Annotated in this window: 59 protein-coding genes (2 of these 59 cut by a window edge); 9 read left to right on the top strand and 50 right to left on the bottom strand. The window is 42.3% G+C overall.

Annotated elements, in window-relative coordinates:
• From H8S51_RS08850 to H8S51_RS08795, 12 genes are all read right to left on the bottom strand, one after another.
• Positions 1-308, bottom strand: partial view of a hypothetical protein gene (locus H8S51_RS08850; RefSeq protein ID WP_186898897.1) — the beginning only. Its footprint begins 988 nt before the window's first position; 308 of the gene's 1,296 nt are visible here — the first part of the coding sequence; its start codon is at positions 306-308; its stop codon lies beyond the left edge, outside the window.
• Between the two features lie 12 nt (positions 309-320).
• The gene (locus H8S51_RS08845; RefSeq protein WP_186898898.1) at positions 321-1,979 is read right to left on the bottom strand and encodes a PcfJ domain-containing protein; all 1,659 of its coding nucleotides are present in this window, start codon (positions 1,977-1,979) and stop codon (positions 321-323) included.
• A 1-nt stretch (position 1,980) separates the two neighbouring features.
• Positions 1,981-2,469 carry a hypothetical protein gene (locus H8S51_RS08840; protein ID WP_155219892.1) on the bottom strand — a complete coding sequence of 163 codons (489 nt, stop codon included), beginning with the start codon at positions 2,467-2,469 and terminating at the stop codon, positions 1,981-1,983.
• Entirely contained in the window at positions 2,462-2,917 is a 456-nt protein-coding gene (locus tag H8S51_RS08835) for an RNase H family protein (RefSeq protein ID WP_155219895.1), read from the bottom strand. The genes H8S51_RS08840 and H8S51_RS08835 overlap by 8 nt, the downstream gene beginning before the upstream one ends.
• Positions 2,881-3,732, bottom strand: coding sequence for a rolling circle replication-associated protein (locus tag H8S51_RS08830; protein WP_186898899.1), 852 nt, complete (start codon positions 3,730-3,732; stop codon positions 2,881-2,883). The genes H8S51_RS08835 and H8S51_RS08830 overlap by 37 nt, the downstream gene beginning before the upstream one ends.
• 160 nt (positions 3,733-3,892) lie before the next feature.
• Positions 3,893-4,195 (bottom strand): hypothetical protein, encoded by a 303-nt coding sequence (locus H8S51_RS08825; RefSeq protein ID WP_186898900.1) that lies wholly within the window; start codon positions 4,193-4,195, stop codon positions 3,893-3,895.
• Complete coding sequence (locus H8S51_RS08820; RefSeq protein ID WP_186898901.1) at positions 4,158-4,409, bottom strand: hypothetical protein; 252 nt, start codon at positions 4,407-4,409, stop codon at positions 4,158-4,160. The genes H8S51_RS08825 and H8S51_RS08820 overlap by 38 nt, the downstream gene beginning before the upstream one ends.
• Complete coding sequence (locus H8S51_RS08815; RefSeq protein WP_186898902.1) at positions 4,354-4,683, bottom strand: hypothetical protein; 330 nt, start codon at positions 4,681-4,683, stop codon at positions 4,354-4,356. The genes H8S51_RS08820 and H8S51_RS08815 overlap by 56 nt, the downstream gene beginning before the upstream one ends.
• Before the next feature lie 10 nt (positions 4,684-4,693).
• Positions 4,694-5,248, bottom strand: a complete 555-nt coding sequence (locus tag H8S51_RS08810) for a cell wall hydrolase (RefSeq protein WP_186898903.1) — start codon at positions 5,246-5,248, stop codon at positions 4,694-4,696.
• 39 nt (positions 5,249-5,287) lie between these two features.
• Complete coding sequence (locus H8S51_RS08805; protein WP_186898904.1) at positions 5,288-5,464, bottom strand: hypothetical protein; 177 nt, start codon at positions 5,462-5,464, stop codon at positions 5,288-5,290.
• A gap of 259 nt (positions 5,465-5,723) precedes the next feature.
• Positions 5,724-5,909: a hypothetical protein gene (locus H8S51_RS08800; RefSeq protein ID WP_186898905.1), complete on the bottom strand. Its 186-nt coding sequence runs from the start codon at positions 5,907-5,909 to the stop codon at positions 5,724-5,726.
• Between the two features lie 30 nt (positions 5,910-5,939).
• Positions 5,940-6,143, bottom strand: a complete 204-nt coding sequence (locus tag H8S51_RS08795) for a helix-turn-helix domain-containing protein (protein ID WP_186898906.1) — start codon at positions 6,141-6,143, stop codon at positions 5,940-5,942.
• A 158-nt stretch (positions 6,144-6,301) separates the two neighbouring features.
• Between H8S51_RS08795 and H8S51_RS08790 the strand changes: the two genes are divergently transcribed.
• From H8S51_RS08790 to H8S51_RS08765, 6 genes are all read left to right on the top strand, one after another.
• The gene (locus H8S51_RS08790) at positions 6,302-6,730 is read left to right on the top strand and encodes a helix-turn-helix domain-containing protein (protein WP_186898907.1); all 429 of its coding nucleotides are present in this window, start codon (positions 6,302-6,304) and stop codon (positions 6,728-6,730) included.
• A 12-nt stretch (positions 6,731-6,742) separates the two neighbouring features.
• Positions 6,743-7,180 carry an ImmA/IrrE family metallo-endopeptidase gene (locus H8S51_RS08785; RefSeq protein WP_330646805.1) on the top strand — a complete coding sequence of 146 codons (438 nt, stop codon included), beginning with the start codon at positions 6,743-6,745 and terminating at the stop codon, positions 7,178-7,180.
• 24 nt (positions 7,181-7,204) lie between these two features.
• On the top strand, positions 7,205-8,248 hold the full coding sequence (locus H8S51_RS08780) for a type I restriction endonuclease (protein WP_186898908.1): 1,044 nt from the start codon (positions 7,205-7,207) through the stop codon (positions 8,246-8,248).
• A gap of 41 nt (positions 8,249-8,289) precedes the next feature.
• A complete protein-coding gene (locus H8S51_RS08775; RefSeq protein WP_186898909.1) occupies positions 8,290-8,835 on the top strand; it encodes a Uma2 family endonuclease in 546 nt (181 codons plus the stop codon).
• A 187-nt stretch (positions 8,836-9,022) separates the two neighbouring features.
• Entirely contained in the window at positions 9,023-10,594 is a 1,572-nt protein-coding gene (locus H8S51_RS08770; protein WP_186898910.1) for a recombinase family protein, read from the top strand.
• Positions 10,563-11,036: a manganese catalase family protein gene (locus tag H8S51_RS08765; protein ID WP_241070979.1), complete on the top strand. Its 474-nt coding sequence runs from the start codon at positions 10,563-10,565 to the stop codon at positions 11,034-11,036. Before H8S51_RS08770 ends, H8S51_RS08765 begins: the two co-directional genes overlap by 32 nt.
• Positions 11,037-11,103: 67 nt before the next feature.
• On the opposite strand, the gene H8S51_RS08760 is transcribed toward H8S51_RS08765, so the two are convergent.
• Genes H8S51_RS08760 through H8S51_RS08745 form a run of 4 tightly spaced genes read right to left on the bottom strand, consistent with a single transcriptional unit; the run spans position 11,104 to position 17,901 of the window.
• A complete protein-coding gene (locus H8S51_RS08760; protein WP_117921734.1) occupies positions 11,104-12,270 on the bottom strand; it encodes a hypothetical protein in 1,167 nt (388 codons plus the stop codon).
• Positions 12,271-13,080: a hypothetical protein gene (locus H8S51_RS08755; protein WP_186898911.1), complete on the bottom strand. Its 810-nt coding sequence runs from the start codon at positions 13,078-13,080 to the stop codon at positions 12,271-12,273.
• A 24-nt stretch (positions 13,081-13,104) separates the two neighbouring features.
• Complete coding sequence (locus tag H8S51_RS08750) at positions 13,105-14,343, bottom strand: DUF5716 family protein (RefSeq protein ID WP_117921732.1); 1,239 nt, start codon at positions 14,341-14,343, stop codon at positions 13,105-13,107.
• Between the two features lie 24 nt (positions 14,344-14,367).
• On the bottom strand, positions 14,368-17,901 hold the full coding sequence (locus tag H8S51_RS08745) for a DUF5717 family protein (protein WP_241070978.1): 3,534 nt from the start codon (positions 17,899-17,901) through the stop codon (positions 14,368-14,370).
• A gap of 88 nt (positions 17,902-17,989) precedes the next feature.
• Here H8S51_RS08745 and H8S51_RS08740 point away from each other — a divergent pair, with 88 nt between their 5' ends.
• The gene (locus H8S51_RS08740; RefSeq protein WP_117921730.1) at positions 17,990-19,078 is read left to right on the top strand and encodes a pyridoxal phosphate-dependent aminotransferase; all 1,089 of its coding nucleotides are present in this window, start codon (positions 17,990-17,992) and stop codon (positions 19,076-19,078) included.
• Positions 19,079-19,380: 302 nt separating this feature from the next.
• On the opposite strand, the gene groL is transcribed toward H8S51_RS08740, so the two are convergent.
• From groL to H8S51_RS08670, 14 genes are all read right to left on the bottom strand, one after another.
• The gene (gene groL, locus H8S51_RS08735) at positions 19,381-21,003 is read right to left on the bottom strand and encodes a chaperonin GroEL (RefSeq protein ID WP_117921728.1); all 1,623 of its coding nucleotides are present in this window, start codon (positions 21,001-21,003) and stop codon (positions 19,381-19,383) included.
• A 62-nt stretch (positions 21,004-21,065) separates the two neighbouring features.
• On the bottom strand, positions 21,066-21,350 hold the full coding sequence (gene groES / locus H8S51_RS08730; protein WP_006857823.1) for a co-chaperone GroES: 285 nt from the start codon (positions 21,348-21,350) through the stop codon (positions 21,066-21,068).
• Positions 21,351-21,577: 227 nt separating this feature from the next.
• The gene (locus H8S51_RS08725) at positions 21,578-22,723 is read right to left on the bottom strand and encodes a DUF2974 domain-containing protein (protein WP_186898912.1); all 1,146 of its coding nucleotides are present in this window, start codon (positions 22,721-22,723) and stop codon (positions 21,578-21,580) included.
• 21 nt (positions 22,724-22,744) lie between these two features.
• On the bottom strand, positions 22,745-23,527 hold the full coding sequence (locus H8S51_RS08720; RefSeq protein ID WP_117921725.1) for a Cof-type HAD-IIB family hydrolase: 783 nt from the start codon (positions 23,525-23,527) through the stop codon (positions 22,745-22,747).
• Positions 23,528-23,704: 177 nt separating this feature from the next.
• Entirely contained in the window at positions 23,705-24,988 is a 1,284-nt protein-coding gene (gene ltrA, locus H8S51_RS08715) for a group II intron reverse transcriptase/maturase (RefSeq protein WP_241070849.1), read from the bottom strand.
• Positions 24,989-25,645: 657 nt separating this feature from the next.
• On the bottom strand, positions 25,646-27,094 hold the full coding sequence (locus tag H8S51_RS08710) for a 4Fe-4S dicluster domain-containing protein (protein ID WP_117922629.1): 1,449 nt from the start codon (positions 27,092-27,094) through the stop codon (positions 25,646-25,648).
• A gap of 144 nt (positions 27,095-27,238) precedes the next feature.
• Entirely contained in the window at positions 27,239-28,375 is a 1,137-nt protein-coding gene (locus H8S51_RS08705) for a hypothetical protein (RefSeq protein ID WP_186899571.1), read from the bottom strand.
• A gap of 153 nt (positions 28,376-28,528) precedes the next feature.
• Positions 28,529-29,239 carry a fibronectin type III domain-containing protein gene (locus tag H8S51_RS08700; RefSeq protein ID WP_186899570.1) on the bottom strand — a complete coding sequence of 237 codons (711 nt, stop codon included), beginning with the start codon at positions 29,237-29,239 and terminating at the stop codon, positions 28,529-28,531.
• Positions 29,240-29,302: 63 nt separating this feature from the next.
• A complete protein-coding gene (locus H8S51_RS08695) occupies positions 29,303-31,378 on the bottom strand; it encodes a heavy metal translocating P-type ATPase (protein WP_186899569.1) in 2,076 nt (691 codons plus the stop codon).
• Positions 31,379-31,535: 157 nt separating this feature from the next.
• Complete coding sequence (locus H8S51_RS08690) at positions 31,536-31,868, bottom strand: DUF6110 family protein (RefSeq protein WP_117922633.1); 333 nt, start codon at positions 31,866-31,868, stop codon at positions 31,536-31,538.
• Between the two features lie 176 nt (positions 31,869-32,044).
• The gene (locus tag H8S51_RS08685; protein WP_186899568.1) at positions 32,045-33,928 is read right to left on the bottom strand and encodes a heavy metal translocating P-type ATPase; all 1,884 of its coding nucleotides are present in this window, start codon (positions 33,926-33,928) and stop codon (positions 32,045-32,047) included.
• A 236-nt stretch (positions 33,929-34,164) separates the two neighbouring features.
• Positions 34,165-34,383: a cation transporter gene (locus H8S51_RS08680; RefSeq protein WP_117922635.1), complete on the bottom strand. Its 219-nt coding sequence runs from the start codon at positions 34,381-34,383 to the stop codon at positions 34,165-34,167.
• A gap of 44 nt (positions 34,384-34,427) precedes the next feature.
• Complete coding sequence (locus H8S51_RS08675; RefSeq protein WP_117922636.1) at positions 34,428-34,787, bottom strand: ArsR/SmtB family transcription factor; 360 nt, start codon at positions 34,785-34,787, stop codon at positions 34,428-34,430.
• Positions 34,788-35,270: 483 nt separating this feature from the next.
• Positions 35,271-36,041, bottom strand: a complete 771-nt coding sequence (locus H8S51_RS08670; protein WP_186899567.1) for an SDR family NAD(P)-dependent oxidoreductase — start codon at positions 36,039-36,041, stop codon at positions 35,271-35,273.
• A 1,020-nt stretch (positions 36,042-37,061) separates the two neighbouring features.
• Between H8S51_RS08670 and H8S51_RS08665 the strand changes: the two genes are divergently transcribed.
• Complete coding sequence (locus tag H8S51_RS08665; protein ID WP_186899566.1) at positions 37,062-37,433, top strand: DUF3783 domain-containing protein; 372 nt, start codon at positions 37,062-37,064, stop codon at positions 37,431-37,433.
• A gap of 101 nt (positions 37,434-37,534) precedes the next feature.
• On the opposite strand, the gene trxA is transcribed toward H8S51_RS08665, so the two are convergent.
• The 13 genes from trxA to argS form a co-directional block, all read right to left on the bottom strand.
• Positions 37,535-37,861 carry a thioredoxin gene (gene trxA, locus H8S51_RS08660; RefSeq protein ID WP_117919284.1) on the bottom strand — a complete coding sequence of 109 codons (327 nt, stop codon included), beginning with the start codon at positions 37,859-37,861 and terminating at the stop codon, positions 37,535-37,537.
• Between the two features lie 85 nt (positions 37,862-37,946).
• Positions 37,947-39,536, bottom strand: a complete 1,590-nt coding sequence (locus tag H8S51_RS08655) for a peptide chain release factor 3 (RefSeq protein ID WP_118209040.1) — start codon at positions 39,534-39,536, stop codon at positions 37,947-37,949.
• 24 nt (positions 39,537-39,560) lie between these two features.
• Entirely contained in the window at positions 39,561-40,718 is a 1,158-nt protein-coding gene (locus H8S51_RS08650) for a phosphopentomutase (RefSeq protein WP_186899565.1), read from the bottom strand.
• Between the two features lie 258 nt (positions 40,719-40,976).
• The gene (locus H8S51_RS08645) at positions 40,977-41,801 is read right to left on the bottom strand and encodes a SpoIIIAH-like family protein (protein WP_186899564.1); all 825 of its coding nucleotides are present in this window, start codon (positions 41,799-41,801) and stop codon (positions 40,977-40,979) included.
• A complete protein-coding gene (locus H8S51_RS08640) occupies positions 41,798-42,403 on the bottom strand; it encodes a stage III sporulation protein AG (RefSeq protein ID WP_117919272.1) in 606 nt (201 codons plus the stop codon). The genes H8S51_RS08645 and H8S51_RS08640 overlap by 4 nt, the downstream gene beginning before the upstream one ends.
• Positions 42,400-42,969 (bottom strand): stage III sporulation protein AF, encoded by a 570-nt coding sequence (locus H8S51_RS08635; protein WP_186899563.1) that lies wholly within the window; start codon positions 42,967-42,969, stop codon positions 42,400-42,402. Before H8S51_RS08635 ends, H8S51_RS08640 begins: the two co-directional genes overlap by 4 nt.
• Before the next feature lie 37 nt (positions 42,970-43,006).
• A complete protein-coding gene (locus tag H8S51_RS08630) occupies positions 43,007-44,173 on the bottom strand; it encodes a stage III sporulation protein AE (protein WP_186899562.1) in 1,167 nt (388 codons plus the stop codon).
• Positions 44,170-44,553 carry a stage III sporulation protein AD gene (gene spoIIIAD / locus H8S51_RS08625; RefSeq protein ID WP_186899561.1) on the bottom strand — a complete coding sequence of 128 codons (384 nt, stop codon included), beginning with the start codon at positions 44,551-44,553 and terminating at the stop codon, positions 44,170-44,172. The genes H8S51_RS08630 and spoIIIAD overlap by 4 nt, the downstream gene beginning before the upstream one ends.
• A gap of 79 nt (positions 44,554-44,632) precedes the next feature.
• Positions 44,633-44,827: a stage III sporulation protein AC gene (spoIIIAC, locus tag H8S51_RS08620; RefSeq protein ID WP_006857619.1), complete on the bottom strand. Its 195-nt coding sequence runs from the start codon at positions 44,825-44,827 to the stop codon at positions 44,633-44,635.
• Positions 44,828-44,879: 52 nt separating this feature from the next.
• The gene (locus tag H8S51_RS08615) at positions 44,880-45,398 is read right to left on the bottom strand and encodes a stage III sporulation protein AB (protein ID WP_117919267.1); all 519 of its coding nucleotides are present in this window, start codon (positions 45,396-45,398) and stop codon (positions 44,880-44,882) included.
• Positions 45,392-46,297, bottom strand: coding sequence for a stage III sporulation protein AA (spoIIIAA, locus tag H8S51_RS08610; RefSeq protein WP_117919265.1), 906 nt, complete (start codon positions 46,295-46,297; stop codon positions 45,392-45,394). Before spoIIIAA ends, H8S51_RS08615 begins: the two co-directional genes overlap by 7 nt.
• A gap of 121 nt (positions 46,298-46,418) precedes the next feature.
• A complete protein-coding gene (locus H8S51_RS08605) occupies positions 46,419-47,111 on the bottom strand; it encodes a hypothetical protein (protein WP_117919263.1) in 693 nt (230 codons plus the stop codon).
• Between the two features lie 131 nt (positions 47,112-47,242).
• Positions 47,243-49,030, bottom strand: coding sequence for an arginine--tRNA ligase (gene argS / locus H8S51_RS08600; protein ID WP_117919260.1), 1,788 nt, complete (start codon positions 49,028-49,030; stop codon positions 47,243-47,245).
• A 209-nt stretch (positions 49,031-49,239) separates the two neighbouring features.
• On the opposite strand from argS, the gene nagB reads away from it, so the two are divergent.
• Positions 49,240-49,959 carry a glucosamine-6-phosphate deaminase gene (gene nagB, locus H8S51_RS08595; protein ID WP_117919258.1) on the top strand — a complete coding sequence of 240 codons (720 nt, stop codon included), beginning with the start codon at positions 49,240-49,242 and terminating at the stop codon, positions 49,957-49,959.
• 111 nt (positions 49,960-50,070) lie between these two features.
• On the opposite strand, the gene H8S51_RS08590 is transcribed toward nagB, so the two are convergent.
• From H8S51_RS08590 to H8S51_RS08560, 7 genes are all read right to left on the bottom strand, one after another.
• The gene (locus tag H8S51_RS08590; RefSeq protein WP_117919256.1) at positions 50,071-51,030 is read right to left on the bottom strand and encodes an ROK family protein; all 960 of its coding nucleotides are present in this window, start codon (positions 51,028-51,030) and stop codon (positions 50,071-50,073) included.
• Complete coding sequence (locus H8S51_RS08585; RefSeq protein WP_117919254.1) at positions 51,023-51,922, bottom strand: MurR/RpiR family transcriptional regulator; 900 nt, start codon at positions 51,920-51,922, stop codon at positions 51,023-51,025. The genes H8S51_RS08590 and H8S51_RS08585 overlap by 8 nt, the downstream gene beginning before the upstream one ends.
• Positions 51,923-52,018: 96 nt before the next feature.
• Positions 52,019-53,335: an FAD-dependent oxidoreductase gene (locus H8S51_RS08580; RefSeq protein WP_015560674.1), complete on the bottom strand. Its 1,317-nt coding sequence runs from the start codon at positions 53,333-53,335 to the stop codon at positions 52,019-52,021.
• Complete coding sequence (locus H8S51_RS08575; RefSeq protein WP_241070977.1) at positions 53,319-53,999, bottom strand: hypothetical protein; 681 nt, start codon at positions 53,997-53,999, stop codon at positions 53,319-53,321. Before H8S51_RS08575 ends, H8S51_RS08580 begins: the two co-directional genes overlap by 17 nt.
• Positions 54,000-54,003: 4 nt before the next feature.
• Positions 54,004-56,154 (bottom strand): hydantoinase/oxoprolinase family protein, encoded by a 2,151-nt coding sequence (locus H8S51_RS08570; protein ID WP_118208962.1) that lies wholly within the window; start codon positions 56,152-56,154, stop codon positions 54,004-54,006.
• A gap of 36 nt (positions 56,155-56,190) precedes the next feature.
• Positions 56,191-57,468: a transporter gene (locus tag H8S51_RS08565; RefSeq protein ID WP_118208963.1), complete on the bottom strand. Its 1,278-nt coding sequence runs from the start codon at positions 57,466-57,468 to the stop codon at positions 56,191-56,193.
• Positions 57,469-57,470: 2 nt separating this feature from the next.
• On the bottom strand, positions 57,471-57,671 hold the 3' end of the coding sequence (locus H8S51_RS08560) for an N-acetylmannosamine-6-phosphate 2-epimerase (RefSeq protein ID WP_015520595.1). 498 nt of this gene lie beyond the right edge of the window; 201 of the gene's 699 nt are visible here — the last part of the coding sequence; its start codon lies off the right edge, out of view; its stop codon occupies positions 57,471-57,473.

Raw genomic sequence — 57,671 nt, 5'->3', positions numbered from 1 at the left:
GCATAACCGAACCGCTGATATTCTTCTTTCAGTTCCATAGAATAGCCATCTTTTGAGAATCGATCGTTGATCCGGATAAAACGTGATACCTGTGTTTTATCAAGCCCGTATTCCTTCATTGCAAACTCAATGACGTTTGAATACCCGGAACCCGCTAAAATTCCCGTATCCTGTGCCACTTTTAACAGATATCCGATCCTCACAAACTGCTCTGCTGATTTCTGCAGTTCGGTGTCAAGATCATGCTTATATACCGCGTAATCTGTATATGTGATCACATTGTGGTCCTGTCTTATAATTTCTTCCATTTTTCTTCCTTTCTACACTGCTGCCAGTGCCTGTCCTGCTTTCTCCGGCTTCTTTTCCCTGTTTTTCAGCTGCGCTGTATAATCTTTCAGAAATCTATCAAAAAACTCCTGTTTCGGTTTTTTATCATGTGCTCCATACCACTGTCTTATCTCTGTTCCTTTGATTTCTATTGTGATATAAGGAGTGTCCGGTGTTTTCTCTTTTCGCAGGAACAAAATGGCGGTCGTTCCCTTGTTATGTTTTGAAAGATAATTATCACCGCCTACACAATGGTGTAAGGTTCTTCCTTCCACGATAATCTCTCCCGCGTCTTTTGCCGGGCGGATGATATAGCCCTCTGCCGATGCCTGATACCGCTTGCACAGGCTCTTATATTTCACTGCAATTTTGGAAAATTCCTTGTTTTTCTTTTTTATAAACAGCTCGTCATGTCTTTCCGTACTTTCCTTAACCATCTGGTTGTGTGCCTCTTCCAGATCGCGCGGATAAATAAATACACTGTTTGTCATGTCATAGCCCAGTGCCTCCCGCATGTTAAGGTAGTCGTCATATTCCCAAATCACGTTCCTTTTATAACTCCCGTATGCGGTCCAACCTTCCGGCACCGGATCAAATTTTTGTTTTGCATACTTTTCTACCCGGTTTATCAACTGCTGCAAGGTCATGTATTCAAGTAGATGTTTCAGCCTGTTTTTCATTTCTCTGTCAAATTTTTCTGCAATCCATTCTTCCTGTTCTGGTTTCCAGGAATATCCCTCTTTCTCTTCAAATTGCAGTGTTTCTAACAGATCTGTATCTCCATGCGCTTTTATGACACTGTTGATGTGTTCCTTTTTCTTTAACCGAAGCTGCCCTCGCAAAGTATCTTTCCTGCGGTTGATAGTCCCAAACTTTCCCTCTTTCCATAAGATTTGTCTCACCAGTTTGTGCATACCCATTTTGCAGTACATCTCGATTGCAGGATTATTTGCATATGTCATCAGTGCATCTGTAGTGTTCACGGCATTCTTTATCGTTCTGCCCCAGTTTTCTCTTCCCATTTTTTCTAACTGATCTAATGGACAATATTTTAATGTCGACTGCTGCACAATCTCTTCCCATCCCGGATAAATCTCCCCGTCCTTTACTTCTATGTACGGATATCCTCCCCTGTCCGATAGTATCCATTCGTTTTCATCCCGTCTGTAACTATATGCACGCACCATTTTTTCTACCTTCCCTTTGAAAAGGAAATACCGGCTCTCCTCTGTCATAATGTCTTCCATTTTTAATGACTTCTGATATCGCCTGTAATACGAGAAAATCCGCACGATCAGATCATTCTCACTTGTCAGCTGGTACAAATAAATTCTCGCTTCCTGTCGCACTGGCGATGTGATTCTCTGCCATTCATAAGTTGATACATTACCGCATTTTTTACAGACTGCCTTTTCTCCTCTTCTGGGAATCTCATCATGCAGTGTCCCGTATTCCGGATCTTTCGGAGTGTATAAAATATATCTCTCCGCGCACTTTCCGCAGATGCACTCTGTATGATTTCCGTTTCTCTTATAATAAATTTCCGGATTCCACAATTTTTTCGCACACCAGTCTTCGAAATCCTCCGGAAGCTCCGGGGTCAATTCTTCCAGCTGTCTTATTCTTTCTTCCTCGTTTTTCTTAGCCGCCATATCACTTTGCCTCCGTGTAATAACTTTTTATGATCTTCTTTGCTTCTCCCATTCCTGGGATTCCAAGTGTCACACGGCTGGCATTTACTTTTGCCTCTTTTAAAATATCTTTGTCCACTGGAATCTGATTCTTAAATGACCATTCCAACAGCTTCCCAATACAGCCCTTGATGCTTTTCCCTTTCCTGCGTACCGCGACCGCCATATCGTCATGCTCCATGCACTGTGATCTGATGTAATCCACCCAGTCAATCATGATCTGCTTCGGTTTTAAATCTTTACATTCCACATCGATCTTTCCGATCGCCGCCCCAAGCGGTGTCGTCAGTGTATCTGTATATCCGCCCCAGTAATCTTTGGCATCCTCTTTATCAATTCCATTTTCCTCTGCCAGTACCAGGAGACTTTCCATATCTCCTTCTGTTTTCAATCCCTCTGCTGTGAGGTTTATTTCTTCTGCGCTGTCAAATTCTCCGAATCTCTCAAACATTTCTCGTTTTCTCCCTTCGTTCCATTTCTTCCATCAGTTCCTTCGTGTAGGCATTGGGCTGTTTTAAATAAAAACTGCATAAGTGCCCCTGCTTGCCCCGGATCAGCTCCAGCCACTTATCTTTATTTTTTACCGGCTGACCTCTGGTCGTGATCCATCCTCTCTTAATCCACTGTGCTACATCTTCCCTGCCTGCAAATCCGTTGTACAGGTATTCACTGTCTGTATAAATTGACAGCTCGCATTTTCTCTTCATACGGGAAAATGCACGTATCAGAGCCTCCATCTCTGCCCTGTTTCCATTCATCTGTTCAACAGGTTCAATGTGTTTTCTTATCTCCGGCAGGCTCTTTCCTGATGGATAATATTCTAGGCAATATCCAATGTAGCCGTCACGCTCCCATCTGCCCTTTATGGATGTGGTGACGTAGATGCTGACCGCCTGCATAGATCCTCACACTCCCTTCTGATCTCTCCGGCATCCCGTTCCAGCCGGATCTCCGTGTAATAGTAATAAGACATGCCAGTGAATGGATTTACTCCGTATCGGATGCTGTCTCGATCTATGTAATATCCCGGTTGCGGCTCTGGTCCATTCTCGATCAGCTTTCTTACTGTCCGACGCTTATATTTATGTGTTTCTTTTTCCGGCATCTTTAAATTTCTCGAACAGTCATATTTGACAAAAATTTTTGTTTCTTCTTCCTCTCCAAATAATGTCATCTGACCTGTAATTTCTTCTGTAGGCTCTTTTACGATGTAATTTGCCAAACTTTTAAAATAATCGCCTTCATACACCGGCTCATAATTCACCCGTCCATCTGTCAGCCTGTTCCATACCTCAGATACAATCTCCGCTGTTCCCGGTGTTCCATCCAGCCTGTTCATCAGTACATGGAAATGGATTCCTCCTCTTTCCCCTACTTCTATCCTGTATACAAACTTCAATACCTGTCCTCTCTTTTTATATTTATTTCTCACAGTATCGAAAAAGGCTTTGCGGACTTTCTTTATCTCTTCCGCCGGAATTCTTGTTCCCCTTGGAAATTTCATTGTCAGCCACAGATCGCCTGGTTCAAAGTTGCATCGGATCTTCCGTAATATTTTCTTTTCCCTGTTGTATTGATTTTGTTTTTTTACCTGCTCGGGTGTAGCCTTTTTCTTCTTGGCTCTCTTCTCTCCCTTTGCTCCAAATTTTCCTACATACTTAATTTCGTGTTCTCTATATATTCCATACTCATAAACATCATGTCTGTGTGCCATGTCCCTGCTCCGTATCTGCTAAGTTTAATATATTGAGATTGTTAAATAAGCCGGCAGCTTATCCCTTTTTTCTCTTGCTTTTTCAGCAGGCGCATGATACACTATACCTGTCATAAGTATGGTGTGTATTGCACCTATCTGAGCATTGAAACCTAGCATTTCAATGCTCTTTCTTTATTACATTTTCGAACGTATGTACTGTATGTAAAAACCCGTGGAAAATGCACCAGTCAAGAGCTTTTATATACTGTGCTTCATCTATTAAGCCAATTACCGGATTATTCTTATCACGTACTCCAAAAAGCTCCGCTCTGACTTCTTCTCCCATATCCAGGCACATCACAACCATGGATGCCTGATCTGCACATAAAACTGCCTGAAGGTACTCTTTTCTCATCATATGGTCTTTAAATATTCCCGCCTGGTCATACAGCTTTTTTCTTATCCGATCCTCGTTCAACATTTACCCTTGCCTCCGAAAATGCTTTCTCAATCCTGCCCCAGCCGATCCGCTCCATGATCAACTCTGCTTCCTGTTTCATCTCAATAAAGTTTAGGACTGTATATATCTGTTCTGCCGCCATGGCAGCCTGTCCGTATTTTCCTGCAACAAATGCCGCCTCAAAACTTTGTGCACAATTTGCCGCCCAGTCTTCCAGTTCTTCCGGTGTTTTCATTGTCGTCCTCCACAATGTCATAATAAAATTTCAGCTCCGCCTCTTTCGCCAGCATCATAGAAGTTGCGAGTCCTTTATTTTCCCATCGGGTTTTTGTGTCGGAAATCTGCCGGTTGAACTCCGAACGCTTCATCTGCGGTTTTTTTATCGCTTCCTCAAGTTTTTCTTCCAGAGTGTCTGCAATCTCCTGCATCCATTCATACCCGCAGTCTGCTCCGGTTGCTAAATCGCGAAGCATAAAAGCCTCTTCTTTTGTTAAATCTAATGTGATCATCTTTCTCTCCTCATTTCTTCGAAAAATAATGTGCTCCGGTCTTTCTCCATGGTGTCCCATAATCAGACCACTGACCTTCCCGGAAATAATAAATTCCCGGATATCCTCTCTGTTCTACTTCCATCCTCACCGCCTGGTATGTCTCCTCTGACGGTTCCCAGATACCTGCCATCCCTCCATCCCAATATGATGTGAATTGATTCTTTTGGGATATTACACCGGCGATCGTGTCCGGCCACTCTCCGGAATGATCTTCTGCTCTGTTCAAAATCACATCTGCAACCAGGCGTTTTCCTTCCAAACTCTGATTTCCTGCCTCCGCTTCCACGCAGATTGCAAGGAGCTCCAGGCTGTCCCAATATTCCTCCTCCGTGGTGTCTGTGGGATATGTTTCATATTCCTGCCTTGGTGTGATCTCCGGCTGTTGCACCGGTGCAACTGGTTCTATTTTTTGAAATACACCCGAAACAGGCTGTCCAACGACTGCTGCCGGGTGTAAATTAAATGTAACTATGTAAATGATCATTATGACTGCTACATGACTCCAAAATGCTTTCTTCGGCATTGGTTTCCCCTCCTTCCTGCTTGTCCTAAAAGCTGCCACTCATGTGGCATTTTTCATCTGTTTTTTCTTATGAGCTCTCTCCTGTGCAAGTAACAAATCCATAGCTGCATCATTCAAACGCTGATGTCTTGCTTTTTCCTCTTCCGATGTCAGAATCGGAATCAGATTGATGTTCGTACCATTTGGGAACTCCTGGATCACTCTACGATATTCCATATATGTACCTCCTCTTCTTTAGTTAATGCTGTATGGGTTGTCTTTGTTACTCTTTGCTTTTAGTTTCTTTACCTCTCCATTTATGGTATGATCTCCTTACAGGACGTTGCCACGTTCGAGTTAATATAAAAAGGAGTGTTCATTAATGAAACTTACCAAAGAAGAAATCGATGACATTAAGTATGCCTGTTTAGATGATTCAACCAAAATTATCATGTATCTTGAGGAATCAAATAAACTTCAGAAAAAATACAATATTTCAATCCTGATTTTTACTATCATTGGAGCTATCGGTTCCGCTATTGCTGCCATTACTAGCATTGTTTTGTTCTTTCAATAGCGTTTTCAGCATTCGATAAATGTCTATCAGAAACAGCAATGCTACATTTTTTTGCTTATCTGCCACTTTCTCAATTTCTGATAAACCTTCATCTGTAAGATACATTCTTCTCACTCTCCCTTCCACTTTTACGGTTTAACCGTTATTTGTGGGTAAAAAAATAAGTTCACTATAAGACACACCATATACTTGTTCCATTCTTTGAATAATCGGAACATCAGGATATGACTTTCCTCTCTCGTAATTACTAAGCGTATCTGGTGTAATTCCAATAAGTTCTGCCGCTTTTACTTGTGTCAGACCTTTATTTACCCTTGCGCTTCTCAGCGTAATTGCCATATTTTTATCACACTCCTTTCTCTCTGTCTGAAATTAATATACTACGGTTTAACCGTAATGTCAACGGTTTTTTCGTAATTTTTTCAGAATTATATTGATTTTTTTACGGTTTCACCATATAATTTAATTACATTAAATAAAGAAAGAGGTGTCTACATATGAGCGGACTTGGCAACAAAGAAATAATGGCTAAGAATATTCGACATTACATGGAGCTTAAAGGTAAAGACCGCAATCAAATATGTAAAGATTTAGGTTTTAAATACACAACTTTTACAGATTGGATAAACGGGAATACATATCCACGGATCGATAAAATCGAATTAATGGCAAATTATTTTGGAATTAACAAATCCGATTTAGTTGAAGAAAACGGCTTATCTGCGCGAGATAATCGTGACATAAAAAAAGATCTTGATAATATCATGGAAAAATTAACACACAAGGAATATGGTCCTGCTGCATATGATGGCGAAGATTTATCCGAAGAATCTATGGATTTATTCCGCGACGAATTAGAAATTGCCCTAAAACGATTGAAACTTATCAATAAAGAAAAATACAATCCAAATAAGAATAAAAAGTAGGTGATGATTCTTTTGGATAATAAACAAATTAAACGAATTGTTTCTTATTATTACAAAAAATTCAATACAAGAAATCCATTTGAAATAGCAGATCATCTTGGGATACTATATCAAATTGGAAATATCGGATGCTCTGGTTGTTATATGTTTTTAAAAAATCATAGATATATATTTCTTAATCAGAACTTATCCGAATATGAAACAAGACTTGTGATGGCTCACGAGCTTGGACATGCTATCATGCACCGAAAAGAAAACTGCTATTTTATCCGGAACAAAACACTCTTACTTAATTCAAAAATAGAGATAGAAGCAAATATCTTTGCGTCAGAGCTTTTGATCCCAGATGATATTATTAGGGAAAATAGAGATTTGACCACTCAACAACTTTCTCGCCTACTGGGATATGAACAGGCTTTGATAGAATTACGCTTAAAATCATATATTTGATTATTGATAAACGGAGGAAAAAACATGGATTTTTCAGATCAGCTTAAAGAATTTTCTACAAGAATTTTAAAGTTAAAAGAAAGTATAAACACTGAGGAAGCAACTAAAACTTCTATTGTACTGCCATTTTTCAGTTTACTTGGATATGATATTTTTAATCCGCTAGAATTTGTTCCAGAATATACGGCTGATACTGGTACTAAAAAAGGTGAAAAAGTTGATTATGCTGTCATGCAAAACGGTGATCCAATCATGATTATAGAAGTGAAATCCGTAAATACCGATCTTAATTCCAAACATATTAACCAATTATTCAGATATTTCACCGTAACAAAGGCTCGATTTGGAATACTAACAAACGGAATTGTGTATAGATTCTATTCCGACTTAGAAGAAACAAATAAGATGGATCTCACGCCATTCCTTGAAATTAATCTTCTTGATATGAAACCAGACACCGTTCTTGAACTAAGAAAATTCTGCAAAGAGTCTTTTGATATGAAAGGCATTCTTGACAGTGCCTCCGAATTAAAATATACATCGCTACTCAAAAATGCAATTGCAGAACAATTTACTGATCCATCTGAACAATTTGTTCGCGCCTTAATAAAAAACATTTATAACGGTACAAAAACACAGGCAGTTATTGATAAATTTCGCGAATTAACAATTATTGCTATGAACGATTATATAACAGATGTTTTAAATGATAGGCTTCAAAATGTTATATCATCTGATAACAAAAACATTTCCGATATAAAACCAGTTCAAGAAAAAGAACTTCCTTTTCTTCCACAGGAATTAGAAACTCTTGACTACATTAAAAATATGATTCATGCAGAAAATGTTGTATACAAAAAAACTTCTCAATACGCATATATGCATATTGCAGGCTCTCAATATAAATGGATTTTCCGTGTTTATGTCCGTCAGGACAAGTGTCTCTTTGTATTGCATAAATTCAGTGATACAGACTATGAAACAGAGTACTTTTTTGATGAGGTTGAACTATTGTCGCAGATTCAATCTCTTATCGAAGATACCTATAAAAAATGCAAGCAAATGTAGCTTATAATTTTCCCCATTTTCATCAAAAGGAGGTACACACTATGCCGTTACCAAAAGAAAACACTTACACAACCGATTACATCTATTCTCTTCCAGAAGGACAGCGTGCAGAGTTGATTGACGGTGTCATTTATGACATGGCACCACCAAACAGATTGCATCAGAAACTTGTTATGAATTTATCAGCAGAAATCCGTAACTATATCAAGAAAAACAACGGTTCCTGTGAAGTCTATCCTGCCCCATTCGCCGTTTTTCTGAATAAGGATGATAAAACATACGTTGAACCGGATATCAGCGTTATTTGCGACAAATCAAAGCTGGATGACCGCGGATGCAACGGTGCTCCGGACTGGATCATCGAGATTGCATCTCCAAGTACGAAACGAACTGATTACGGCGTGAAGTTATTCAAATACCGTTCTGCAGGAGTCCGCGAGTACTGGATTGTAAATCCACTTACCAAAACAGTGAACGTCTATGATTTGGAAAAAGAAGAGCTGAGCGATCAATATAGTTTTGATGATGATATACAGGTGTGCATTTACGATAACCTGATGATAAATATTGCAGAATTGCTGAAATAAATAAAACCGCCCCTGCGAACCGGACACCAGTCAACAACAGGAGCGGATGCGTGCTCCGAAGATACACGCCCTAAGCAAGCATATTGTATCATTCGGAGCAGCCAAACGCAAGCGGAACACCAGTTCTCTGCTGGCTGTTATTTTTATACTCTTTTTTACATACATTTTCACAAAGGAGTGATACCTTATGCCAAACACCAAATCATTCACTGTAAATGAAGTCTTAGTCTATCTCCGCAAGTCCCGGTCCGACAGCCCGGATATGTCTGTGGAGGAAGTTCTCCGCAAACACGAGGAGATGATCCAGCAATATGCCTCCACGCACTTCCACTCTCCGATCCCGGAGAAAAACATCTTCCGTGAGGTCGTCTCCGGCGAGACGATCGATTCCAGACCGCAGATGAAAAATCTGCTGAAAATGATCGAGTCCGAACAGTTTAAGGCAGTCCTCGTCGTGGAGCCGCAGCGTTTGTCCCGTGGTGATCTTGAGGACTGCGGCAGGCTGATCAATATCCTCCGGTATACAAATACAACGGTTCTCACTCTCATACACTCTTTCGACCTGCAAGAAGAATATGAGCGTAAGTTTTTTGAGATGGAGATTACCAGGGGCAATGACTACCTGGAATACACCAAGCGTATCTTAAGACGTGGACGAGAGGCGTCTGTTGCCAAAGGGAATTATATCGGCTCTGTGGACCCATACGGCTATAAGAAAACAGTTATCAAAAAAGATGGCATCACCTGCCACACGTTAGAAATTATCCCGGAGGAAGCCGATACGGTAAAACTGATCCATGAGCTTTACGCTTACACACCGGGCGGCATCGGCTTTACGAATATCGCACATAAACTGGATGCCATGCACATTAAGCCAAAAAAGGCGGCCCACTGGACACCGGCGATCATCAGCTCGATCTTATGCAACCCGCTCTATCTTGGCATGGTCCGGTGGAACAACCGGAAGGTCGTAAAATACATTAACGAGGGACAGTTGGCAAAAGCGCGCCCGCAAAACTCTGAGGCGAAATATTATAAGGGGCTGCATGAGCCGATCATCACCCCGGAATTATACGATGCATGTATGGCGAGACGCGGGACCAATCCGAGTCTGCGCAGGAACAAAGAGCTCTGCAATCCGTTTGCCGGTCTGCTCTACTGTGGCACTTGCGGTCATGCCATGTCCCTTAAAATCTACAAAAATCACAATTCCGTCTCTCAGATGATGCTCTGCAACCATCAGGCTTACTGTCATACCAAATCCGTGCTCTATTCTGCCTTTTTAAGGCGTTTTATCTCTTCCATGGAAGATACTCTGAATGACTTTGAATTGGCGCAGAAATCGGATGACGGCAGGACGCAGGCGATCAGTAAAACGATCGTGATCAATCTGGAAAACAAACTGAAAAAACTGAATGAAAAAGACGCCCGGCAAAAAGATGCTTACGAGGACGGGATCTATTCCAAAGAAGAGTTTTTAAAGCGGAATGTCAGGACACAGCAGGATATCGCATCCACGATCATTGCATTAGAGGACGCCAGGGCAAAAAAAGCCGACATTATTGATTACGAGGAAAAGATAAGACGTTTTAAGGACTGTCTCCATGCCCTGAATGATCCGGAGCTGTCTGCAGCCGAGAAGAACCGGTTCTTAAAATCCTGTGTTGACAAAATTTTATATTATAATAATATGGAGTCAAAAGCGGGGATCGGGCGATACATAGAGAATGTTTTTTCCCTGGAAATCCAATATAAATAGCCATATTCAACTTATCTGTACCTATGAATTAGCCCACCTTGAAATGATTGCTGCTATCGTCCGGCAGCTTACCAGAGGTTTAAGTGCGGAAGAACTTGAATCCGCTGGTTTTGCTCCTTACTATGTTGACCACACTGCCGGAATCTGGCCGCAGGCGGCAGGTGGTATCCCGTTTAATGCATGTGAATTTCAAAGCAAAGGGGATGCGATCACTGATCTGTTTGAAGATATGGCTGCAGAACAGAAAGCCCGTACTACCTACGATAACATTTTACGTCTCGTAAAAGACCCGGAAGTCTGTGAACCGATCCGTTTTCTGCGCCAGCGGGAAATTGTCCACTTCCAGCGTTTTGGTGAGGGTCTACGTCTTGTTTTGGAAGAACTCGACAGCAAAAACTTTTATATGTGCAATCCGGAATTTGATCCGGGATGTGGAAAATAACAGAGCAAACTGACAAAAAACTGCGTGCAGCACGTCTTATACAGACATGTTGCACGCAGTTCTAAACCTACATTGTCTCCATCAACCGGTCAATCGCATTGATGATCTCATCAATCTGAGGTTTCATATTTCCGGCTTTTACAGAAAGTTTTAACGCTTCCTCCCTTTGGTTTTTCATTTCTGTGACATTATACTCAATCCTGTCTCTTAATTTCTGTCTGCGCAGAATCAGTCCGTGCTTAACTTCTACCATTTCCTTTGGATCGATCAGCGCAGCTGCCTGTGTGATCCACACCTGTGCATCATATAGCTGATACTGGTTTAAGGCACGTACCAGTCTGCTGTTAAAATATTCAAGATCTTCATTTGTGCGCTGATATTTTTCACGTTCGCGCACTGCATCCATATAATACTGCCACAGCTGATTCAATTCCGAAGCTCTTCTTACATGATATTTCTCACAGGCATAATCAATCGCATTTGTGATATTGACATACTTAAACTTCACCTTATTAAGTAACAGAATTGCCTTGTTTGCACTTCGTTCCGCTAATTTTATTTCAGAATCATTGTGCAGCATCTTCAGATAATCTGCACAAACTGCCACTGCCATAACAAAAATCAGTATCATCCATGCATAATATGTATCAACCTTAAATCCAAACTGTAACGTGATAAGTGTTACTGCCACTGCTGCCACGACCGCAAGAATGATATATAATAAATTTTTTAAACTTTTCTGCTGATGCATCAGATATTCACGGTGTAACAGCCACCTTGATTTTTCTCTTTCAAGGTATTTCATATCTTTTTTTATAGTATCCTGATAAAGTTCATTCGAGCTGAGACGCTTGATTGCTTCCGGCATGGCTTTCTCTTCCTGCTCAAGCTGCGCAAACTGCGCATCAGTCAGTTTTTTTTCTGAATTCAGGAACGAATTTCTCGCGCTGTTTAACTGCACAACATTCTGTGCCACATCTGCAATTTTTTTCTTTTCAGGCTCCGGAAGATCCTCTAATTTCTGAATGTCGTTAAGATAAGATGTGACTGTGCGATACTCTGACTTTTCCTCCTCGATTTCCTGTGTGATATCGATCATCTGTTCTAATCGCTCTACAACATATTGTTCCACCTGTTTCGGATTTTTTATGTTGTTTTCCGTCAGCACAGTCTGGTTTAAATCATCCATTTTTTCTTCAAAACTACGTTTTTTCCATCTGTTAAAAAATTTCATTTATACCATACAATCCTTCCTGTACTGTTTTTTCCATTCCTCAAGCTGCATCTCCCATACCTTTTCATCCCCGGCATCCCACTCATCAAGCATTGTTTCAAACTGACATATCGCATCACTTCTGCTGCATCTGCTCAATTCATCTGCAATTTCTTTTGCTTTCTCAGATGTTATTTTAAAATATTCCACCCTGCGTCCAAACGCCCGCTCATCATGATTGCAACGGCATGCCATCAGACACTCCCGCAAAGATTCTTCATCGTTGTTTTTTTCGTACGCCCTTGCATAGCAGTCAGCTGCCTGTTCAAATAAAAACAGCCTTGCATATGCTGTGCCAAGATTATGCCACACGGCACCAACCATCTGGGGCTTTTCATTCTCTTCCGACTGCAAGAGCTTTCTGTACTCCGTAATACTGTTTATGTATTTTTGATTTTCAAGATAACGGTCAGCTTTGATTTTTCCGCATTCAAATGCCGATTTATGCTCCATATCCTGAAGTGTATTTCTGATCTGCTTTTGTTCCTCTGGTGTGCAATAACCACACGCAGACATCAGGCAGCCGGTAAATTCTGATAAAATCCCCCCTCCATCCTTAATATGTCTAAGGTTCTCTGCCACCTCCGGCAGCCCCAGCTCATGTTCCACCCAGTCACACAATTCGTCGTCCATGAAATCCGCATCCAAAAGACAGGTATTATTTTTGATATAATAACACAGTTCATCCAACGAATAAACATTTAACGATACATTTTCAATATAATAAGGCATCGCCGCCAACTGCTGGTTACATAAGATCAAATCGCCCATTCGTCTTTCCTGCCTCTCTTTCGTCTATTTCACTGCTCCCAGTGACATCATATATTCCCACGTTTTGTCCGAGCTCTTAAAGATTTCTCCAAACCCCAGATCTTTGATCTTAATCTTTACTTCCATATCAGAAACCGGCTGTGCTTTGATACGGAGACGCGTTGTACGCGGAGGCCGCTTTGGCAGATCCGCAAGTGTAAGTTTTTCAATCTGCGCCTCCTTACTGTTTGGCAGCTGCAGCCAGAAATCGATCTCATTTGATCCATCCAGCAATACCTCACATTCTCCAACTGTCTCATACCAGTTATCCCCTGCATTGATTAGTGTCAAAAGCTCCGTTTTCCCCTGTCTTTGCACTTTTAGGCTGACGTTTACTTTCATCTCGTTATCGCCCATATAGACAAACTGCCAGCTGTTTTCTGTTTTCATACACTTTCTTGCCGCTGCATAACACGCTCCCTTGGAATATAGGTTTTTCCCCATAAAGACCCGACGGCCTTTACATAAGAAAGAAAGAGACTCTTTCATCCATTCACCATCAAAACCATCTCCAGTCAGATATACCGCTGAAACAATATGTCCCGATACGGCTTCTGTTACAACTTTCAAAAAGCTGGCATCCTTGCCTGCTCTGTCTATATTGCGCTGTTCCTCACTGATCGTGACAAGCTGTGGCATAGTCCTTTGATCACGTTCAAGTCTTCTGCACCATACTTCGTCTCCACGGTTATCAAACAGATACACATCATGCAGCCATAATTCTTTTTGCTGACTGAAGGCAAAATAATAAAAGCTCTCTCTCCTGTCAATGAGTGTCAGTCTTCCATCGTGTATTCCAATCCGCTCTGCCACACGGATAAAGAGTTCAGTCACCTCCCTTGACAACTGCTCAAGCGTGATAACCAAAAAATCAGGTGTCACGGGATTCCCCAGTTTTCCTGCCAGATATATCAGTTTTTTTATGTAAAGCGCCAGCAGTTCTTCTGCTTTATAAGTTTCTCCCTCCACGAAAAATTCCTGTCCCGAAAGGGCTGCATGAAGCAGTCCGGACACTGCTTCCTCCCCCTGCAAAAGTGCGAGACGCTTCGCCTCTTCACCAACAAACCACTGACCAATTCCATGTTTTTTTGCCAGCATCAAAGGAATCTGGTACACCTCACTGCCTGCTACCGTACTGACCGTCTCCGGTTCTCTCATATTCAATTGGAAGTAACTTATCACAGCATTGTCATTATCAAGATCAATGCCCAGATAATACGGCATTTTTTCCACTTTTCTCCCTCTTACTTATAAAATATGAAATACCTCTTTTGTTACCATCTGCATTCCATAGTATTGTTTCATTTCTCTCTTTTGCGCATCGCGTTCTCCCATCGCATGATGCATCAGCATATCATTTAACATCTCATATCGTCCATGACTTTCTTCATCCGGTACATTTCTGCAATTTAAACATGCACTTTCCGTTATCTTCTCCTCTGTCTTTTCCTGTTCTGTCATATAATAAAGTACAGATTCGCCAAAAAACAAAATAAATTCTTTGACAAAAATACCATCATAAACCTCATTTAGCAGCGATTGCTCATAATGCTCCCCATCCAGACTAAAATGAATCATAATCTTTCGTCCCGGATCTGTATGATATTCTACAAATGCTTTATCATACAAATGATATTTCAAACGCAATTTTTTCTCAAACTCCAGAAAAAAATCAAAGTAACGGTTCTGTGATGTGTACTCTTCCAACAACTCATCAGACGCCCGGTACATTACATCTGATAAGTGTTCTTTCTCCGAAAAATATTTCAGCAGCCCCAGTTTACATGCATCGTTCAGCGGATTACCTTCCTGATAGCGTACAAAAATCTGTTCAAACACATACTCAGGTACCACCATATCCCGCACCAGCCATGCATCTGCAAAATAAGATAAATATGCCATGCAGATCAGTTCCCGTCCCCCGCCTTTTACATAACTTTCATAGATATCTTCCACATCCGCAATATAGTCAGTCGAATAAAGCATCTGACTTAAAATACGCTCCTCAAGATCAAACGTATCTATATCAAACTCGCCGGCTGCTTTCCAGATTTCCGCCATGGTCTTTGTTGCGCCATTATAATATTTGCAGAGATAAATAAGAATTACATCATTATAGATGCCCCTGTAAAATACGTACTCTGCAAATCCAAGCAGAAAATCATCTTCCTCAAAACCTGCTGTATGGATCGCATAACTGCATAAAGAGACACATGCTGCCGTATCCATATGCTCATATCCACATTCTTCTGCCATTCGATACGCTGTTTCATACAAATGTTCTTCTGTCAGATACTGCATCAGCATACGACGCGAAGCTGTTGATAAGAGTTTATGATCCAGACCAGTCAGGCATCCTGCCTCATACTTTCTTTTCCGATAAAATGATATAACCTGTTCTGCAACATCTCTTTTATAGCGGTCACTTACCAACGGTGATTTCAAAACAGCCCACACACCCGGAAAATCCGGATCATCAACTTCTTCTCCGCCCTTCTGCTGCATGGAATAAAGAATATAAGGCAATTCTTCCTGTGCAAACTCCATACACTTCTTTACACAGCCGTCAATGTCCATCAACGGCTCTTCGTAATAACCAATATCCCCGCAAAAACGATTGCCATAAATATCTTCCATGATCAGGCAGTAATCCTTTGTATGTACGGTAAAATATGCTGCTCCGTTCCGGATCACGGCTTCCTTATTATCTGCATTGTTGCATGCGTATTCATAAACTTCTATCTTTGCGGCACGTGAATCTGTGTAGATCACCTTATGTGTAAAAAGAATTTCAGATGCCCAATGTGCAATATCCGCATTTATGATACCCTGTGCAAACATCTCATCATAAATCACAGCCAGATTATCATCTACATGACCTGCCTCAAGCTGCTCCATCGCAAAGCGTTCTATGATCGGCAGATACTTCTGATATACATCAGGCTGTATTTTTTTTGCCGCAATAATATTGACAAATAAAACCGCCTTCTGCTGCCAGGACAATCCACTGTCATACTGAAAATACATCTGAATCATCTTCGGTACACGCTCAAGTTTTCTTCCATCCAGTGATAAAAGATATGCTTCATACAGGCTTGTAATACGAATCTCTCGTTCTATTCCAAGCTCATACCAGTGATGATATTTTGCACCAAAGCACTGGCTGCGGATCAGATATCCCAACACCGTCGTCAACATTTCATCATCTGGTTTTACCTCATAACATGCTTCTAAAATACGGTATAGAAACGGATGATACTCCTTTTTCCCTGCGACAAGACCCGTTACCTGTATTGCAATATCCCTTGTCATAACACCCCATTTTGCAGTCCAGTATAATATGCGTGTTTCAAATGTTCCAAGTTTTGTCAGTAAATAAGGGTCCTGCCAGATCAGATAATATGCCTCCAGATAAAAATACGGACTGTTATCATAACGCATCCAGTCCCGGACTGCTTCTAACCTTTCTGCCGGTTTCTGATAATACTCTTCTTTTAAAAATAACAGCACCCAGAACAGCATTGAATCATCCGGATGCATTTTAAAAATCTGCTCCACCTCTATCGTCAGACGATCTACGTAAGACGGCTCCCGTTCCATCAGTGTGCACAGATAAAGATAATATCCCCATTCCGGGCTTGTATGATCCTCACATGTCCGTTTAAAATCATCTAAAATCCAGGATGCCTCCTGTCTCTGGCGATTGATGATCAGTGCCTGTGCTTTCATCAGTCCATATATTTTTTCATCCTTACACAAAGTAGATAAATGGTCTAAAATAACTCCCGACTGGTTCGCCCATACGCCTGTCACGATCCGCTTCAGGCGGTATTCCAGATAAAGCTGCATTAATTTTGCTCTGGATTTCTGGATATCTAAAAAAACAGGTTCATTTTCTGTAGCATTTTCCGGCTTTGATGTGGCACATACATGATAAATTAACGTTTCCTGTCCCGGCACTTCCAGACATATCTTTCCAAAATTCTTTCCGGCATGCATTTTTTCTGCCACAATGTAATATTCTACATCGCAGACGCTCCCCACGAACATCTCATCGGTAACCCTTGGCTTCTTCAAGGCTAAAAAACCTGCATCTGAACTGACTCTGATTTCAAGATAACCGTGCTGGCTCCTGTTTATCTGAAAAGTTTCCAGTCTGTTTTCATGTACCTGATAAAATACAGCATTGCTCTCTTTTAGCAAAACCTTTGTACGCTTCTTTTTATGAATACCGATCAAAAATTCTTCTACCTTTTGACCGGAGGGAGTTCCTTTTGACAATCCCTCATACAAAAGCATTTCTCTTTTTTCACCGGAATGAAATATATTTTTAAATTTTCCAGAATAAAACAGATGAAATGCCTCTTCAAAATCATTTTCTGACAGTCTGGCAAAATCGGATAAATTTTTTATTTTCCCGACAGAAGATTCCGCATACAATTTAGAAACAGACACAACAAAAGAAAGGTTATATTCACCCTGTTCTACTACAATACAGAACTCTCCTTTTTGAATATCACCTTCAACCAGACCATAACTATGAAATTGGTAACGAATCCTTATTTCTTCCCCTTCAAACTGTGGTGTCAGACATTCCATCCTCGGATTGGAAGAATATACGATTCCACGCATCGGCACATGATTTGTGCTTGTGATCACAAAATCCCCCGAAACGTCATTTCCTTCCATTGCAGTAATGTCAATTTTATCCACAGAAATTGAAAGAGATGGCTTTAAGTGTTCGAATTTTCCCCTTGCCAGTTGTTGTATCCGTCTTCGCAAATCGACACCCGCTTTTTCTCTTTTAATTGCTTGCTTTTTCAATGACAATCATTATAATAGATTATAAACCAATTTGGAGGAGTTCGCAATGATAAAACACAAAGACCATTTTCACGGAAGTGATTTAGAAAAAATAGAGCAGATCTACGGCATCAGAAAAGAAGAGATCGTCAGTTTTTCTGCAAATGTTAACCCGCTTGGTGTATCACCGCTTCTTCGTACCGCTCTTTCCGAGCAGATCGATGTGATCACGACATATCCTGACAGGGAATATACATCTCTTCGTAAATGCATCGCAGAATACTGCGGTACAGAATATGAAAACGTCATCGTAGGTAACGGTTCCACAGAACTGATCTCTCTTTTTATACAGATTGAGCACCCGAAAAAGGCAATGGTCATCGGTCCTACTTATTCCGAATACGAACGTGAGATCTCTCTTGGCGGAGGTACGACACTCTATTATCCGCTTCGCGAAAAGGATAATTTCCGTTTAGATGTTGATGATTTTATCTCTCATCTGAACGAAAGCATTGATCTGATCGTTATATGTAACCCGAACAACCCTACATCATCCTGCATTACAAGAACAGAAATGCGTCACATCTTAGATGCATGCAAGGAACATGACATTTATGTCATGGTGGATGAAACTTATGTGGAATTTGCCGATAATATGGCTGATATCTCCGCTGTGCCACTGACAAACTATTATAACAATATTGTCATTTTACGTGGTACCTCAAAATTTTTCGCGGCACCGGGACTCCGCCTCGGCTATGCGATCACAGGCAACCGTGATCTGATCAAATCTATCAATACCAGAAAAAATCCATGGACGATCAATTCCCTGGCTGTCGTTGCCGGAGAGACGATGTTCCGTGACACTGCATACATCAAAGCTACCAAAGACCTGATCTCTTCAGAGCGTGCAAGAATTTATCAGACATTCCAGAAAAGCCCTGATTTTAAAGTATATGAACCAAGCGGCAATTTCATGCTGGTACGCATTTTAAAAGATGACCTTACTTCCCAGGATCTATTTGACCGTGCGATCCGTGAAAAAATGATGATCCGTGACTGCTCCACATTCCCATTTCTGGATAACAAGTACATCCGGCTCTGTATCATGAATCCAGAGGATAATGACAGACTGCTTGCCTGCCTGCTCCGGTAAATATCCGGTCAGACAAATCTGTTCACCAGCATTTGTTTTTGTAATTCATCAAAATATAAAATCTTATTTTCAGCACAAATTTCAACGCATTTTCCTAGAACAAAGAGTCGCTTGCGACTCTTTCGCGCTCGAGCGGTGCTGTTTACAGCTAACTTCTTCTCCGCGAGATGCGTAATTTCCTATGAATTTAAAAAACACAGCAGATCTTTACAATCTGCTGTGTTTTTCACATTCTTATTTATTACAACAGATTGTATTACAAAGCCATACAATCTATTGTTTTTTCTCTTAGAGACCTGTTATTACATCATTCCCATGCCAGGGTTGCCTGCCGGAACTGCCGGAGCATCTTCTTTGATATTAGCAACAACAGACTCTGTTGTAAGCAGTGTAGATGCAACAGAAGTTGCGTTCTGTAATGCTGTTCTTGTAACTTTAACCGGGTCAAGAATACCGTTCTCAACCATATCTACATACTCTTCGGTTGCTGCATTGAATCCGATACCGTCTTTAGACTCTTTTACCTTATTGATGATAACAGCGCCCTCAAGTCCTGCATTGGCAGAGATATAGTATAATGGAGCTTCCAGAGCTTTTAAGATAACTTTTGCACCAGTCTTCTCATCACCCTCTAAGGTGTCAGCTAACTCAGCAACAGCTTTAGTTGCATGGATATATGCAGAACCACCACCTGCGATGATACCTTCTTCGACTGCTGCTCTTGTTGCGTTTAAAGCATCTTCCATACGAAGTTTTGCTTCTTTCATCTCTGTCTCAGTTGCTGCACCGACACGGATAACTGCAACGCCACCTGCTAATTTTGCAAGTCTCTCCTGTAATTTTTCTTTATCAAACTCAGATGTTGTCTCCTCAATCTGACCACGGATCTGGTTTACTCTGCTTGCGATCGCATCTTTGTCACCAGCACCGTCAACGATCACTGTGTTCTCTTTCTGGACTTTTACAGATTTGGCACGGCCTAACTGATCCATAGTTGTGTCTTTTAATTCCAGACCAAGATCAGAGCTGATCACCTGACCACCTGTTAAGATTGCGATATCTTCAAGCATTGCTTTTCTTCTGTCACCATAGCCAGGTGCTTTGACAGCTACTACATTGAATGTACCACGCAGTTTGTTGACGATCAAAGTGGTAAGTGCCTCACCCTCGATATCCTCAGCGATGATAAGTAATCTTGCACCGCTCTGTACGATCTGCTCTAACAGAGGAAGGATCTCCTGAATGTTGCTGATCTTCTTATCTGTGATCAGGATATATGGATCGTCTAATACTGCTTCCATTTTATCCATATCTGTGCACATGTAAGCAGATACATAACCACGGTCAAACTGCATACCTTCTACTAAATCAAGCTCTGTCTGCATTGTCTTAGATTCCTCGATCGTGATAACACCATCGTTGGAAACTTTTTCCATTGCATCAGCAACCATGTTACCAACATTCTCATCTCCTGCAGAGATTGCAGCTACTTTTGCGATCTGGTCTTTTCCGTTTACCTTGGAAGACATTGCAAGGATTGCTTCTACTGCTTTGTCTGTTGCTTTCTTCATACCACGGCGGAGGATGATCGGGTTTGCACCTGCCTCAAGGTTCTTCATACCCTCCTGTACCATTGCCTGTGCTAAAACAGTTGCTGTTGTGGTACCATCACCTGCAACATCGTTTGTCTTTGTTGCAACTTCTTTTACAAGCTGTGCACCCATGTTCTCGAATGCATCTTCTAACTCGATCTCTTTTGCGATTGTAACACCATCGTTTGTGATCAGCGGAGCGCCGTAAGATTTATCAAGTACTACGTTTCTTCCTTTCGGTCCTAATGTTACTCTTACGGTATTTGCCAGTTTATCTACACCTGCACCTAATGCTGCTCTTGCTTCTGTGCCATATTTAATTTCCTTTGCCATATCTGTCTACCTCTTTCTGAAATTTATTAATGATAAAAATCTGTTTTACTTTGAACAATTATTTATTCTACGACTGCAAGAATATCATTCTGTTTTACGATAATGTATTCTTCTCCGTCTAATTTTACTTCTGTTCCTGCGTATTTTGAATAAATTACCTTCTGTCCGGCTTTTACCTGCATGGTAACTTCTTTTCCATCAACCATTCCACCAGGACCTACGGCAATAACCTCTGCCTCCTGTGGTTTTTCCTGTGCACTGCTTGTAAGGATGATACCTGATTTTGTGGTTTCCTCTGCCTCACACTGTTTTAATACGACTCTGTCGCTTAATGGAACTAATTTCATGTTGCTTACCTCCTGCTTATGATCATCTGTTTTATTTCTTTTGAGTAGTTATTAGCACTCATTTCTTTCGAGTGCTAACTTATGGTTCATATAATAGATTTTTATATTTGAATCTGCAACCAAATATATTTCTATTTATAATTATTTATCCCAATATTTTCTTATTTTTTCTCTCTTTTTCTCGTTTTTTTATAAGTTCACTCATTTTCTGTGATTTTATACTTTTTTTATTTTTTCAGCGGAGACTGTTTTACCGTGCGTTTTACGGTCTGTTTTACTGTCTCCTTCATTGCTTTATTTCCTTCCATCCAAAGCAGTTTTATGGCTCTTGAAAACAGTTTCTGCCGCTCCGGTGAAAGTTTACTGGTTTCTTTCATCAGTTCCTGTATTTTCTTCCATTTACTGTGGTAAAAATCATCTACCGTACGGATCCCGACTTTTTCGATCATATCAAATGCCGTCTCCACGATCTGTGCCCTCTCTTCCCCGTCTAACTGGTAAATCCATGATTTTATCGTTTCATCCAACAACAGGCTCTGCGCCGCAACCTGATCCACATGTACAAAAGATCTTCCGAGTACCTCCCATGACATGGCATCGTGCTGCTGGATCCCGCTGTTTGAGCTCTTGACAACTTCAAACGACTCCTGATGTTCTAAGAGCATTCCGACAATGGAAGATTCCGGCAGGATCGTGTGCAGCTTCGGCAGCATGCGCTGGTACTCTGTGCTTTCCACCATATCGCTCCGGAATCCCGGACCATCATTGCTGTACACATTTAAAATCTGGTTCTGGATCTGCGGATCACATTTTACGGAGGCATACACGGCAAAATTTCCACCCTTTGAATGGCCGCCGACACGCACCCTCTGCTTTTTGTCTGTCACTGCACGGTTCAAATATTCCACTGCCCGGAGCTGTCCCGGTGTTTCTGACAGATAACCCATATTAAAATCTTCCCGCCAGCCCGTGATCGTGTTGTCTGTTCCGCGAAATGCCACATACAGGCTGTCATCCGGCAGTTCCACACAGACCGCCGAAAACTGAAACTGTTCCTCATCCCGAATCTCATTGACATAGCAGCGTAGTTTTACATCCGAAAAACGTTTTGTTTCCGCCATTTTCTCCATAACAAACGGGGCCGATTTCGTCATGGATACCCGTGCCAAGATTTCGTCTTTATCATTCTTTTCCCAAAATTGTCCGGATGCCTCCTTAAGCGGTACAGCCGGCGCATTTTCCTCTGCTGTAACGATCCCCTCAAAATCAACATACGCAAGCTGCGCTAAAATCAGATTATCAACTTCATTAAATTCATCTGCCTCAAACGATAAATCCCCGCGCCAGTCCATATAATCCATGATATTTGCCATATTTTTCCCCCTGTCTTTTATTCAGATCAGCCCATAATGTTTCAGTCCGTTCCAGATCCCATCTTTATGGATATCTGTGGTAATAAATTCTGCCGCATTCTTTGCCACATCCGTACCATTTCCCATGGCAATCCCATGTGCCACAAATTCAAGCATTTCCACATCATTAGCACTATCCCCGAATGCATAAGTATCTTCTTTTGCGATTCCAAGAAACGCACAGAGACGCTCAATGCCACTTGCCTTGGAATGCCCCGCCTGCCCGATCTCTAATATTCCATCCGGCTCATGGACGATCATATCAAACTCCGTTCCCAGTTCTTTCCTGACAAGTTCTACATCTGCATTTCCAAGTTCCGCACTCAGCTTATTTACCTCATATTGTGCAATTCCGGTAATACTTTTTAGGTTTTCCCCAAGCTCATTTCTCAGATAAATGACATATGGATCATCCTTGAAGTCTTTTTCATCCACATAAATATAATTTGGTCCCTCTAGTACCATTGGTATCTGGTATTTTCTAAGTACTGTAAGAATATGTTTGATTTGTTCGTTGGTCAGTAAAAGTTCAAATAACTTTTCTCCCTCGAATTCAATATGTGTGCCGCATGCTGCCACAATGCCATCAAACCCGAGTGCCAGTAATTTGGGACTTTTGATATTGGATCTGCTTCTTCCACTGCACAGGAAGGCATAATGCCCATTTTTTCTTAGTTCTTTCAATGCTTCTTTTGTGCTTTCCGGTATATTCATCTTAAAATCCCATAATGTACCGTCTATATCAAAAAATACTGCTTTTTTCATTATATCGTCTATTTTTCCCTTCCGTCGTGATGTTTTTTATTCTAACAGAATTTTCCCATTAAGCAAAGTATTTTAAAATCCATATCACCGTATAATCGAGTAGGAGGGAAATCTGAGTGATTTCCCGACCTCTCACACCACCGTGCGTACCGTTCGGTACACGGCGGTTCAGTCAACTTAACAAGTAACACACCTTTCGGTGTAGTAATCTAACATTGAGATTAATCCAAAACGGGTTAGTCTTTCTTTTGTAACGGCTACATTCATGGCACCGCCTTGACAGCAGTGTGCGATTCTCGCACCATTATAAGCCGTTGAGTACGCTAGTTTCTTATATACCCCTAGCTTTATTAAGTTCTTCGCGCGATTCTGTGGAGTTTTCCAATGTTTCCATATACACATGCGCAATCGAAATCTTATGCTTTGGTCGAGCGTGGCACATAACACCTTCATACTACCTATTTTAAAGTAGTTAATCCACCCTCTGATAAGCTGATTAAGTTTCTCAACCTTATAGCTGTTACTAACGCCCCAGCTACGACAAGTGAGTTCTTTCATTCGCCTCTTGAACTTTGCTACTGATTTTGCATGTGGTTTTGCCTTAAATTGGTGTGCTCTTGAATCAAAGTAGAATCCGAAACCCAGATATTTCAATCCTCTTGGTCTATCTACTTTGCTCTTGGTCATGTTAACTTTGAGTCCTAGTTTCTCTTCAATAAAACGAGATATGTTTCTCATTACACGATTGGCAGACATTTCGCTTCCGACCATAATAATACAGTCATCCGCGTATCGTACAAAGTTAAGCCCTCTCTTTTCCATTTCCTTATCAAGTTCATTCAGCATGATATTTGCCAGTAATGGTGAAAGATTTCCTCCTTGTGGTGTTCCCACAATAGAATCCTCATACTCATCATCAATCATGATTCCACTGACAAGATATTTCCTAATGATAGAGATAACATCTCCATCTTTTATAGTTCTGCCTATGATGGTCATAAGCTTGTCATGGTTTACTGTGTCAAAGAACTTTTCCAAGTCAATGTCTACAATCCAGTCGTTGCCCTCGTTCATCATATCAAGTGCTGTCAGGATTGCCTGTTGTGCACATCTGTTCGGTCTGAATCCATAACTATGATCATGGAACTGCTCCTCATAGATTGGTGTTAAGACCTGTGCAATAGCTTGTTGTATAAATCTGTCTGTTACTGTTGGCACTCCCAGGTTTCTGAAACCGCCATCGGGTTTTGGTATCTCCACTCTCCGTACTGGCTGAGGTTTATACTTTCTTGTCCTCAGCTGCTCCTTAATGATTTCGCCGTTCTTTGCAAGATGTTCCTTAAGTTCTGTGCACTTCATTCCGTCCACTCCCTCTGCACCTTTGTTTCGTACGACCTGCAGATATGCTCTGTTGAGGTTATCGCTAGATAATATCTGCTCCATTAGACTACTTGTGTCCATGCGTTCTTTCCTTTCCGTCTCGCTTGATTTGACCATCTTTTACCCGATTGGTTACGGCAGATGTTATCTCTTCTGCAATACGAGACATACTCAAACTTATTGATTGTTCGCCCCTTTGCTCCATCTCTATTACAGAGACTTCTTCACTACTATGGGCTCGGCTGACTTCTCACAGTTCGTTGTTACTAGGCTAATGAAACCCCTGTGAGACCTCCACGCTTAAGGTGCACGCTCTTTCCTCTCATCTATCCGCCACATTTACTCGTACTTCCAGCAACTTTAGGACTTCATCTCTTTTGGCAGACTTATCCGTATTTCCGAGCCTTATATGTGATTTCTGTCCGTCGGACCAAGAGTTTGCTTACAGCTTCCTTCAGATTCCACCTCACGATGGACACCCTTGCTGTTCTGCTATACACTTCCTCGTTGCCTAGGCGTGTTCGGGACTTTCACCCATTAGAGCGCGCCCATGGCGCGCAAACCAAAAATGCCGCACAACCCTTTTACAGGCTGCACGGCATAATAATGCTCACTATTCTGTTTGCTTGCTCACAATGCAATGTACCGTTCATTTTATTCGTGATGCAATGCACCGTTCGTATTACCCGTGATGCAATGCACCGTTCGTATTACCCGCGATGCAATGCTCCGTTCGTATTACTCACGGTGCATGGAGAAGCTTTCCATGTCGTAATTCTTTAAGTTGTCATGGATGGTACGGTCATCTGCCTGACCGATCAGGGTATCACGGTTCTTTTTGGAAGAAATCTGATCGTTGAACGCACTTGGACCACCAACGCAGCCGCCCTCGCATGCCATACCTTCAATGAAGTCTTCCGGCAGTCTTGCTGCTTTTAACAGAAGTAATGCTTTCTTACACTCTGCCGCACCGTTTGCCTTGCATACGGTTGCTGCGATCTCATCGTTAGACTCTTTTAAGCTCTCAAGTACTGCAGCTGTTACACCGCCGGAGTTTGCGAAACGTTTACCAAATGTAGATGCTGTCTGATCATCATTTGGACACGGCTGTAACTCAACGCCTTTTGCTTTCATCATTGCACGGATCTCGCTGTATGTTAATACATAATCTGCATTTCCCTCGATCTTCTGATCTGCAACTTCTGACTTCTTGGCAACACACGGTCCAATAAATACAGTGATCGCATCAGGATCTTTCGCTTTGATCAGACGTGAAACTGCGCACATCGGAGATACTGTTGTAGATACACACTCTGCTAATTCCGGATAATGTAAACGCACCATATTTACGAATGCAGGACAGCAGGAAGTAACTTTTTTATTTCCCTCTTTATAAGCCTCTGCCCACTCTTCTGCCTCATAAGCTGCTGTCATATCTCCACCGAGACCTACATCATAGAAATCAGTAAATCCCATCTCTTTCATCGCTTTTTTCCAGCTTGCCATTGTGATATCTGCACCAAACTGGCCTTCTGTTGCAGGAGCTGTCATTGCATATACATGCTTACCTGCTTTTAAAGCCTCGATTACCGGCACAATATAAGTCTTAGATGCGATTGCTCCGAACGGACAGCTGTGGATACATTTACCGCAGCGGATACATTTTTCTTTATCGATCACAGAAATGCCGTACTCATTGTATGTAATCGCATTGACCGGACAGCTGAATTTACACGGTCTCTTTAAATGTGCGATTGCATTGTAAGGACATGCCTGTGCACATTTTCCACATTCTTTACACTTGGAAGGATCAATATGGGAACGATCTCTTCCCGGCTCGATTGCGCCAAATTTACATGCATTGATACATGCTTTTCCAAGACAGTTCTGGCAGTTCTCTGTTACAGTATAACTGGAAATCGGACAGTCCTCACATGCGGAGCTGATAACCTGAACCACATTTCCATCATCCTCTGCGCCCGGTGCTTTACCCTCTGCTAAACGGACTCTCTGACGGATGATCTCCCTCTCTTTATAAATACAACAGCGAAACTGCGGTGTCGGACCTGGAATGAGTTCTGTTGCGATGTGGTCTCTCTCTTCTTCAAGTCTGCCTTCAAATGCAAGCTTTGCGACTGTGTAGAGTACATCGTGTTTGATTTTAATCACATTTTCATCTGCATACATCGTGTTTTACCTCGCTCATCTTATCTTTGTTAACTTTTTAACCATCTTAGACATTATATATTATCTGTATGGAAATTCAAGTACTTCGCATGTTTTTATTGAGAAACACTTTGATTTTTTGCATCTTATTGAAAAAATAACAGTTCAAAATCCAGCAAACTCACCAAATAATCCTAACAATTCAAATCCATTCAATCCCATAAGATCACATTCTTCCCCCGTAATGTCTGTCATTTCACTGCCCTTTTTCACGGAAATTCTACCATTCAGACCATCTTCATCATCGGATTCAAATGTGAGTGTTCCGTCCCCCGCTGCAGGGTTTCCTGTAATAGCAGTCCAGACAGAGTGTGTCTCTTCTCCCTTTAAATATGTGATTTTCATGTTCTGCATCCGGAAGTCACCGCCTGAAAATAAAATTTCCATATTCTGCCTATTTCCATCAATTTCATAATTTACAGCGATCGCAGCCAGCTTATTCCGGAATAAATATACCTTACATTCCATCTCCCCCGCTGCTGATACTTTGTCATAAACCGCCATAAATATTTTCCCGGCAGGATCTTCTGATATTTTTGTCCCATCTCCATATTTTTTCTTCGCAGCTTTCTCTGCGGCATCTAACACATTTTGTACATTATCACTGCTGATCACAAACTGATAGCCCACACAATCTTTTTTCTGACCGTCAATTTCAAATTCCTGTTTTTCGATTTTATTGATCTTAATTTTATTAAATTCTTTCCGTGCTTCTTTTAATATATCTTTTCCAATCTCTTTTTGTTCTTTTCCACCATATAATCCTGCCAGAACCGTATTAAAACGTTCCAGATTCTGTGAACCGATCTTTTTTGCGATATATCCGCTTTGTTTGTTACTGTTATAATCATATGTAAATACTTTCGAACTCAGTGACGGAAACTGTGCTTTCAGTTCCTTGTCATTTAGTACCATTACAAATTCCAAATCCTGCAGCTTATCAAGATCTAACGTTCCCCTTAACTGCTTCTGTGCAGAATCTGATGCATACTCTGCCTGTATCTTCTGTTTCTTCCACTGCCCTTCTATCGAAATGGTATAATCTTCCCCATTCAAACCGTCTGCCACCTGTGGCTGATCCTTGACCGTTTGATACATAGCATATAAAATCTTATCGCTCTTTCTTAAAAAAAATCCATTTTTTATCCCTGCAAACAGCACAATTGCCAGAACTACTATGATTCCTGCAGACAAAATCCATATTTTCTTTAATGATTTCTTATGATCATTTTGTATTTCCATTGTAAGCCTCCATTTTCAGCCTGAATGATCCCGTTATTCTTACACATTCATTTTAATTTACGGTTTATTTTATTCTTTTTTCGTTCACTTGTAAACCAATAAAGCAAAAAAATGCTGCCTCCCATTTACAGGAAAGCAGCCATTTTTATGATCTTATTTTTTTATTTTAACACTCTTTTTTGCACTCCAGTTTCCATATACCTTTTTGCCGTTTACCTTGACATAAGAGTGCATTCTTACATAGTAGGTTTTATTTTTTTTCAGTTTTGTATAAGTTGCAGATGTCTTGCCAGAAGAAATATTTTTCTTTACCAGTCCTTTTTTGAAATTAGAACTCGTTGCATACTGTAACTCGTAACCACTGATGCCTTTTACTTTCTTCCATTTTACAACCATCTTTTTGCCAGATGCATTTTTTACGCTGGTAACAGACGGCTTAGCTGACGCACTTGCGGCATAATCCAAAGTAAAGTTGTAACTGCCGATGCCATACCCTTCCGTACGCTGTGTCACCGCAAGATAATAATTACCTGCTGCAAGTTCAAATGTCTCTGTTGTTTTACGTCCGTCAGAAAGTTCAAAATTATAAACCTGATTATAATTTTTATCATAAAACAGATATTTCAATGTATTATCGGTAGAATTTAACGCATTAAAAATGATTTTGCCCTTTGCCGGCACCTTAAATCTGAAATAATCAATGCTGTCATTCGCTGCCATCACGCCTTTGTACTTCTTTTTCAGATCAATGGCATTTGCAGTATCGATCATATCATTATTTTTTGTCTGTGTCTCTGTAAAACTTTCTTTCAGATTATTCTTTGATACAGTCAAAGTAATATCATCACCAGTAACAATTTTCAAATAATACTGTCCACCAGTCAGATATACGCTCCAGCTAAATGAATTATACGCATCCTTTCTTTGCTAATCCAGCAGATTCTGCATGCTCTTTAAACTGATCAAAAGTGTTGATGTATTATGCAGTAATGCTGATGTAGTCGGCTGTAAAATTCCTGCTACACCTCCAAGGATCAATCCAAGATTGAAACTTACGATAAAGCGGTAATTGCCGCGGATACGTTTCATCAGGCTGTCCGATAATAGTTTTAATGTTACGATCTGGTAAAGATCATCCGAGCCAACCGTGATATCTGCGATCTCTCTTGCGATCTCTGCACCATCACTGATCGCAATACCAACGTTTGCAGCGGAAAGTGCCGGGGAATCATTGATTCCATCACCGATCATGATCACTTTTCTTCCGGCTGCTTTTTCTTTCTCAATAAATCCAGCTTTATCTTCCGGCAGTACTTCGGAATAATACTCGTCCACACCGACACGCTTTGCGATTGCTGCTGCGGTACGTTCGCTGTCTCCTGTCATCATAACAACCTTTGTGATACCGGCACGCTTTAAGGAATTAACAACTGCCTCTGCCTCCTCACGAAGCGGATCTTCGATACAGATCACGCCTGCCAGTTTTCCTTCGATGGCAAGATACAGATGTGAATATTCTTTTGGCAATGAGTCAAACAGATCCTGCTTTCCTTCCGGAATTGTACAGTTTTCATCCTCAAAGACAAAATGGCTGCTTCCGATCACTGCACGTTTTCCATCGATCGTTGTTGATATACCGTGTGCTACGATATACTCCACTTTGGTGTGCATTTCCTCATGCAGCAGATGTTTCTGCTGTGCTGCATCCACAACAGCTTTTGCCATGGAATGAGGAAAATGTTCCTCTAAACATGCTGCGATACGCAGTAACTCATCCGAATCTGCACCGTTAAAGGATACGACGTCAACAACGGTCGGCTGCGCCTTTGTGAGTGTTCCTGTCTTATCAAAAACGATCGTGTCTGCATCCGCAACTGCTTCTAAGTACTTGCCACCCTTGACGGTCACATGATATAGACTTGCCTCACGGATCGCTGACAATACGGAAATTGGCATTGCCAGCTTTAACGCACAGGAAAAATCAACCATCAGTACAGATATTGCCTTATTTACATTTCTGGTCAGAAGATATGTTAATGCTGTACCGCCCAGTGAATATGGCACCAGTTTGTCTGCAAGATGCTCTGCTTTTCCTTCCAGTGCAGATTTTAATTTTTCAGACTCCTCGATCATGGTAACGATCTTCTCAAAACGGCTGGAACCACCGACTTCTTTCACAAGAACTGTAAGTTCTCCTTCTTCTACCACTGTTCCTGCATAAACAGAATTTTCTTTTACCCTCCGGACCGGAACAGATTCTCCGGTTAAGGATGCCTGGTTGACCATCGCCTCACCATCGCTTACCACTCCGTCAAATGGGATGACATTTCCCATATGAACCACAACTTCATCTCCCGGACGGATTTCTGAAGTTGTTACGAGTACTTCCTGATCTTCGCGCTTTAACCAGACTTTTCCTACATTTAAGGACATCGTACGCGCCAGATCATCCACGGATTTCTTATGCGTCCACTCTTCTAAGAGTTCTCCTATGCCAAGTAAGAACATAACCGAGCCGGCTGTCTCAATATCATTTCTGAAAACCGATACCCCGATCGCAGTTGCATCGAGTACCGGCACTTCAATCTTCCGGTGCCATAAGCACTGTAAACCTTTCCATATATATTTTACGGATTTGAACGTCGTGACACATGCCCGTACCGGATATGGCAGAAACATTTTACTTGCATAACGGCAGACAACTTTTTCGATCAGTTTCTCCTGATATTTCGCATTTAATTCGCGGCCGGAATTTTCGATCACACCTGCCGGAACATCCACTTTTTCATAAGAAAACTGCTGTAATGTACGGATCATCTCTGCACGATCTCCAATATAAGAGATTACCGCATCCCCGGTTCGCTCATAAACTTTTGCAAACGTCACATATTTATTGCTGTGTAAAAAATAAAGAAGCGTATCTGCCTGTCCACAACTCATCCTGTACTGGGACACATGGATACGCATACGCCCTTTGATCTCATGTTTGATGACAAACTTCATATTTCTCACTCCATTTCCAGACTGTCTCTAAAAAAGGAAGCACCTGAGGATTTTCTCCCGGTGCTTCCTGTCGCGGTATAAGTAAGCCACTGCTTTTATATTTTCATCCTCATTTATTTATATGAAGAAATCCTCTCAGGACTACTTGTTTTACACCTTATTCTTCAACAGCTGCCTCGTTCTCTGCTGCACTGTCCTCTGTTTCTGCGGCTTTCTCTGCTTCATCTGCGAAAGCTGCTGCCTCTGCTGCTGCGGCACGCTCCTCGTTGATACTCTTAGCCTCCTCGTAGATATCACCGGCATTCTCCTGAACAGTTGTAACTGTGTTCATTACACACTCCTTTGCACGAAGTACTGCTGCTGTACAGTTTGTGTAAACTTTCTTAGCATCCTTGCTTGAGAGAACTTTGACACCTGCGGTTCCAAATAATACTCCTGCTGCAAAAATACCTGTTTTTTTCCAGTTAATTGCTTTAAAACAATCTAACATCTTATGTACCTCCTGTGGATTAAATTATTTGTATTGGCTGTCATTAACCGACTGCCCTCTCTGTAATATTTTAACGATTATATACCCTCATTTTTCCATTTTCAACTAAAAAACGGCAAATGAGAAATTTTATCATTTGTCGTCTTTTTCATGTTTCATGTTTTATCTTTCATTTTCTATTTTGTATTCAGCGTACGCATGGAGTTTAAAATTGCGATCACAGAAACTCCGACATCTGCGAATACTGCTTCCCACATATTTGCCATACCAAGGGCACCTAATAATAATACCAGGGCCTTGATGGCAAGTGCAAATACAATATTCTGTTTTACAATGCCAAGTGTCTTTCTTGCAATTTTAACGAGTGATGCGATTTTTCGGATATCATCATCCATAAGCACAATATCCGCTGCCTCGATCGCTGCATCCGATCCCATGCTTCCCATGGCAATTCCGATATCTGCCCTCGTGAGTACCGGTGCGTCATTGATACCATCTCCGACGAACGCAAGCCGTTCTTTTTCATTCTGTGAACCTAATAACTTCTCCACTTCTCCAACTTTATCTGCCGGGAGCAGTTCTGCATGCACTTCATCAATGCCAAGTTCTGCTGCAACAGCATCTGCCGCCGCCTGTCTGTCTCCAGTCAGCATTACCGTCTTTTTCACACCGACCTTTTTCATATCAGCGATTGCATTTTTACTGCCTTCTTTGACTGTATCTGAAATTACGATACTTCCGGCAAATACATTGTTACATGCCACATAGACAACTGTTCCGGCAGTCTTGTTTTCCGTGTAGGCGATATTCTGCGCCTCCATCAGTTTTGCATTACCAAGGTATACTTCCCTGCCATCAATAAATGTATGGATACCGTGTCCGGCGATCTCCTCCGTATCTGTAACACGCTCCATGGAAAGCGTTTTTCCGTATGCTTCACGGATCGAGTTTGCAATCGGATGGTTGGAATACCCTTCACCGTAGGCTGCGATCTCCAATAATTCTTCTTTTCCAATCGTGTTATTTTTCTCTGCAGATGGCAGGACTTCAGAAACTTTAAATTCACCTTTTGTCAGCGTACCGGTCTTATCAAAAACGATCGTTGTCATCTCGGCAACTGCCTCTAAATAGTTGCTTCCTTTTACTAAAATACCAATCTTAGAGGAGGCACCAATTCCACCAAAGAAACCAAGCGGAACGGAAATAACAAGTGCACATGGGCAGGAAATAACAAGGAAGATACATGCTCTCTGTATCCAGTCTGCCCAGCCGCCGCCTAAGATCAGCGGAGGTAAGATTGCTAAAATCACTGCACCGATGGTAACAACCGGTGTATAGTATTTTGCAAATCTGGTGATAAAGTTCTCCACTTTTGCTTTTTTGCTGCTTGCATTCTCTACCAGTTCTAAAATACGGGCTACCGTAGAATCTTCGAATGCTTTTGTTACTTTTACTTTGATCGTACTGCTTCCATTCACACAACCGCTGATGATCTCATCACCGACGGTTGCCCTGCGTGGTACAGATTCACCGGTCAGTGCAGCTGTATCGATCATGGATGTTCCCTCTGTCACGATTCCATCAAGCGGGATACGCTCGCCCGGTTTTACAACAATGATGCTTCCCACTTCCACATCATCCGGATCTACCTGCGTTAACACGCCATCTTCCTCTATATTTGCATACTCCGGACAGATATTCATCATATCAGAAATAGACTGTCTGGATTTGCCGACCGCATAATTCTGGAACAGCTCTCCAACCTGATAAAACAGCATAACTGCAACTGCTTCCGAGTATTCTTTTACACCAAATGCACCAAAGGTTGCGACCATCATCAGGAAGTTTTCATCAAACACCTGTCCGTGACTGATGTTTCTTACCGCCTTAAAGACAATGTCATAACCAATCACCAGATATGGGATCAGATAGATCAGAAATACAATCCACTGACCCGGTAACTGCTCTAATACTCCGGTATGTTCTAAAACCATTAACACTACAAACAGCACAAATGCAGTGATAATACGGTACAGCATTTTTTTCTGTTTTGATGTCATATCGTTTCCTCTTTTCTACTTTTATTTCATATGTTCATGTATTCATATGTTTTCTTTTTTGTAAGCCCGGTATACATGTATTTCATACAACGTGCTGCCTGATATCTTTTCTCCTGCGTCTTTTTATTTTGCGCAGATATATGTTCATGTGCAGCACTCCTTTTGCATAACCGGGCTTTTCCTGTATGAGACCGATTGTCACACACAACTATGTTATTGTTTTATTTGGATTTTTCTTACAGTAAGATCTTGCAGTCCGGTTCAACCTTTGCGCAGACTTTTACTACTTCTTTCATGATGTCATCAAATTTGTCATCTACAGCATCTACCATCATTTTCTGTGTCATGAAACTGACACTTGCGTCGTTAACACCTTCGATTTTTTTGATTGCCTCTTCCATTTTTGCTGCGCAGTTTGCACAGTCAAGATCCTCAAGTTTGAATTTCTTTTTCATTACCTCTTCCTCCATTTTCTTTTTAATATGAATTTTGTTTTTACTTACTCTTCGATATGTTCTCTTCCCTGGTCAATGATAGTCCTTACATGTTCATCTGCCAGTGAATAGATCACGGACTTTCCTTCACGTCGTCCGGTCACAAGCTTTGCCTGTTTTAAAATCTTAAGCTGATGTGAAATTGCCGACTGGTTCATGTTCAGCGACTGCGCCAGATCACATACACACATCTCAGACTGAAACAGTACGAACAGAATCCGGATTCTCGTGGAATCTCCGAATACCTTAAACAGTTCGGCAAGATCATATAATTCATCCTCGTCCGGCATCTGTTCACTTGCCGCTTTGATCTTATCTTCATGGACTTCATATGCCTCACAGCATGGTACATCGTTTATTGCCAAATCTTACACCTCCGGTCGTTCACATTATCATTTGAACATATTCTTATCTGTTCATATGTTTATGATAGTACCGATATGTGGATTTGTCAAGGGGATAAATGGTAATTTTAAAATATATATAGATTGTATAAAAAATGTACTTATCTTAATATACAAATATAGAAACAGAGTATCGTGTTACTGGGTGTGTTGACCTCTATTCACATGAATGGAGGTGGTGCCAATGAAGAAAAATCATTTTGATTTTCGGGATTTGATGCAGTTTGGTCTTTTCCTTCTGGCATTGCTGACGTTTATTTTTACGTTCTGCAAATAGCTATTTTTACATAGCAAAAAACCACCCTCGTATACTTGGCGGTTACTGGGTGGCTTTCTGCTAATCCATTAATAGATCAACCACTTGTGGGCGATTGCTCCTGTTTTTATTCTTAATATAACACCTCTTAGGAAAAAATGCAATGCGTTCATTATTGTAAATTATGTTTATATTCTCCGTATCAGAGCCCACATCCCCATCATCAGATCTGCCGGGATTATTTTTGCGGCTGCCCGGTGCAGAGTGCAGACGATACCCGGTGTGGATACCGCGAGTCCAAGTTTCGCATCTGATAATGCATAATATACTACATTTTTCTGACGGGAAGCAAGTGGGAAACTTCGGATGTAAGAACTGTCACTACTCTTTTTTGCCCTGCCGATAAACTCTGTATCTTTGATCCAGTATGGGCAGACGGCAGTCACACGGATTCCTGTTCCATAAAGTTCTACACGCAGTGCCCTGCTATAACGGTATAAAAATGCTTTTGTTGCCGCATAAACACTAAGATATGGGAAAGGCTGAAACGCTGCTGTCGAGCAGATCTGTAAAATACGTGCCCCACGTTTCATAAAAGGCAGTGTGATCTGCGTCATGGCAACAGCAGCCTTACAGTTCAAATCGATCATGCCATCCACATCGCTTCTTTTGATATCCCGCCAGGAACCGATCTTTCCATACCCTGCCGCATTGACTAATATGCGCACATCCGGCTTCTCCTTCCAGAGCATTGCCTCTATCTCCCGCAGCGTCTCTGGCTTTGTCAGATCCCCAGTAATGATTCTAAGATGTGTCTGACTTTCTTTTTGTAATGCAGTCAAGCGTCCTTTTCTGCGCGCGATCACCCATATTTCACCTAATTTTTCCTTTCTGCTGATCTGTCTTACAAATTCACTGCCGAGTCCGCTTGAAGCTCCTGTTATAATTGCTATTTTCATAGATCATGTTCCTTTCTGCTTTTTCTATTAATTATAACAACATTTTTTCTTCTATACAGCTTTTTTGTGTCATTTTCCAATACATTATGGGCTCCCCGATAAATGCTGGTTTGTGGGTGATATGAGTTTCCTCGTGTAGGGTGGTTCCGGGGGTTTTCGATTGGCAAATTGCATCAAGCCGAGACCGTTTTGTTTCCGTTGTCCGAAAATAAGAAACTCTAAGCATGCCTGATTCAGGTTGGGGCGGAGTGACGTGTGCGTCCTAAATGTGCCGTCCGGGCACATTAGGACTTGTGCTGCCGTCCATGGCAGCACAACACTATGTTACGAACAGGCATCCTAAGAGTTTCTAATTTTCTCCCAAAGTCACAAAAGCAATCCCGGCTTGATGCGATTTGCCAGCCGCAAGGTTGTGAAACACCCTTCGCCGGGGAACTCATTTTACAACTTTGGCAGGTGTAAATTTTTAGTGTTTTTATGTCTGAATCTGTTAAAAAAAATATTTCCAAATAACTATGTTTAATGGATTATTATTGGTTTGATAATACTGGAAAATTCGCACCTACGCCCCCAGTTTTGAGATGAACCGCCCGCCCAAATGGTGTTCATAACCTGAAGTCTGGCATCTTGCGCAAAGCCGAAGTAATTTTGTGACTTTGGGAGAAAATTAGAAAATCTTAGTGTGTCCGTAGGTATACAGTGATGTTCTGCCACGGATGGCAGAACAAGGCAGCATCGAGTCATGGATGACTCGTTGTTGCCGGTCACGTCACTCCGAGAAAATCTAACTCAGACACACTTAGACTTTTCTTATTTTCGTACAACGGAACCAAAATTAACTCCGGCTTTGCGCAAAATGCCATTCACAGACCTACGACACACCATTTGGACGGGCGACGCATGTCAACCACAAACCAGCATTTGTAAGATAGATTGAAATCACACTATCAAAAGTTGTTTACACCCCGCACAAAAAATTTTATAATATGCCTGTCCTATAAATTTGAAACGGAGTTATGTATGGAAAAATTACTGGTATTTCATTTAGATGATGATAATTTAAAGAAATTAAAGCAAATAGCAGGGGTTTTGAAAATCCGGATAGAGTTAGTTCCTGCCACTGATTATTTAAAAACATTAGAAATGATCGTAAGTAAGACCTCGTCCCCTCTGTTAAACCCTTTTTCCGGGGAAGTTCCATCAGAAAGCCTGATCGTATTCTGTGATTTTCCAGAGAAGAAGATGGATAAACTTCTGCTTGCGCTCCGCAGAGATCAGGTTACCATTGATTATAAAGCTGTTCTAACCCCGACAAACCGGAAATGGAATGTAATGCGGTTGTATCTGGAAATGCAGGCAGAGAAAGCTGCTTACCAAAAAAATAAGGCATAAGTCCGGAAACAAAACTCATTTTTCAGTTTATGAATGCCCTGATAATGGCAGCATTCATAAACTAATGGGTTTCGCATGGCTATGCCTGATGCAAATAATCGCTAATCTTCTTTGATCTGTGCGATCATATCCATGATTTCTTCTCTTGTCTGCAGCCCGACTGCACGGTTCTGGAACAGTCCGTATTTCATGACAACCAGTGTCGGAATGCTCATGATCTGATATTTCAATGCCAGCGCAGCTTCCTCATCAACATTGACCTTGCCGAATATGACTTTGCCATCTAATTCTTCTGCAAGCGCTTCGATCACCGGAGACTGCATCTTGCACGGTGCACACCACTCTGCCCAGAAATCAAGTACAACCGGGAGTTTCGCACCAAGTACTTCATTTTCAAAATTATCTTTTGTAATTGTGATAACTGCCATTTTCTGTTTTCCTTTTCCTGATGTTTAAATTCACATAATACTGACAATACCCGTATTACAGATTTGGTCAGCCAGACCTTTCCTTTTACTCACGCCCAAACTCAGAAAGAACCAGTCCCTCATTACGGTCAAGCACCATACCGACACTCCAGGAGTTGACAAACAGGAGTAGCGGTCTGCCTTTTAAGTCCTGAATCTTCTTCATGTCCGAAGTTCCGACAAGCCTGTCCATATCAATATCCTCATTCTCGATCCAGCGGATATGCTCATATGGCAGGTTGTCCATACGGATCTCTACATTGTATTCATTTTCCAGACGGTATTTTAAAACATCAAACTGAAGGACACCAACAACGCCGACAATGACTTCCTCCATACCCATATTGTATTCCTGAAAAATCTGGATCGCACCTTCCTGTGCGATCTGCTGCATACCTTTCATGAACTGTTTACGTTTCATGGTATCTACCTGACGCACTCTTGCAAAATGTTCCGGTGCAAAGGTAGGGATTCCTTCAAACTGGAACGGTTTTGCTGTGGTAAGCGTATCTCCGATTGAGAAAATGCCCGGATCGAACACACCGATGATATCCCCCGCATACGCCTCATCTACGATATGACGCTCCTGTGCCATCATCTGCTGCGGCTGTGACAGTTTGATCTTTTTATTGCCTCCCTGTACATGCGTAACCTCCATACCGGCGGTAAATTTTCCGGAACAGATACGCATAAATGCGATACGGTCACGGTGCGCCTTATTCATGTTTGCCTGTATCTTAAATACAAATGCGGAAAAATGCTCATCAAACGGATCGATCTCCCCAATATCAGCCTTACGCGGCAGCGGGGAATATGTCATTTTTAAGAAATGCTGTAAAAATGTCTCAACACCAAAGTTTGTCAGGGCAGATCCGAAAAATACCGGTGAAAGTTCTCCCTTTGTAACAAGATCCATATCAAATTCCGCACTTGCTCCGTCGAGAAGCTCAATCTCCTCCATCAGCTTATCGTATGCGTCCTGTCCGATCTCATCGATCAATGCAGGATCATCTGCTGCAATATGCTTTTCCGTTCCCTCTTTTGTTCCCTTAAGCGTATCCGAAAATGTCATGACCTCTTTTGTGTTGCGGTCATATACACCCTTAAAATTCTTTCCGGAACCGATCGGCCAGTTTACCGGACAGGTTGCGATTCCAAGCTCCTTTTCGATCTCGTCTAACAAATCAAACGTATCATTCGCATCACGATCCATCTTATTGATAAAAGTAAAGATCGGGATATGGCGCATCACGCAGACCTTAAATAATTTTCTCGTCTGTGCCTCGACACCCTTAGATCCATCGATAACCATGACTGCAGAATCCGCAGCCATCAGGGTACGATAGGTATCCTCCGAGAAGTCCTGATGTCCCGGTGTATCCAGAATATTGATGCAGTAACCTCCATAATTGAACTGCAGCACAGAAGAAGTAACGGAAATACCTCTCTCCTTCTCGATCTCCATCCAGTCAGATACCGCATGGCGTGCAGTTGCCTTTCCCTTGACAGAACCAGCAAGATTGATCGCTCCTCCATAGAGCAGGAACTTCTCTGTCAGGGTTGTCTTACCTGCATCCGGGTGGGAAATAATTGCAAATGTACGTCTTTTTTCTATCTCTTTTCTTAAATCAGCCAAAACTTTTTTATCCTCCAAAAATCCTTATAAAATCGGGATCGCTTCTCCCGCACATTCCGGCTCTATATCAAAATAAGCAAGAATGGTTGCTGCAATATCCGAAAAGCAGCTTCTGGTTCCGTAATTAACACCCGCTCTGATCGGTTTTCCATACATTACAAGTGGTGTATATTCTCTGGAATGATCGGTTGATGGCGTACTCGGATCACATCCGTGATCTGCCGTGATCATTAAGATATCCTCGTCTCTCATTGCAGCGAGAAGCTCCGGCAGACGCTCATCAAAATAAGTCAGCGCCTTTGCGTAGCCCTCCACGTCATTACGGTGCCCGTAGAGCATATCATAATCTACAAGATTTGTAAAACAAAGTCCCTCAAAATCCTGTTTCATATAATCAAGCGTTTTGTTGATTCCGTCCTCATTTCCGGTCGTGCGCACATACTCTTTGATACCTTTTTCTGCAAAAATATCAATGATCTTACCCACAGAACGCACGTCATATCCATGTCCGCACAACTGATCTAACATCGTCACCTTTGGCGGCTGCAGGGAAAAATCATGACGTCTTACCGTTCTTGTGAAATTGCCCGGCATACCGACAAACGGTCTTGCGATCACACGTCCCACACCGTTTTCCCCGGTCAGTATCTCCCTTGCGATCTTACAGTATTCGTAAAGTGTCTCAACCGGCACGACATCCTCGTGCGCTGCCACCTGAAATACCGAATCCGCAGACGTATATACGATCAGTTTTCCCGTTTTCATGTGTTCTTCGCCGTAATCGCGGATCACATCCGTTCCCGAATACGGTTTGTTGCAAAGCACTCCCCTGCCAGTTTTCTTCGTAAACTCATCTAAAATTTCCTGCGGGAATCCGTTCGGGTAAGTCGGCAGCGGACTGTTTGAGATGATGCCCGCGATCTCCCAGTGACCGATGGTCGTATCTTTTCCCTTCGATACCTCCGTCATTCTTGCAAAGGAACCGGTGGGATTCTTTTCTTTCTCTCCGATCTTAACTCCATCTATATTAAAAAATCCTAATTTTCTCATGTTTGGCATGGAAAAATACGGACTGGATGCCGCTGCTCTTATGGTATTGCTTCCAGCATCACCGTAATCTGCCGCATCCGGCATTTCTCCAATTCCAACACTGTCAAGTACGATCAAAAATACTCTTTTCATATTAATCTCCATTCTTGCGCTGTTTTTAAGCGCATCACAAGTTTGTGCGAAGCACAAATCTTGCGTGTGAAAAATGTATTTTTCACGCTAAAGTCTCCATTCCTGCATGTGCAAATCCATTTCATGCAATGTACTCTCTTCTATCCTTATTAGGATAAACTGTAACTAAAAAAAAATCAAGTAAAATGCCAAGAAAGAATCCTGCCCGAAGGGCTTTTTGATTCATAGGAAGTAATTTCCTATGAAAAAACAGACGCCCTACTCGGCGTCTGTTACCACGATCGGAGTGATCACGATCTTGTCTGCGGAAATATTGGTTTTTCGCTTCACAATATCCTCAACCTGTGCTCTTTTTGTATCGGTCACTTCTCCCATATTAAGTACTACATCGCAGTTATCGTCGGTAATACTGACCACAACATCCGAAAATCCTTTTGCCTCTAAGAGCATTTCCGCCGCAGCTTCACGCTCTGCGATATCCGTCATCGCCACCATCTTGTTCACGGCATCCTGCTTTAAGTTATCTGCAACGGATGCATTGTTTACGATCTCTAATAATGCCTCTTTATTTTTAGACCGGATCTGTTCGCGGTTTAATTTCATTCTTGCTGCATAGTCGAGATTTGCAGTGCCGGTACTTGTGAGAACCGCCTCCCCGGGATTTTCAATCTCCTCTGCATCCTGGGACGTCATGTCTGCCACATCCGCTGCATCTGCACTCACATCTGCTGCATCATTCTGACCGTCTGCCACATTTTCCGCAACACCCTGGCTATCCGCCATAGCTGCATCTGCCGCATCATATGTATCTTCGCCGGTTCCTGCATCCGCGGTCTCCGTTCCATCTACAAGTGCAAGTTCCTCCCCGGTTCCCTCATCCGTAAAAATATCTTCTGCAGCCAGTGGATCTTCATCCGAGATCTCATATTCTGCATTGAGTGCATCTGTACCTGCATTTGCCGCCGTCTCCGCTGCCGTACCGTCATCAATGTGATTGTTCATGTAACTGAAATATCCCGCCACCGCAATCATCAACGCGAGTGCTGTAATAATCAGCTGGTTTTTCTGAAATATCTTTTTCACGTTCCATCCTCCTTCGAACTCATCTTTACTACCTTAATTCTATGTGCCTCCACCTGAAATAATGCCTTTACGGCATCTGAAATATCAGAAACGATCCGCGGGCTGTCTCCCCCTTCTGCCACCACAAGCACCCCCTCGATCTCCGGAAGTATTTCTTTGCTGACATACGGAGCTTTTTCGCCGCCGCTCTCCTCATATACCGTCTCTTCCCCACTTTCCTTTTCCGTCGTCATCTCCATACTCCCGCTGTCCGTATTTGTGACTGTGGATGTATGTTCTGTCTTATCCTTTTCTATGATATCTTCCCCCTGATCTGCCACCGTGACCATGACAGAAACTTTCCCCACTCCTTCCATCTGTCCTAACACCTGTTCTAATTTATGCTCTAAATACTCCGCATAGTCCTTTTTTTCGTATTTCTGTTCCGTTTTCTCCTGCGCGGTGTCCTCTTTTTTATTTTCCGATATATGTACGCCCGTTCCACCGGAAGGCATCGCCACCACAAGAAGAAGCACCCCCACAAGGGCAGCCGCGATCCAGTCTGTCTTTTTTAACTGACGCCACTTTTTCTGCTGTAAAAACTCTTTCAGTCTCTCCGTCATCTTTCACCACCATAGGAAATCTGTATCTGTTCTTCCTCTACCCCATAATACTGCATAAGTTTCTGTTTCAGCCCGTCAAGCACGACTTTGCTGCCCTGTGCTTTTCCCTGTTCCACAAACATCCCCTCCGTGTCATCCTCCTCTTTTTCCTCCACCGTAAGCACGATTTTTTTCACTTCATAATTTTCCGTCAGTTCCACCGAAGCGCGCTTTCCCGCAAGTCCAAACGGATCTAAATACCCATCCGCAGTACTCAGAACATCCAGTGCCGCCGCATCCTCATATTCTTTCCGGTAATAATCATTCTGCAAAAATTCCATGCGGCTTACATCCCTGGATGCCTCACTTAAATTTTCCGTAAAAGTCTCATACCGGATTTTATCCAGCAAATCAGCATCATCACCAAAAAGAGAAAAAAACGGCTGCAGGATACCGATCACAAACACCAGTTCCGTAAAAAAATAAATGTATTTTTTTAATCTGCCATTTGGGATCAGCTGCCTTACCACCATAAGCAGCAGAAAAAGTGCAAAAAAATTCTGAATATATTTCACAAACGTGTTCATCCATTTTCCTCTCTGTAAATGAGCTAAGATATCAAAGTCAATATATAAAACCGGAAGATGCGACCGTCAGTGCAATCGTTAAAAAGATCAGCATCACACAATATCCCATCAGCTTTAAATAGAGCATCCCGCCCTGCGCCATCCCCTTTAAACATCCGGCGATCCTCTTATCCGCAACCGGCTCCACCACAGCGGCAGCTACCTTATAAAAAAATACGATACATCCCGCCTGCGCCATCGGCACCGACACTAAAATGACCAGCACGATCAGAGCTGCCGCACCGACACAGTTTTTGATCATGATCCCGGAGCCAAGCAAAAGTTCACTGACTCCATTCACCGCATTGCCGATCCCTGGGATCATTGCCATTGCCCGCCCTGCTGTCCCGTAAAGCAGCCTGTCCTTCGCCGGTGCCACGATCCCCTGCACGACGTTTAACCCCAGCACAATGATCCCGGCAAGCCGGATGATCCACTGGATCAGTCCGCCGATCAGTTCCATCATATTTGCAAATTTTTCCTCCTCGAAAAAATAATTGATAAATACCGTCAATATGTATATGTGGATCATCGGCACCAGAATGGTAAGAAACAGCCACTCGATCAGATATATGATCAGAAACGCCGTCTGGTAAAATCCTGACGCGCTGCCGGCACCCGCGGAAAACACCATCGCAATGCTAAACGTCGGTATAAAGATCCGGAAAAATTCCACACTCTTCTCCAGCACACCGCACACAATGCCACGGAACGTCAGAAATGACTGCATCATCAGCACTGCCAGGACACAGAAAACAAGGATAAAGCAAAGATCCGACACATAAGATGACGCAAACGCACCGGCAAAATTTTTAAGCACGGAAAAACAAACGGCAAGCAGCACCACCTCCACCAGTATTTTGCGGTTTTCGCGGACCGACTCACATAATTGGCTGACCAGCCAGGGGCCAAGCTGTTTATATACCGTTCCCGGATTTTCCTGATGCAGCAATTCTTCCACAAGCTCTGAGAATGTGATCCCACCATCCCCTGCATCCTGCCCCATAAAATGATCCAGTTTCGAGAAGTCCAGTTCCCCTGTCATCTCGTCCAGATAATCCGTTTTATCATTCTGCGCATTTTTTCCCGCAGCAAAAACCGGTACTGCTGCTGTCATGCACAATATCAGAATACATGCCACGCACACAACCCACTTTTTCTTCATAAAAAACTCCCGACAGTCTCTAAAAATACGGTTAAAACCGGGATACTTAAGACTAAAATCGACAGTTTTGCAAACAGTTCGATCTGATTTCCAACCGCCGCATATCCGGCATCTTTGCAGATATTCATTGCAAACTCCGCCACATAGGTGATCCCGACCATTTTTAAGATCAGTGTGATATACGTCTGATCCACCGCAGCAAACGACTGCATTTTTTTTGCAAAGTCAATGACCGTTTCCACCTTTCCAATAATATAGATAAAAATGCAGATGCAGACCGCCATACTGATAAACATACTGTATTCACTTTTTTCTTTCTGCAGTAACACAGCCAGAAGAACGCCTGCGATACCAAGAACCGATATTCTTAAAATGTCCATTTCACGCCTCATTTTTGCCCTGTTTTTACCTGTTTGCATACCATCCCTCCGCCCCGTGATGTTTTCATCCCGGTAATTTTTATAGTGCAAACAGCGACTGCATGGTCTCAAACAATTCATAAATATATGGAACGATCCAGAAGAGGACGATCAAAAGTCCTGCAAGACTTGTCAGAAACGCATGTTCCTCTCTTCCGCTGTGTTTTAACACCTGACTGATGACCGTGACTAAAATCCCGACCGCTGCAATTTTAAATATCAAATTAACACTCATCCGTAATCCAATTCCCCTCTCCTGACTGCCTGATATACCTGTTTTTCCCATGCTATATCAAAAGTATCACCAACATCATCCCCCCAATTACACTGACGGTCCCCGCCACTTTCTGCTTTTCTCTCTGCTCTTTCCGCTCCTGTCCGATCACAAAATCAAGTCTCTCTAAATAAATAGAAAGCATTTTCTCGTTCTCTTTGATATTTCTGCCAAAAAAAGCGGTACCTGCATTTGCGGTAATTTCAAGTTCCGCCGCGTGAAGCCCCAGTTCTTTCTGGTTTTTCCAAAATGCCTCCCGCCAGATCTCACTTCCGCTTCCCTCTTTTTTCGCGGCAAGACTTTCTGCGATCTCCCTGCATACCTTTTGCAGCGCGGCATCTTTTGTCAGCCCCGGTTTATCCAGGATATGCTCCATCGGGAGCAATGCAAGTGCCTCCTCCCCGGAAATATTTAACAGAAGCTGCCGGATCTCGTACAGCCTTTGCAGATGCTGTCTGATCTCACCTATCATGCTTACGGCAAGTCCGACTCCGGAACCCGCAACTAAAATACCACCTATCAGTTTCAGCATAATCTTTCTCTTTTCCCGTTAAAGACCTGAAACTCCCGTTCTCCGGACCGGCTGCGCCGGATCAGAATAAACCGCTCAAAAATTCCTTTCTTTATTCCTTGTCTCAGATAAGGCTTTTCCCATAATTCTTCCACCGTGTCCGCATGCACTGTGCCAAGAATATGCACTCCCGAATATGCTGCCTGTTCGACCGCTTCAAAATCCTTTTTCCCACCAAGTTCGTCCACTGCTATGATCTGTGGGGACATGGAACGCAGCATGAGTATCATTCCATCCGATTTTTCACATCCGGACAAAACATCTGTCCGCATTCCCATATCATTCTGCGGAATGCCCAAATGACAGGCTGCGATCTCTGACCTCTCATCCAGCACACAGATTTTCATGCCATCCCATCCCTCTTTCCCGTTTGAAAGACTGCGGATACAGTCACGCAGACAGGTTGTTTTTCCAGCTCCCGGTTTTGATACCAGCAATGTATTATAGATACTGTTTCCGTTTTTCAGATAGGGCAGAATTTCTTTTGCGCATCCTTTTTTTTCATGTGCCACACGAATATTCATAAAGCTGACATATTTTATCCCTGCAATCCCTTCCCTGTCTTTTGCGATTTCCCCTGCAATTCCGATCCTGTGTCCCCCCTCGATCGTAATATAGCCCTGCCGCAATTCCTCCTGATATGCATACAGAGAATACTCACTGATATAGCTTAACATCTCTGCAATATCAGCACCTGTTATCTTATCATCTGCATTTGTCAGACAGCGTGTTTCATCTGCATATTCAAGCTCGATTGGCTGATTTACCCGGATACGAATTTCTTCAAGTCCGTCCATCCACCCATCATCCTTTATTTTTTCTCTGATATGTACCGGAAACAAAACTTTCAGATTTTCCATATGCCTCCCCCCGTTTCTTTTAATTCATTCTATGAGACAGGCTTATTTTTATGCATAAAAAAAGAACTATAGAACATTCGCCTATAGTTCTTCTTCCTGTATGGTTATTTATAAATAATTTTTAATACCAGCTTGCATCCCGGATTTCAAGACACTCTGACACTTTTGTTTTTTCATTGTAACAGTACACATAAACATAACCGCTGTTATTTGTTAAACTGATCTTTTTAGAATAACTGGTTTTATTCATTCTTTCTGTTGTATAAGATCCACTCTTTTTCTGTACATATACTTTCGTGATCTTCCAGCCTTTGTTCATTTTAATGGTCAGCTTCTGGTTTTTATAATTCTTGTTCGTCTTAAACACATCTGTTTTGCTGAATTTTGATGTAAGATTGGTTTTTCCAAGTTTAAAAGATGAACATGGATTGGTGTACTTCTTAACCGACAATGTAGCTTTCAGGTTTACGCCCTTAACCTTACAGGTAATGGTTGCTTTTTTAATTGCCTTCTTACCAAATTCTGCACGAATATAACCGTTTTTTGCATAAACCTTAACATCTTTACTACTGCTCTTTAACTTTTTAATCTGTGATGCCTTGTTGCAGCCCATGATAGTAATTAGTGTATAGTATCCTGTATAACCATCCCCTGGTTTATAAGTAAATACCATATTTTTGTTACTATCAATAATATAAACCTTACTGCTCGCTGCCTGTACCTCGACAGTTCCCTGCGGTGCTGCTGCACCGGCTGTAACAAACATCACAACTGCAAGTGCAAATGCAATTACTTTCTTACTTAACTTTCTCATAAATCCTCCTTGTTTTCCGAAGGAAAATGCGAGCTCATTGACGAGCAGGGGTTTTTCCTCCTTGTTTTATTTCTTTTACTTTTTAAAATAGTATACCATATTTTCTTTTGGCAGGGAATAGGACCTTTTTCCTACATACGCTCCGGTGCAGAGAATCCAAGCAGATCAATACTTGTCTCAAGCACAGACTTTGTCAGTTCTAACACACGGATATAGGATTTCTGAACCATTTCATCTTCCTCTGACATGATCTTTGTCTCATGATAAAAACTGTTAAATGCATTAGCAAGATCATAAATATAGGAGCAGATCTTATGTGGTGCCGTATCCACAAATGCACTTTCGATCACTGCATTAAATTTAGCAAGTTCTAACATCAGATTTTTCTCACTCTCAGAATGTGCCGCCGTGATCACAGCGTCTTTGGCGCTCTTTCCTAAATCATGATATTTGTGCAGAATGGATTTGATACGAACGATCGTATACAGGATATATGGTCCGGTATTTCCCTCAAAGGAGGTGAACCGGTCAATATCAAAAATATAATCTTTGCCTGCCTGATTGGAAAGATCTCCATATTTGATTGCTGCAAGTGCAACCGTCTTTGCGGTCTCCTTTGCCTCTTCCTCACTGATTCCAAGATTTTCTTTGGATTTCTGGTTCTCGGTAATCTTCTTCAACATTTCATTGTCGATCTCAGATACCAGATATTCCAGACGCATAACACCGCCATCTCTGGTCTTAAACGGCTTTCCGTCTTTGCCATTCATGGTACCGAATCCTAAGAATTTTAACTCTGTCTCAGGTTTTACCAGTCCGGTCTTTCTTGCGCAGCGGAATACCTGTACGAAATGAAGTTCCTGTCTCTTATCTACCACATAAATGATCTCGTCCGGGTCATAATCTTCCTCACGCCATACGATCGTTGCAAGATCGGTCGTATTGTAGAGGGATGCACCGTCTGATTTTAAGATCATACAAGGCGGGATCTCTTTCGTATCGGTGTCTTCTTTTACATCGACGACCAGTGCTCCGTCACTGACATAGGCAAAGCCGTCATCTTTCATTTTCTGCACCATTGCCGGAATATAAGGCTGCGCATCAGACTCACCTTTCCAGAGTTCAAAAGATACGTTCAAGTTCTCATAGTTTTTCTTTAAGTCTGTCACAGACACGTTTAAGATATGGGAAAGTAATGCCTGATAGCCCTTTCTTCCATTCTGCAGCTCATAAGTTGCCTGCATGGCTGCCTCTTTGTATGCCTCATCCTCTTTTGACTTTTTACTTGCGGTCGGATAGATCTCCTCCAATTCAGAAATCGTAAACGGTGCTTCTTTCGGATATTCCCCCTCAAAGTTTTCATCGAAGTAGACAAGATCCGGCTGGCGCAGCTTTAACTCGGTGATGATCAGTCCCATCTGCAGTCCCCAGTCTCCTAAATGTACGTCTCCGATCACCTTATGTCCGACAAATTTACCAATTCTTTTGATGCTCTCTCCGATGATCGCGGAACGTAAATGACCGACATGCAATGGTTTTGCCACGTTCGGTCCGCCGTAATCGATCATGATGGTCTTTGGATTTTCTGCTTTTTCACATCCAAAACGTCCCTCATCTGCCTGCATGTCTGCCACATAGGATGCTAAAAATGTCTCATCCAGTTTTAAATTTAAGAATCCCGGTTTTACGGATTCTGCCATGGAAAACATGGATGTCTCTGCAAGTTTTGCTGCAACCTCATCTGCGATCATAAACGGTGCTTTTTTGTACTCTTTTGCAGCTGCCATTGCGCCGTTGCACTGATATTCACAAAGATCCGGTCTGTTAGATAAAGTAACCTTTCCATATTTTGCATCATAACCACAGTCTGTGAATGCTTTGGTCACTTCATCCGTAATCAAATCTAAGATTTTCTTCATTGTATTTTCCTTTCCAAAGTATTTCTGTCTAAATTAGTCCTTTTCTCGTCTATTATATCATAATTTAACTATTTCTCAAGCAAAACCCTTACCGCAATTCCTTGTTTTATGAAAGTACTTTCCATTTGCCCCGATTCTTTTGACTAGTTCTGTTTCACTTTCTATAATAATCCTATCATAAACAAATGATACAGAAAGGAAATTATCACATGAACATTTATAAGGAAAAAGACTATGCCGCCGTAAGCCGCCGAGCTGCAAATATCATTTCCGCACAGATCATCCAGAAACCAGACAGCGTCCTTGGGCTGGCAACCGGTTCTTCACCGATTGGTACTTATGATCAGCTCATTGAATGGTATCAAAAGGGGGATCTTGACTTTTCAAAAGTATCAACCATAAATCTTGACGAATATTTAGGACTTGCTGCCAACGATCCGAACAGTTACCACTATTTTATGAATAAACATCTGTTCTCTAAAGTCAACATTAATGCAGAAAAGGTTCATCTGCCAGATGGAACCGCTTTGGATATCGAGACTGAATGTAACACTTATGATTCCATGATAGGATCTTTAGGCGGCATTGACTTACAGCTTCTTGGGCTCGGTCATAATGGACACATCGGTTTTAACGAGCCGTCCGATTCCTATACCGCAGGCACACATCTCGTTCACTTATCCCAAAACACCATTGAGGCAAATGCAAGATTATTTTCCAGCATTAATGACGTTCCCCGCAAGGCAATCACAATGGGAATCAGAAGTATCATGTTTGCAAAACGCATCCTTTTAGTTGTAAGTGGTGCTGATAAAGCCGACGCACTTTACAAGACAATCTATGGTCCGATCACACCACAGGTTCCGGCTTCCATCTTACAGCTCCATCCAAATGTTTCCATCGTTGCAGATGAAGCAGCTCTTAGATAACGATAAATTCTTACAAAACATAATCGCGTGAGCCAAAACTCATTATTTCGGCTCACGCGATTAATTCATGACAATAGAATGTTCGCAGAGCGTGCATTCTATTGTTTTATGCTACAGAATATTCTGTTGTATACAATAATATACTGCTCCAATCAAGCCTGCATCATTTCCAAGTTCAGCCGCCTTTAGTTCAAGATGCTTCACAAAATGAGGCATACATCTTGCCATCACTTTTTCCCTCAGACGGTCAATAAACAGCTCCTTTTGTGCCGAGACTCCCCCACCAATCAAAATCAGTTCGGGATTAAAGATATGAACCAGTCCGACCAGACCGGAGGCAATGTCATCGATCCAGGAATCAAGCAGTTCCAACATTGCAGTGCTGCCCTTTTCTGCTTCCGAAAAAATAAATCTTCCGTCCAGTTCCTGTTCTTCCGGAAGTATTATCTTCCCGCAGGATGCCGCATCTCTGACTCTGCGAATCAGAGCAGTGGTTGAACCATAATGCTCCATACAGCCATGATTGCCACACGAACACAGCTCACCATCACTGTTTATCACAATATGTCCGATCTCACCGGCAAGACCATTTGCGCCCAGAAGGATCTTAGAATCTACAATGATTCCACCTCCAACACCAGTCCCAACCGTCATTACAATAACATTCCGACGGTCTGCTGCAGCTCCGATCCACATTTCTCCAAGAGCCGCCGCATTGGCATCGTTCAATACCGTCGTCGGGAGATGAAACATTTTTTCCATCTCCTCTTTGATCCGGCTTCCTTCCCAGTTTTGAATATGCCCTGCTGATCCGATGACAACACCATTTACCGTATCAATGCCGCCGGTAGCCGACACACCAATTCCCGCCAGCTCCTGTTCCGTCACCTCGTGTTCCGCAAGAAACAATTTCATACTTTTTAAAACTGTCTTAAGAATCGGTGTCTCATACCTGTCAAATGCAACATCGTAAGCCTCACTATACCGGATTACACCCTGTTCATCTACAAGCCCAAGTTTTACGGATGTACCACCTATATCCACACCCAAATATGTTTTTCCGTTACTCATTCCGGATTTTCTCCTTTTTTACATCTTCCATTGCACCCTTATGTTTTCCTTGTATGGCAGATAAAGTCTCTTTATATTTCTGTGCCTTAAAATACGAATCATTTGCAAAATAATACGAATACAAAATATCGATCATGACCAGAATCGAAAACTGTGGTGAAATTTTCGTACCTGTATCCAGGTTTTTCAGATAGGCAACCCTTAACACTTCATCACATCTTGCCGCCGTCTCCGGTGCCGGATTCGCAGTGATAAAGATTACTTTTGCATTTCTGCTTTTTGCGATGCGGATACTTTCCACAATCTCTCTCGTCGTTCCACTGAGAGAAATTGCAATGACAAGCATCCTCTCCTCAACCAGTGCTGCACTCATCTGTATCATCTGTGAATCTGTTACCGCAGTCACATCCAGTCCGATCCTCATAAAACGGAGCTGAAATTCCTCTGCGACATTGCCGGAACTTCCCATTCCATAGACAAACACACGCCGGCTTACATTTAACAGTCCGGCAATCCGGCGGATCTGGTTCTCATCAAGCAATTTAAAATTTTCCTGCAGCAGCTTCTGATAACTGCTCTGTACCTTCTTGGTAAACAGACTGATATCTTTCTCACTGACTGTTCCATTTTTTTCCTCTTTTAAGTCCTTTTCGTATGCAAAAATAAATTCACGGTATCCCTTAAATCCACATTTTTTTGCAAAGCGTGACAATGTTGCCTCGGATACATAGAGCAGTGCTGATATCCGCTTGGATGAAAAATCTGTCAGCTCCTCATTATTTAGAAAATAATTGGCAATCGTGTGCTCTACCTGCGTCATATCCGACTGCGCAGCCTCAATCTGGCCTTTCGTCTCATTCTGGTTAAAAATTATATATCTGCTATTCTTCAAGGTTCCATCACCTGTTCCTGTTTTATTACAATAATGTTCCCATTATATTCTTTTTTCACGCAAAACACAAACAATCTGTGAGGACAACGGTATCCATTATATCAAATTTTTCCCCTCAAACTTACTCAGTGCAGTCTGCTTTGTATGTGCATCCGCACATGCCTTTCCTGCCGCATCTCCCATATCAATCACCGTCGGCTGGATACGGATACTCGCCTGAGCCAGAAATGTTGTAGAAATACATCTGCCGATTGTTAACAGATTGTCGACCTGCTCATTGATAAGACACCGGTATGGAATCTCATAGTATTCTCCCCTCTGATACTTCTCCATATGGACAAGTCCTTTCGTTGCAGAGTGTACATCAATATACCAGTCTCCTTTTGCCACCGCATCTTCGAATCTGGCTCTCTTTATGTAATCGTCTTCACTCAGCACATATTTTCCGACAATACGGTAGGATTCCCGGACACCGAGTGCTGATGCTTCCCGAATCAGATACGCATGTTCAAATCCCGGCATACATGCCTTTAAAAATGAAACCAGCCGGAAGATCATCTGATGTCCTTCCGTTACAGCTCTGCTCCGTGCCCACACATCGGTATTCTTCTTCATACTACTGATATGCGGACAGTTAAATGTCATACAACCCGGCTGATCTGGAATGGAAAAACACTGGTAGTAAACGAGATCTTCCTCTTTCAGATATCCAAGTTCCACCCCTTTTCGAAAAACCGGTTCAAGTTTAAAATTCTTATTCCGCACCATTGCAGATTCAAAAAAGTATCCTTTTACCAGCGGAGAAAATTCATCATTTAAAGACAAACAGTATGCCCGGTATTTTTCGACATCAATGCCACCCATCTCAAAACGCAGCGATGTCATCTGGTTATTTCCGTTCTCATCCCCGGCGGTATATGCTACTCCCGCCATTCTTGAAAGAACCGCATCCCCGGTGGCGTCAACAAATTGTTCTGCCTCTATCGCATATACACCTTCCTCAGTCGTCACAAAAATCTTTTCAATTTTCTGATCTTTTACCTGACAGTCGGTCAGCACTGCATCATATAATATCCCGCCTCCATATTCCAGAAACATCTCCTCTAACACAAGTGCTTTTGCCTCTGCTGTGGAATGTACATATTCCATAATGCCATCTCTGGTAGTGACCCCTTTTTCTTTCAGGCGTCTCTCAATCTCATGAAATATCTCTCCATGTTCAACAAAAGACTCCATCATCGGATTCACCAGCGCATTGACAGCCGCCCCGCCAAGTGCAAGGCTTTTTTCCACGATCAAAACCCTGTTTCCTTCTTTTGCCGCACGGATTCCCGCTGCCGCCCCGGCAGTGCCACCGCCAACTACAACTGTGTCGTAGTTTCCAATCACCTTTATTTTATCCCATTGATACATTCTGTTTTCCACCCTCATTTTTCCGTAATCGTTCTTCTGCTTCCTGCATCCGTTCCCGCAATGTCTCTTCCGGCAATATGCCTTCCGACAGCATTACCATATAATCTGTCATCTGTGGAAGAATCTCACTCTTCATATATCTTCCCGCAAAACTGTGTGCAGCGATCTCGCTGACTGTTGTAAGCGGTCTTTGCACCGTACCAAAAATCGTCTTTTTCTGCACAGGATCAAGCCGCATACCGACTTTCCCAAGCGTTGTAAATTCCAGAAAATGATAAAACTCATGCGCAAGATGCAGCTTTATGAGCCACTGTTCCCCTGTCTCCACTCCGTTTTCCTTCAGAATCTGTTGCTTTCTGCGCAGATCCGGCATAAAAAGTTCAATCTTTTTTTCCTTCCCGCCACAGGTGATCTGCGCCCATACCTCATAGTTTTGCCCATGATGTGTAAATTCCCGTTCATCCTGCAGAATGGCAACACCGGAATTCACCAGTATTGCCATAATATCCGCATCTTTATACTGCTCAAATGCCTCCTGTCCGCATGCGATCGCTTCCGTCACATAATCCCTGCATTTCTCCTTCGGGATACAGGGTGCCAGCCGGTCATTCATCAGTTCCATCATCGCATATTGTTCTTCTGTTATTGATTTAAGATCATACATTGTCTCAATCCTTTGCAGCGACTGCAATAATTTCCTGATCATCCTCAACAAATTCCAGTTCCATCTCAGCTAGACCGAGCAGCTGCTCTTTGTTTAAGACACCACTTAAATCACTCATTTTCTGACCAAAAAATAAGTACGTTTTCGGCAATGTCGCACCAGCGTCCGTATACTGTGTCATACTGTCCACAAATTCCATGAAATCTGTTCCAATCTGATCTTTGTGAAATACTCCAATTTTTGCAATATTTTTCTGAAGACGTATAACGCCTTCCTCATCGATCATGCGCACCAGTTTTTTCTTTGATTTAAATAATCCTAGAAAGCCGCCTTTTGCCACATTTACATAGTACGCATGCCATCTTCCTGCCGCTGCTGCCCGCTCAACCATATCTGTCGTTGTCTTCTCGGCATCCGCTAAAATCTGCTTCTGTTCTTCCTCCGAGATGGTCTTTGCATTGCGGTCCTTGGTACGCAGCTCTGTCGCTCCTGTTGCGATCGCTCTTAAAATATTTTTCTGGCTGTCGATTTCAATCGAAATATCAACCGTTGCTGCATCTGCGCCTGCCCTGGTGATCACTTCCATAATATCATGGCGGATTTTACGGATATCCTCATCCGTAGGGTTTGCAACATTTCGCTCCATCTGCTCACGCACAAGTGCCAGAGAGACACCGATCGTAGAAATGTACGGTGCATTTTCCGCAATCTTATGCCGGATTCCCATTTTTTCTCCCAAATATGGTACGACAACCGACGCCGAACCACCACCACCGACCAGACAGATCAGGTTCGGATTCAGATTATAATCTGCAATCAGTTGTTTTACAATCTCGCCAACTTTCGTCATCGCAATATCCATTGCCTGACGGCACAGTTCTTCCACCGTGCTCCCCGTCATAGATGCCAATGCCCCCCATGCGATCTTCGCTGATTCCACATTTCCGGCAGCATAGTCATCCGCCGGCACATAACCCAGAATATTTGCGGCACCTGCCAGTGTAAGCGCATAGCTCTCGCCATTTGCACAGGCAACAACCGCATAATCCGATGTATCGTCCTCGCGCGGTGCGATCAGCTCTATCTTTGGATTCTTCATCTTATCGGTGTCAGTAAAGACCTCATACTCTTTCTCTGCGATATGTGCGGATCTTGGTCCGACATCTGCGATCTTACCTCCACGCACCACGATCATACTGCCTCCGGCAATTCCAAGTGTACGCACATCCAAAGAAGTCAGATATAACTTTCTTCCCCCGATCTGTGCATTTTTGATCATAACCTTGCCATCTTTGATCGCTGAAATATCGGTCGATGTTCCACCTGCCTCAAGGAAAATGCCATCTGTCAGTTTTTCATACATCAGTGCTCCTGCCACACCTGCTGCCAGGCCGGATAGCATCGTAAGAATCGGTCTCTTCCGCACCTCATCGATACTCATGACGCCGCCATCACAGCGCATGATCATCAGCGGTTTTTTAATACCGGAATCTTTTACCGCATTTTCCGTCATGTTGGCAGTCTCCATCATTTTGGGGATCAATGCCGCATTGACTGCTGCTGTCCTCGTCCTCGCCTGCAGTCCGTAAAGCTGGGAGATCTCATGTCCACCTGTAGCGACCAGTCCTTCTTTTACCGCCAGGCCAATAACTTTCTGCTCATTTTCCGGATTATCAACAGAGTAACTCTCCGAAGCCACGATCACCTCCACATTTTTCAGTTTCAGTGCATCGATTGCCTCTTTTACAGCCTCATCGGTAAGTGAGGCTGCATCTATAAATTCATGCTCTGTATATAAATATTTTCCCGGTGCCAGCTCGATATTTCCGACTGTCGTCTCCTTGCGGGAACGTTCTGCCTCCATACCACTTCCCATGCCAACAATACCAACACGTGCCACATCTCCCTCTAACAGGGCATTGGTTGCCTGTGTGGTTCCATGTGCGATAAATATAACATTATCCGGAGAAATTCCATTTTTTGTGAGTACCGTATTGATCGCCTCAATGATTCCCTGCGCCACACCGCGCTCGGCATGATGTGTCGTCGGCACTTTTTCTTTTGCAATGACCTCATAGGTCTCATTATCTACGACTACGGCATCCGTAAATGTTCCTCCGACATCGATTCCGATCCTTACCTTTCTGTTATCCATATGTGAAACATACCCTCCTTGAATGATCCTTACTGTTTAGAATAATGCTACTGCTGCGTAAATCAAGATTCCAAGTGCCATTACCATGGTGTATGGAAGTGTTGATTTCAAAATATCATTAACATCGACTTTTGCATAATCTGCTACGATGACATTCTGTGTGTTTGTCGGGTCTGATACACACTGTACCACGCTGGTACTACGAAGTGCCATACCAACTGCTGGTGCACTCAGTTTTCCTGCTGTCAGGAAAATATTTGCGAGACCAGAGCCAAGACCGTACATATTTAACGGTCCACGATACAGAGCCAGTGGAGAAAGAACTGTAAAAATTACAATGTACATAATCGGGTTTGATGGAAGAATCACACTAATGATTGGCTGCATCAGAGCAGATGTTTTCTGTGCTGCCACTCCATTTAAAAGAATTCCAATACCAATCATCAGACCGATGACTCCTGCCACATCCTTAATTCCCTCTACCATGGAGCTTGAAAGAACCTGAATACTTGAAGACGGCTTCGTAATTAATGCTGTTACAATAATTGCTACCACCAAGCTTGTCTCCGCATTCCACTTAAAGAAAAATACCAGTACGATAGGAAGAAGCGGCATCAGCATGGCAACCGGATTAACCTTTTTAGAGTTGGTTCCAGCATTCATTGCCCATGTACTTCTGACTGTCTTTTTATTTACATTGATTAAAATATATGCAACCGTCACAACCGCACAGATCAGTCCCATCACGATGGAAGATGTTTTAATAACCTCCATATCCATTCCAATGGTATCTACATAAATCTGGTACTGCGATACATTAAAAAGAAGTCCAATGTTTAATCCAAAAAGTACGAGACTTGCTGCCACGATCGGCTCAATTCCCGCAGACAGTAACAGCGGAATTGCAATCTGAGCGACCATAATAACAGGACCTGCACCACTCATAGCAGTAAAGATCAGTGCCGTTGCAGCAGTCAGTGCCAAAGCGATCATAACCGGCTTATCCCCTGCCAGCTCTGCTGCCTTACGGATAATGGCATCTGAAATTCCCTCTTTCTGAATTACTTTTGCAAAAATTGCACCAAATACGGTAACAATAATGGTGCTCGCAAGACGGGATGCTCCACCTGCAATTACATAAGAAGTAATACTCTGTGTTTCTGCATCACTTGATATAAATGGAACTCCTGCTACTACTGCGATTAAAATTCCCATACATGGAAGTGCTAAAATCGCTGGCATCTTTTTTGTCATCATAAGAGCAACTCCCGCTAAGAAGATTGCCAAAATTACTATTACCTGTAACGTCTGCATACCTATTCTCCTCCTTCAATCAGTGCATTTGTAAACTTTTTCGTGATGAGCTGCGGTCTTGTAATCGCCCCACCCACAACGACACTATAACATCCAAGTTCAACTACTCGTCTGGCTTTCTGCGGCACATCGATATTTCCCTCAGCAATTACCGGATGATGTACCTGTTTTAATATCTTGCGTATAATTTCAAAATCATTCTG

It is taken from the genome of Roseburia rectibacter, assembly GCF_014287515.2.
In the GTDB taxonomy this organism is placed as follows: domain Bacteria; phylum Bacillota; class Clostridia; order Lachnospirales; family Lachnospiraceae; genus Roseburia; species Roseburia rectibacter.
Note: the sequence above shows the minus strand (reverse complement) of the source record. Positions and strands in the feature narration are given on the sequence as shown.

Coding starts and splice junctions, on each gene's coding strand:
- H8S51_RS08845 (WP_186898898.1), bottom strand. CDS start 1,979: ATGGCGGCTAAGAAAAACGAGGAAGAAAGAATAAGACAGCTGGAAGAA.
- H8S51_RS08840 (WP_155219892.1), bottom strand. CDS start 2,469: ATGTTTGAGAGATTCGGAGAATTTGACAGCGCAGAAGAAATAAACCTC.
- H8S51_RS08835 (WP_155219895.1), bottom strand. CDS start 2,917: ATGCAGGCGGTCAGCATCTACGTCACCACATCCATAAAGGGCAGATGG.
- H8S51_RS08830 (WP_186898899.1), bottom strand. CDS start 3,732: ATGGCACACAGACATGATGTTTATGAGTATGGAATATATAGAGAACAC.
- H8S51_RS08825 (WP_186898900.1), bottom strand. CDS start 4,195: ATGTTGAACGAGGATCGGATAAGAAAAAAGCTGTATGACCAGGCGGGA.
- H8S51_RS08820 (WP_186898901.1), bottom strand. CDS start 4,409: ATGAAAACACCGGAAGAACTGGAAGACTGGGCGGCAAATTGTGCACAA.
- H8S51_RS08815 (WP_186898902.1), bottom strand. CDS start 4,683: ATGATCACATTAGATTTAACAAAAGAAGAGGCTTTTATGCTTCGCGAT.
- H8S51_RS08810 (WP_186898903.1), bottom strand. CDS start 5,248: ATGCCGAAGAAAGCATTTTGGAGTCATGTAGCAGTCATAATGATCATT.
- H8S51_RS08805 (WP_186898904.1), bottom strand. CDS start 5,464: ATGGAATATCGTAGAGTGATCCAGGAGTTCCCAAATGGTACGAACATC.
- H8S51_RS08800 (WP_186898905.1), bottom strand. CDS start 5,909: ATGTATCTTACAGATGAAGGTTTATCAGAAATTGAGAAAGTGGCAGAT.
- H8S51_RS08795 (WP_186898906.1), bottom strand. CDS start 6,143: ATGGCAATTACGCTGAGAAGCGCAAGGGTAAATAAAGGTCTGACACAA.
- H8S51_RS08790 (WP_186898907.1), top strand. CDS start 6,302: ATGAGCGGACTTGGCAACAAAGAAATAATGGCTAAGAATATTCGACAT.
- H8S51_RS08780 (WP_186898908.1), top strand. CDS start 7,205: ATGGATTTTTCAGATCAGCTTAAAGAATTTTCTACAAGAATTTTAAAG.
- H8S51_RS08775 (WP_186898909.1), top strand. CDS start 8,290: ATGCCGTTACCAAAAGAAAACACTTACACAACCGATTACATCTATTCT.
- H8S51_RS08770 (WP_186898910.1), top strand. CDS start 9,023: ATGCCAAACACCAAATCATTCACTGTAAATGAAGTCTTAGTCTATCTC.
- H8S51_RS08765 (WP_241070979.1), top strand. CDS start 10,563: ATGTTTTTTCCCTGGAAATCCAATATAAATAGCCATATTCAACTTATC.
- H8S51_RS08760 (WP_117921734.1), bottom strand. CDS start 12,270: ATGAAATTTTTTAACAGATGGAAAAAACGTAGTTTTGAAGAAAAAATG.
- H8S51_RS08755 (WP_186898911.1), bottom strand. CDS start 13,080: ATGGGCGATTTGATCTTATGTAACCAGCAGTTGGCGGCGATGCCTTAT.
- H8S51_RS08750 (WP_117921732.1), bottom strand. CDS start 14,343: ATGCCGTATTATCTGGGCATTGATCTTGATAATGACAATGCTGTGATA.
- H8S51_RS08740 (WP_117921730.1), top strand. CDS start 17,990: ATGATAAAACACAAAGACCATTTTCACGGAAGTGATTTAGAAAAAATA.
- groL (WP_117921728.1), bottom strand. CDS start 21,003: ATGGCAAAGGAAATTAAATATGGCACAGAAGCAAGAGCAGCATTAGGT.
- groES (WP_006857823.1), bottom strand. CDS start 21,350: ATGAAATTAGTTCCATTAAGCGACAGAGTCGTATTAAAACAGTGTGAG.
- H8S51_RS08725 (WP_186898912.1), bottom strand. CDS start 22,723: ATGGCAAATATCATGGATTATATGGACTGGCGCGGGGATTTATCGTTT.
- H8S51_RS08720 (WP_117921725.1), bottom strand. CDS start 23,527: ATGAAAAAAGCAGTATTTTTTGATATAGACGGTACATTATGGGATTTT.
- ltrA (WP_241070849.1), bottom strand. CDS start 24,988: ATGGACACAAGTAGTCTAATGGAGCAGATATTATCTAGCGATAACCTC.
- H8S51_RS08710 (WP_117922629.1), bottom strand. CDS start 27,094: ATGTATGCAGATGAAAATGTGATTAAAATCAAACACGATGTACTCTAC.
- H8S51_RS08705 (WP_186899571.1), bottom strand. CDS start 28,375: ATGGAAATACAAAATGATCATAAGAAATCATTAAAGAAAATATGGATT.
- H8S51_RS08695 (WP_186899569.1), bottom strand. CDS start 31,378: ATGAAGTTTGTCATCAAACATGAGATCAAAGGGCGTATGCGTATCCAT.
- H8S51_RS08690 (WP_117922633.1), bottom strand. CDS start 31,868: ATGTTAGATTGTTTTAAAGCAATTAACTGGAAAAAAACAGGTATTTTT.
- H8S51_RS08685 (WP_186899568.1), bottom strand. CDS start 33,928: ATGACATCAAAACAGAAAAAAATGCTGTACCGTATTATCACTGCATTT.
- H8S51_RS08680 (WP_117922635.1), bottom strand. CDS start 34,383: ATGAAAAAGAAATTCAAACTTGAGGATCTTGACTGTGCAAACTGCGCA.
- H8S51_RS08670 (WP_186899567.1), bottom strand. CDS start 36,041: ATGAAAATAGCAATTATAACAGGAGCTTCAAGCGGACTCGGCAGTGAA.
- H8S51_RS08665 (WP_186899566.1), top strand. CDS start 37,062: ATGGAAAAATTACTGGTATTTCATTTAGATGATGATAATTTAAAGAAA.
- trxA (WP_117919284.1), bottom strand. CDS start 37,861: ATGGCAGTTATCACAATTACAAAAGATAATTTTGAAAATGAAGTACTT.
- H8S51_RS08650 (WP_186899565.1), bottom strand. CDS start 40,718: ATGAAAAGAGTATTTTTGATCGTACTTGACAGTGTTGGAATTGGAGAA.
- H8S51_RS08640 (WP_117919272.1), bottom strand. CDS start 42,403: ATGACGGAGAGACTGAAAGAGTTTTTACAGCAGAAAAAGTGGCGTCAG.
- H8S51_RS08635 (WP_186899563.1), bottom strand. CDS start 42,969: ATGAACACGTTTGTGAAATATATTCAGAATTTTTTTGCACTTTTTCTG.
- H8S51_RS08630 (WP_186899562.1), bottom strand. CDS start 44,173: ATGAAGAAAAAGTGGGTTGTGTGCGTGGCATGTATTCTGATATTGTGC.
- spoIIIAD (WP_186899561.1), bottom strand. CDS start 44,553: ATGGACATTTTAAGAATATCGGTTCTTGGTATCGCAGGCGTTCTTCTG.
- spoIIIAC (WP_006857619.1), bottom strand. CDS start 44,827: ATGAGTGTTAATTTGATATTTAAAATTGCAGCGGTCGGGATTTTAGTC.
- H8S51_RS08615 (WP_117919267.1), bottom strand. CDS start 45,398: ATGCTGAAACTGATAGGTGGTATTTTAGTTGCGGGTTCCGGAGTCGGA.
- spoIIIAA (WP_117919265.1), bottom strand. CDS start 46,297: ATGGAAAATCTGAAAGTTTTGTTTCCGGTACATATCAGAGAAAAAATA.
- H8S51_RS08605 (WP_117919263.1), bottom strand. CDS start 47,111: ATGAGAAAGTTAAGTAAGAAAGTAATTGCATTTGCACTTGCAGTTGTG.
- argS (WP_117919260.1), bottom strand. CDS start 49,030: ATGAAGAAAATCTTAGATTTGATTACGGATGAAGTGACCAAAGCATTC.
- nagB (WP_117919258.1), top strand. CDS start 49,240: ATGAACATTTATAAGGAAAAAGACTATGCCGCCGTAAGCCGCCGAGCT.
- H8S51_RS08590 (WP_117919256.1), bottom strand. CDS start 51,030: ATGAGTAACGGAAAAACATATTTGGGTGTGGATATAGGTGGTACATCC.
- H8S51_RS08580 (WP_015560674.1), bottom strand. CDS start 53,335: ATGTATCAATGGGATAAAATAAAGGTGATTGGAAACTACGACACAGTT.
- H8S51_RS08575 (WP_241070977.1), bottom strand. CDS start 53,999: ATGTATGATCTTAAATCAATAACAGAAGAACAATATGCGATGATGGAA.
- H8S51_RS08570 (WP_118208962.1), bottom strand. CDS start 56,154: ATGGATAACAGAAAGGTAAGGATCGGAATCGATGTCGGAGGAACATTT.
- H8S51_RS08565 (WP_118208963.1), bottom strand. CDS start 57,468: ATGCAGACGTTACAGGTAATAGTAATTTTGGCAATCTTCTTAGCGGGA.